Origin of the sequence: Devosia sp. Root685, from assembly GCF_001427875.1 — a bacterium.
GTDB lineage: Bacteria > Pseudomonadota > Alphaproteobacteria > Rhizobiales > Devosiaceae > Devosia.
The window spans coordinates 225,325-282,145 of record NZ_LMHK01000002.1; the positions used below are offsets into that span (position 1 = coordinate 225,325).

At 62.7% G+C, this 56,821-nt stretch carries 56 protein-coding genes (2 of these 56 running past the window's edge); 22 read left to right on the forward strand and 34 right to left on the reverse strand.

The genetic code is table 11. From position 1 onward, the window contains the following. Both ASD83_RS09810 and ASD83_RS09815 read left to right on the forward strand, forming a co-directional pair. Positions 1 to 256, forward strand: partial view of a Rieske 2Fe-2S domain-containing protein gene (locus ASD83_RS09810; RefSeq protein ID WP_056312270.1) — the final stretch only. The gene continues 1,451 nt to the left of window position 1, outside the view; 256 of the gene's 1,707 nt are visible here — the last part of the coding sequence; its start codon lies beyond the left edge, outside the window; the stop codon is at positions 254 to 256. A gap of 2 nt (positions 257 to 258) precedes the next feature. Continuing rightward, complete coding sequence (locus tag ASD83_RS09815) at positions 259 to 903, forward strand: glutathione S-transferase family protein (RefSeq protein ID WP_056310402.1); 645 nt, start codon at positions 259 to 261, stop codon at positions 901 to 903. A 173-nt stretch (positions 904 to 1,076) separates the two neighbouring features. On the opposite strand, the gene ASD83_RS09820 is transcribed toward ASD83_RS09815, so the two are convergent. Then, entirely contained in the window at positions 1,077 to 2,204 is a 1,128-nt protein-coding gene (locus ASD83_RS09820) for a hypothetical protein (RefSeq protein ID WP_056310404.1), read from the reverse strand. Positions 2,205 to 2,432: 228 nt separating this feature from the next. On the opposite strand from ASD83_RS09820, the gene fabV reads away from it, so the two are divergent. Next, positions 2,433 to 3,602, forward strand: coding sequence for an enoyl-ACP reductase FabV (gene fabV / locus ASD83_RS09830; protein WP_056310408.1), 1,170 nt, complete (start codon positions 2,433 to 2,435; stop codon positions 3,600 to 3,602). Positions 3,603 to 3,819: 217 nt separating this feature from the next. On the opposite strand, the gene ASD83_RS09835 is transcribed toward fabV, so the two are convergent. Further along, entirely contained in the window at positions 3,820 to 4,866 is a 1,047-nt protein-coding gene (locus ASD83_RS09835; protein ID WP_056312272.1) for a lysine-2,3-aminomutase-like protein, read from the reverse strand. 14 nt (positions 4,867 to 4,880) lie between these two features. Then, complete coding sequence (gene epmA / locus ASD83_RS09840) at positions 4,881 to 5,939, reverse strand: EF-P lysine aminoacylase EpmA (protein ID WP_056310410.1); 1,059 nt, start codon at positions 5,937 to 5,939, stop codon at positions 4,881 to 4,883. A 128-nt stretch (positions 5,940 to 6,067) separates the two neighbouring features. On the opposite strand from epmA, the gene efp reads away from it, so the two are divergent. Then, the gene (gene efp, locus ASD83_RS09845; RefSeq protein WP_056312274.1) at positions 6,068 to 6,637 is read left to right on the forward strand and encodes an elongation factor P; all 570 of its coding nucleotides are present in this window, start codon (positions 6,068 to 6,070) and stop codon (positions 6,635 to 6,637) included. A 133-nt stretch (positions 6,638 to 6,770) separates the two neighbouring features. Here efp and ASD83_RS09850 read toward each other — a convergent pair whose 3' ends face one another. Both ASD83_RS09850 and ASD83_RS09855 read right to left on the reverse strand, forming a co-directional pair. Further along, positions 6,771 to 6,992: a DUF2934 domain-containing protein gene (locus tag ASD83_RS09850; RefSeq protein WP_056310412.1), complete on the reverse strand. Its 222-nt coding sequence runs from the start codon at positions 6,990 to 6,992 to the stop codon at positions 6,771 to 6,773. A gap of 56 nt (positions 6,993 to 7,048) precedes the next feature. Next, a complete protein-coding gene (locus tag ASD83_RS09855) occupies positions 7,049 to 7,537 on the reverse strand; it encodes a ferritin-like domain-containing protein (RefSeq protein WP_056310414.1) in 489 nt (162 codons plus the stop codon). Positions 7,538 to 7,736: 199 nt separating this feature from the next. Between ASD83_RS09855 and ASD83_RS09860 the strand changes: the two genes are divergently transcribed. Next, positions 7,737 to 8,444: a class I SAM-dependent methyltransferase gene (locus tag ASD83_RS09860; protein ID WP_156385908.1), complete on the forward strand. Its 708-nt coding sequence runs from the start codon at positions 7,737 to 7,739 to the stop codon at positions 8,442 to 8,444. A 100-nt stretch (positions 8,445 to 8,544) separates the two neighbouring features. On the opposite strand, the gene ASD83_RS09865 is transcribed toward ASD83_RS09860, so the two are convergent. From ASD83_RS09865 to ASD83_RS09925, 13 genes are all read right to left on the reverse strand, one after another. Next, the gene (locus ASD83_RS09865; protein ID WP_056310418.1) at positions 8,545 to 9,189 is read right to left on the reverse strand and encodes a ThuA domain-containing protein; all 645 of its coding nucleotides are present in this window, start codon (positions 9,187 to 9,189) and stop codon (positions 8,545 to 8,547) included. After that, positions 9,186 to 10,826 carry an acyltransferase gene (locus ASD83_RS09870; protein WP_056310420.1) on the reverse strand — a complete coding sequence of 547 codons (1,641 nt, stop codon included), beginning with the start codon at positions 10,824 to 10,826 and terminating at the stop codon, positions 9,186 to 9,188. Before ASD83_RS09870 ends, ASD83_RS09865 begins: the two co-directional genes overlap by 4 nt. Further along, positions 10,826 to 11,836 (reverse strand): hydroxyacid dehydrogenase, encoded by a 1,011-nt coding sequence (locus ASD83_RS09875; protein ID WP_156385909.1) that lies wholly within the window; start codon positions 11,834 to 11,836, stop codon positions 10,826 to 10,828. The genes ASD83_RS09870 and ASD83_RS09875 overlap by 1 nt, the downstream gene beginning before the upstream one ends. Continuing rightward, complete coding sequence (locus ASD83_RS09880; RefSeq protein WP_056310424.1) at positions 11,833 to 13,686, reverse strand: DUF2264 domain-containing protein; 1,854 nt, start codon at positions 13,684 to 13,686, stop codon at positions 11,833 to 11,835. Before ASD83_RS09880 ends, ASD83_RS09875 begins: the two co-directional genes overlap by 4 nt. Positions 13,687 to 13,688: 2 nt before the next feature. Further along, a complete protein-coding gene (locus tag ASD83_RS09885; protein WP_056310426.1) occupies positions 13,689 to 14,723 on the reverse strand; it encodes an ABC transporter ATP-binding protein in 1,035 nt (344 codons plus the stop codon). Next, a complete protein-coding gene (locus ASD83_RS09890) occupies positions 14,720 to 15,736 on the reverse strand; it encodes an ABC transporter ATP-binding protein (RefSeq protein WP_056310427.1) in 1,017 nt (338 codons plus the stop codon). The genes ASD83_RS09885 and ASD83_RS09890 overlap by 4 nt, the downstream gene beginning before the upstream one ends. A 177-nt stretch (positions 15,737 to 15,913) precedes the next feature. After that, the gene (locus ASD83_RS09895) at positions 15,914 to 17,053 is read right to left on the reverse strand and encodes an ABC transporter permease (RefSeq protein ID WP_056310429.1); all 1,140 of its coding nucleotides are present in this window, start codon (positions 17,051 to 17,053) and stop codon (positions 15,914 to 15,916) included. Then, the gene (locus tag ASD83_RS09900) at positions 17,053 to 18,042 is read right to left on the reverse strand and encodes an ABC transporter permease (RefSeq protein WP_056310431.1); all 990 of its coding nucleotides are present in this window, start codon (positions 18,040 to 18,042) and stop codon (positions 17,053 to 17,055) included. The genes ASD83_RS09895 and ASD83_RS09900 overlap by 1 nt, the downstream gene beginning before the upstream one ends. A 235-nt stretch (positions 18,043 to 18,277) precedes the next feature. Then, the gene (locus ASD83_RS09905) at positions 18,278 to 20,185 is read right to left on the reverse strand and encodes an ABC transporter substrate-binding protein (protein ID WP_082561095.1); all 1,908 of its coding nucleotides are present in this window, start codon (positions 20,183 to 20,185) and stop codon (positions 18,278 to 18,280) included. A 111-nt stretch (positions 20,186 to 20,296) separates the two neighbouring features. Then, a complete protein-coding gene (locus ASD83_RS09910; protein ID WP_156385910.1) occupies positions 20,297 to 22,123 on the reverse strand; it encodes a heparinase II/III family protein in 1,827 nt (608 codons plus the stop codon). A gap of 390 nt (positions 22,124 to 22,513) precedes the next feature. Then, positions 22,514 to 23,518 carry a LacI family DNA-binding transcriptional regulator gene (locus tag ASD83_RS09915; protein WP_056310437.1) on the reverse strand — a complete coding sequence of 335 codons (1,005 nt, stop codon included), beginning with the start codon at positions 23,516 to 23,518 and terminating at the stop codon, positions 22,514 to 22,516. 68 nt (positions 23,519 to 23,586) lie between these two features. After that, positions 23,587 to 24,561: an acetylxylan esterase gene (locus ASD83_RS09920; protein ID WP_056312276.1), complete on the reverse strand. Its 975-nt coding sequence runs from the start codon at positions 24,559 to 24,561 to the stop codon at positions 23,587 to 23,589. Between the two features lie 101 nt (positions 24,562 to 24,662). Then, the gene (locus ASD83_RS09925; RefSeq protein WP_056310439.1) at positions 24,663 to 25,115 is read right to left on the reverse strand and encodes a hypothetical protein; all 453 of its coding nucleotides are present in this window, start codon (positions 25,113 to 25,115) and stop codon (positions 24,663 to 24,665) included. Between the two features lie 276 nt (positions 25,116 to 25,391). On the opposite strand from ASD83_RS09925, the gene ASD83_RS09930 reads away from it, so the two are divergent. From ASD83_RS09930 to ASD83_RS09955, 6 genes are all read left to right on the forward strand, one after another. Beyond that, on the forward strand, positions 25,392 to 26,876 hold the full coding sequence (locus ASD83_RS09930; RefSeq protein WP_056310440.1) for an ABC transporter substrate-binding protein: 1,485 nt from the start codon (positions 25,392 to 25,394) through the stop codon (positions 26,874 to 26,876). 202 nt (positions 26,877 to 27,078) lie between these two features. Next, a complete protein-coding gene (locus tag ASD83_RS09935) occupies positions 27,079 to 28,026 on the forward strand; it encodes an ABC transporter permease (RefSeq protein ID WP_274532581.1) in 948 nt (315 codons plus the stop codon). Positions 28,027 to 28,037: 11 nt separating this feature from the next. Then, on the forward strand, positions 28,038 to 28,871 hold the full coding sequence (locus ASD83_RS09940) for an ABC transporter permease (protein ID WP_244489193.1): 834 nt from the start codon (positions 28,038 to 28,040) through the stop codon (positions 28,869 to 28,871). After that, positions 28,868 to 29,677 (forward strand): ATP-binding cassette domain-containing protein, encoded by an 810-nt coding sequence (locus ASD83_RS09945; RefSeq protein WP_056310446.1) that lies wholly within the window; start codon positions 28,868 to 28,870, stop codon positions 29,675 to 29,677. Before ASD83_RS09940 ends, ASD83_RS09945 begins: the two co-directional genes overlap by 4 nt. Next, entirely contained in the window at positions 29,674 to 30,435 is a 762-nt protein-coding gene (locus tag ASD83_RS09950; RefSeq protein WP_056310447.1) for an ABC transporter ATP-binding protein, read from the forward strand. The genes ASD83_RS09945 and ASD83_RS09950 overlap by 4 nt, the downstream gene beginning before the upstream one ends. Next, entirely contained in the window at positions 30,432 to 31,217 is a 786-nt protein-coding gene (locus tag ASD83_RS09955; protein ID WP_056310449.1) for a DUF1684 domain-containing protein, read from the forward strand. The genes ASD83_RS09950 and ASD83_RS09955 overlap by 4 nt, the downstream gene beginning before the upstream one ends. Before the next feature lie 69 nt (positions 31,218 to 31,286). On the opposite strand, the gene ASD83_RS09960 is transcribed toward ASD83_RS09955, so the two are convergent. Then, complete coding sequence (locus ASD83_RS09960; protein ID WP_056310451.1) at positions 31,287 to 31,538, reverse strand: GlsB/YeaQ/YmgE family stress response membrane protein; 252 nt, start codon at positions 31,536 to 31,538, stop codon at positions 31,287 to 31,289. A gap of 79 nt (positions 31,539 to 31,617) precedes the next feature. Beyond that, the gene (locus ASD83_RS09965; protein ID WP_056310453.1) at positions 31,618 to 31,938 is read right to left on the reverse strand and encodes a hypothetical protein; all 321 of its coding nucleotides are present in this window, start codon (positions 31,936 to 31,938) and stop codon (positions 31,618 to 31,620) included. Positions 31,939 to 32,106: 168 nt separating this feature from the next. On the opposite strand from ASD83_RS09965, the gene ASD83_RS09970 reads away from it, so the two are divergent. From ASD83_RS09970 to ASD83_RS10020, 11 genes are all read left to right on the forward strand, one after another. Then, positions 32,107 to 32,946: an ABC transporter ATP-binding protein gene (locus ASD83_RS09970; protein WP_244489136.1), complete on the forward strand. Its 840-nt coding sequence runs from the start codon at positions 32,107 to 32,109 to the stop codon at positions 32,944 to 32,946. Next, positions 32,943 to 33,965: a FecCD family ABC transporter permease gene (locus ASD83_RS09975; RefSeq protein WP_056310457.1), complete on the forward strand. Its 1,023-nt coding sequence runs from the start codon at positions 32,943 to 32,945 to the stop codon at positions 33,963 to 33,965. Before ASD83_RS09970 ends, ASD83_RS09975 begins: the two co-directional genes overlap by 4 nt. Next, positions 33,965 to 35,026: a FecCD family ABC transporter permease gene (locus tag ASD83_RS09980; protein ID WP_056310459.1), complete on the forward strand. Its 1,062-nt coding sequence runs from the start codon at positions 33,965 to 33,967 to the stop codon at positions 35,024 to 35,026. Before ASD83_RS09975 ends, ASD83_RS09980 begins: the two co-directional genes overlap by 1 nt. Before the next feature lie 14 nt (positions 35,027 to 35,040). Further along, complete coding sequence (locus ASD83_RS09985) at positions 35,041 to 36,021, forward strand: ABC transporter substrate-binding protein (protein WP_056310462.1); 981 nt, start codon at positions 35,041 to 35,043, stop codon at positions 36,019 to 36,021. Continuing rightward, positions 36,021 to 36,938 (forward strand): sucrase ferredoxin, encoded by a 918-nt coding sequence (locus tag ASD83_RS09990; protein ID WP_056310463.1) that lies wholly within the window; start codon positions 36,021 to 36,023, stop codon positions 36,936 to 36,938. The genes ASD83_RS09985 and ASD83_RS09990 overlap by 1 nt, the downstream gene beginning before the upstream one ends. A 43-nt stretch (positions 36,939 to 36,981) precedes the next feature. Further along, positions 36,982 to 37,953, forward strand: coding sequence for an ABC transporter substrate-binding protein (locus ASD83_RS09995; protein WP_056310465.1), 972 nt, complete (start codon positions 36,982 to 36,984; stop codon positions 37,951 to 37,953). Between the two features lie 20 nt (positions 37,954 to 37,973). Then, positions 37,974 to 38,933 carry an ABC transporter substrate-binding protein gene (locus tag ASD83_RS10000; RefSeq protein WP_056310467.1) on the forward strand — a complete coding sequence of 320 codons (960 nt, stop codon included), beginning with the start codon at positions 37,974 to 37,976 and terminating at the stop codon, positions 38,931 to 38,933. A gap of 125 nt (positions 38,934 to 39,058) precedes the next feature. Further along, complete coding sequence (locus ASD83_RS10005) at positions 39,059 to 40,354, forward strand: PQQ-dependent sugar dehydrogenase (protein WP_056310470.1); 1,296 nt, start codon at positions 39,059 to 39,061, stop codon at positions 40,352 to 40,354. A 14-nt stretch (positions 40,355 to 40,368) separates the two neighbouring features. After that, positions 40,369 to 41,349: an ABC transporter substrate-binding protein gene (locus ASD83_RS10010; protein WP_056310472.1), complete on the forward strand. Its 981-nt coding sequence runs from the start codon at positions 40,369 to 40,371 to the stop codon at positions 41,347 to 41,349. Beyond that, positions 41,328 to 42,125: an ABC transporter permease gene (locus ASD83_RS10015; protein WP_244489137.1), complete on the forward strand. Its 798-nt coding sequence runs from the start codon at positions 41,328 to 41,330 to the stop codon at positions 42,123 to 42,125. Before ASD83_RS10010 ends, ASD83_RS10015 begins: the two co-directional genes overlap by 22 nt. Then, positions 42,104 to 42,829: an ATP-binding cassette domain-containing protein gene (locus ASD83_RS10020; protein WP_056310474.1), complete on the forward strand. Its 726-nt coding sequence runs from the start codon at positions 42,104 to 42,106 to the stop codon at positions 42,827 to 42,829. The genes ASD83_RS10015 and ASD83_RS10020 overlap by 22 nt, the downstream gene beginning before the upstream one ends. Here the strand turns inward: ASD83_RS10020 and ASD83_RS10025 are convergent. From ASD83_RS10025 to ASD83_RS10090, 14 genes are all read right to left on the reverse strand, one after another. Next, a complete protein-coding gene (locus ASD83_RS10025) occupies positions 42,817 to 43,959 on the reverse strand; it encodes an energy transducer TonB (protein WP_056310475.1) in 1,143 nt (380 codons plus the stop codon). The genes ASD83_RS10020 and ASD83_RS10025 overlap by 13 nt on opposite strands. Beyond that, positions 43,956 to 44,420 carry a TonB system transport protein ExbD gene (exbD, locus tag ASD83_RS10030; RefSeq protein WP_056310477.1) on the reverse strand — a complete coding sequence of 155 codons (465 nt, stop codon included), beginning with the start codon at positions 44,418 to 44,420 and terminating at the stop codon, positions 43,956 to 43,958. The genes ASD83_RS10025 and exbD overlap by 4 nt, the downstream gene beginning before the upstream one ends. Before the next feature lie 4 nt (positions 44,421 to 44,424). Further along, positions 44,425 to 45,345 (reverse strand): tonB-system energizer ExbB, encoded by a 921-nt coding sequence (gene exbB, locus ASD83_RS10035; protein ID WP_200946492.1) that lies wholly within the window; start codon positions 45,343 to 45,345, stop codon positions 44,425 to 44,427. A 197-nt stretch (positions 45,346 to 45,542) separates the two neighbouring features. Continuing rightward, a complete protein-coding gene (locus ASD83_RS10040; protein ID WP_056310479.1) occupies positions 45,543 to 45,971 on the reverse strand; it encodes an RrF2 family transcriptional regulator in 429 nt (142 codons plus the stop codon). An 18-nt stretch (positions 45,972 to 45,989) separates the two neighbouring features. Next, entirely contained in the window at positions 45,990 to 47,024 is a 1,035-nt protein-coding gene (locus ASD83_RS10045; RefSeq protein WP_056310480.1) for a sulfate/molybdate ABC transporter ATP-binding protein, read from the reverse strand. Between the two features lie 11 nt (positions 47,025 to 47,035). Further along, positions 47,036 to 47,905 (reverse strand): sulfate ABC transporter permease subunit CysW, encoded by an 870-nt coding sequence (gene cysW, locus ASD83_RS10050; protein WP_056310482.1) that lies wholly within the window; start codon positions 47,903 to 47,905, stop codon positions 47,036 to 47,038. Beyond that, entirely contained in the window at positions 47,895 to 48,740 is an 846-nt protein-coding gene (gene cysT, locus ASD83_RS10055; protein WP_056310484.1) for a sulfate ABC transporter permease subunit CysT, read from the reverse strand. Before cysT ends, cysW begins: the two co-directional genes overlap by 11 nt. A 207-nt stretch (positions 48,741 to 48,947) precedes the next feature. Beyond that, entirely contained in the window at positions 48,948 to 50,300 is a 1,353-nt protein-coding gene (locus ASD83_RS10060) for an FAD/NAD(P)-binding protein (protein ID WP_056310486.1), read from the reverse strand. 75 nt (positions 50,301 to 50,375) lie between these two features. Next, positions 50,376 to 50,975, reverse strand: coding sequence for an RBBP9/YdeN family alpha/beta hydrolase (locus tag ASD83_RS10065; protein ID WP_056310487.1), 600 nt, complete (start codon positions 50,973 to 50,975; stop codon positions 50,376 to 50,378). Continuing rightward, positions 50,972 to 51,193, reverse strand: a complete 222-nt coding sequence (locus ASD83_RS10070; protein ID WP_056310489.1) for a hypothetical protein — start codon at positions 51,191 to 51,193, stop codon at positions 50,972 to 50,974. Before ASD83_RS10070 ends, ASD83_RS10065 begins: the two co-directional genes overlap by 4 nt. 95 nt (positions 51,194 to 51,288) lie before the next feature. Next, on the reverse strand, positions 51,289 to 52,317 hold the full coding sequence (locus ASD83_RS10075) for a sulfate ABC transporter substrate-binding protein (protein ID WP_056310490.1): 1,029 nt from the start codon (positions 52,315 to 52,317) through the stop codon (positions 51,289 to 51,291). Between the two features lie 187 nt (positions 52,318 to 52,504). Further along, entirely contained in the window at positions 52,505 to 53,716 is a 1,212-nt protein-coding gene (locus tag ASD83_RS10080) for an O-antigen ligase family protein (RefSeq protein ID WP_056310492.1), read from the reverse strand. Positions 53,717 to 53,756: 40 nt separating this feature from the next. Further along, positions 53,757 to 54,452 carry a DedA family protein gene (locus ASD83_RS10085; protein WP_056310494.1) on the reverse strand — a complete coding sequence of 232 codons (696 nt, stop codon included), beginning with the start codon at positions 54,450 to 54,452 and terminating at the stop codon, positions 53,757 to 53,759. 168 nt (positions 54,453 to 54,620) lie between these two features. Then, a protein-coding gene (locus ASD83_RS10090) for an NADP-dependent malic enzyme (protein WP_056310497.1) crosses the window boundary here: on the reverse strand, positions 54,621 to 56,821 show its 3' portion. It continues 73 nt past the right edge of the window; 2,201 of the gene's 2,274 nt are visible here — the last part of the coding sequence; its start codon lies beyond the right edge, outside the window — the gene reads right to left on this strand; the stop codon is at positions 54,621 to 54,623.

Genomic DNA, 56,821 nt, shown 5'->3' on the forward strand with positions numbered 1-56,821 from the left:
TGTCGAACTCGCCCGCTCGGCCATGACGCTGCATGTGCCCGCCGGCCGCACCATCCTCGAAACCATGCGCGAAGCCGGGTTGACGGTCCCCTCCTCCTGCGAGCAAGGCGCCTGCGGCACCTGCCTGACGACGGTGATGGAAGGGGAGGTCGACCATCAGGATGTCTATCTCAACAAGACCGAGAAAGCCTCCAACACCTGCATGATGACCTGTGTCAGCCGCGCCAAGTCTGGCCGCCTCGTGCTGGATATTTAATAATGACCATAACGCTTTACGACTTCGAGCTCTCGGGCAACTGCTACAAGCTGCGCCTCCTGATGAACATCCTCAACCTGCCCTACGAGATCGTGCCGGTGGATTTCTTCCCCGGCCGCCAGCACAAGGCCGACTGGTTCCTGCGCATGAACCCGTTTGGCCAGCTGCCGGTTCTCAAGGACGATGACCTGACCCTCTCGGATTCAGGAGCCATCCTCGCCTATCTGGCGAAAAAGTACGACACGTCAGGAAAATGGTTCCCCGATGATCCCGCCGTCACCGCCGAGATCCTCCGCTGGCATTCCGTCGCCGACGATATCACCTCGACTTCCTCAGCCGCTCGTCTCGCGCTCGGCTATGGCTATGCCTTCGATATCGAAAAATCGCAAAAGGGCGCCCATCGCATTTTTAGGCTGATGGATGAGCACCTCTGGTTCGGCGAGAAATCCGGCCGCGACTGGCTCTGCTCGCCTGATCACCCGACCACCGCCGATATCGCCTGCTTCCCCTATGTGATGCTGAGCGAGGAAGGCGGCATTTCCCGCCAGGACTACCCCGCCCTCCGCCGCTGGACCGACCGGGTCCGCCGCGTCCCCGGCTTCACGGTCATGTCCGGCATTTTCCCCGCGGGCCGCGCGAAGGAATAGAGACGACGCACCCAGTAGTCCTCATGGTGAGGTGCACGCCAAAGGCGTGCCTCGAACCACGGGGACGTGCCACGTTGCTTCAGCGCAACGCCCTCGTGGTTCGAGGCTACGCTACGCTGCGCACCTCACCATGAGGACTACTACGAAAAAGGGCGCCTCCGCGGCGCCCTTTTTCATTTCACCTTGCTCGCGGTCTTGGCGACCTTCCAGCTCACATAATCGTCGGCCGTGCAGCCATAGGGCGCGTTGCCGTCGCCAAACCGCGCATAAAGCTGCTCGCAGCCCCAGGTGTTGAGCGGTTCGGGCATGATATTGTTGATCTCGATGCCGATGGCATCGAAGGCATCCGGCGCCGTGGTCACATAGTAAAGCCAGAAGCCGAAAAACGCGACGACGGCCAGGACCAGCACAGCGCCACCCGCAAGCAGCCCGCGCACGATATTGGGGCCCCGCTTCGCCTTCGGCGGCGGATTGGCCGCCAGTTTGGCGCCGCGCTGCTCCTGCTCGGCATCAAAGGCCGCCAGCGCCGCCTGACGCTCGATATCGGTCAATTCCACGCGCTCAAGGTTTCGGTCGAGCAAAACGGGAATGGCCACGTGGTCGAGCTTGACCGCGACACCCACCTGCTTGCCTGTCTCGTCGAGCCCGATCAGCGGCTCCTGCCCCTTGGCAAAATGCGTGCGCGTCGTGCGCTTCGAGCGCCCCTTGAGGTGATCGATATAGGAGACGGCCATGCCGCCCGGGACCTTCTTCAACTCGGCGATCTCGACCGGCACCAGCGTCAGCCGGCCCGGCACCGCTGCGGCGCGATTGGCGCCCATTGCCCGCAATGCATTGATGATCATGCCGATGGCGCCGCCACCAAACAGCAGCATGAACACGCCAAACACCGCCAGCCGGTTCCACAACATGTCGAGCCCGAGGCTCAGCGTCGCCAGTTCCGGATCGTTCCGCGAAATGACGACATCGACCATATAGTCGTCGCTCGAAAAATCGAGGAAGGCGAGGGAGATGTGCTTGGCGTAATCCCGCCCCTCGTAACTATAGGTAATGTCGGCCTCGCAATCGGTCAGGCCGCGGCGCGAGCTGCATTCGCCATCGCTCATATCCCAATCGTCGAGCGTCAGCGGGTTCTGGTTGATCTGCCAGTCGCGCCAAAGTCCCGGCCCCTGCCAGATACCAAGCCCGATCGCCATGGCCGAGAGGACAACCACCGAAAACAGGAACGCCGCCGGCATGGAAAACGGCCGCTTGCCGATGGCGAGCGATCGATTGGGAAGTGGTAGGGTGACCTGGGACATGAACCGCCTCTTTGAGATGTCAGCCTTGGGGCCCGACTCGATGCGCGATAGGACAGGAGAGAACAGTCACGAACCAGCCTTCAACGCTCCGCAATTGTGGAAAAACTCCCGCCCCGGGACGGCTACCCGCCGCGGTATCTCCCTGTCGAACGGGCAAAACCTGTCGCACCGACTGGAACTCGGCCGCCAATCCCGCTATTGGCTTCTTAAGATCGAGGAGAAATTCCCATGATTATCGAGCCCAAAATCCGCGGCTTCATCTGCGTCACCGCCCACCCCACGGGTTGCGCAGCCAATGTGCAGCACCAGATCGACCATGTGGTCATCAAGGGTGCCATTCCTTCGGATCGCAAGCGCGTGCTCGTGCTCGGCTGCTCGACGGGCTATGGCCTTGCCTCGCGCATCGTCACCACTTTTGGCAGCAATGCCGATACCGTCGGCGTCTCCTTCGAGCGCGAGCCGGCCGAAAACCGCCCGGCCTCCGCCGGCTGGTACAATAACCGTGCCTTCGAAAACCGCGCCCGCGCCGCCGGCCGCAAGGCCGTCACCATCGAAGGCGATGCCTTCTCCGACGCGATCAAGGCCGAGACCATTGAGGCGATCAAGGCCAATCTCGGCCAGGTCGATCTCATCGTCTATTCCCTCGCCTCCCCGGTCCGCACCGACCCCAAGGACGGCGTCACCTATCGTTCGGCCATCAAACCCTATGGCCAGCAGGTGACCTCCAAAACCCTCAACACCGCCACCGGCGAAGTTTCAGAAATCACCGTCGAACCGGCGACCGAGGAAGAAGCTCAGGCGACCATCAAGGTCATGGGCGGCGAAGATTGGGAACTCTGGATCAAGGCCCTGTCCGATGCCGGCGTTCTGGCTGATGACTTCCAAAGCCTCAACTACACCTATCTCGGCTCCGAACTGACCTGGCCGATCTACCACAAGGGCACGCTGGGCAAGGCCAAGGGCGACCTCGACCGCGCGGCCAAGGCAATCCGCGCGACCCATGGCGAAAAGTCAGCCAATGTCGTGGCGCTCAAAGCCGTCGTCACCCAGGCAAGCTCGGCCATCCCCGTCGTGCCGCTCTATGGCACGCTGCTGATCAAGGTCGAGGACGAAATGGGCCTCGGCGAAGGCCCGATCCACCAGATCGACCGCCTCTTCCGCGAGAAACTGCAGGGCGACGTGGCGCTGGATGACGAAAACCGCATCCGTGTCGACGATTGGGAACTCTCTGCCCCGATGCAGAAGGAACTCGAAAAGCGCTGGACCAACCTCACCACCGAGACGCTGCCCGCGCTGGCCGACCTGCCAAAGTACCGCGAAGAATTCCTGCGCCTCTTCGGCTTCGCCGTCGGCGGCGTCGATTACAGCAAGGAGGTCGACCCCCGCGTGGTCGAATAAGACTTTTAGGGGGCGCCGCTGGCGCCCCTTTCTTTTTGGCGTATCGCGTCTCGGCGAACACAACAGTAGCCCTCATGGTGAGGTGCCCCGGGCCTGACCCGGGGCCTCGAACCACGAGGGCGTGGCACTGAAACATCGGGGCACGCCCTCGTGGTTCGAGGCTGCGCTACGCTTCGCACCTCACCATGAGGACTACTGGACGTAGCAAAACAACGCTTCAAACCGGATAGGCGTGCTCTTCGCCCCGCCAGTCGCGCACCCTGAAACAGCCATCCCCGGCCGAAACCGTGGCTGCCCCGATATCGGCCTTGCCATAGCCGCCCGGAATATCGAGCACATAGGTCGGCTGGCAGAGCCCCGAAATCCGCCCTCGCAAAGCCGCGACCAGCTTCTGCCCCTCTTCTATGCTCATGCGAAAATGACTGGTGCCCGGCGCAAGATCGGGGTGATGCAGATAGTAGGGTTTTATGCGGTTCTCGACGAACCCCCGCATCAGCGCCGCCAGCGTCTCGACATCGTCATTAATGCCGCGCAACAGCACAGACTGGCTGACGAGCGCCACACCGCCATCGACCAACAGCTTGAACGCCGCCTTGGCCGCTGGCGAAAACTCGCGCGGGTGATTGGCGTGGACGGCAAGATACGTGGTCTTGCCGCTCGACGTCAGCGCCGCAACCATCGCCGCATCGATCCGCTCCGGCTCGACCACCGGCACGCGGGTATGAAACCGCACGATTTTGACATGCTCGATCTTGGCGAGCCGCTCCATCAACCCGGCCAACCGCCGCGGTGACAGCACCAGCGGATCGCCGCCGGTCAGGATCACTTCCCAGATTTCCGTGTGTTCAGCGATATAATCCATCGCCACATCGAGTTCGGCCGAAGTCAGCGTCCCCAACCCCTGCGGCCCCACCATTTCGCGGCGAAAACAAAAGCGGCAATAGACCGGGCAAACATGCACGGCCTTCAGCAGCACCCGGTCGGGGTAACGATGGACGATGCCTTCCACCGGCGAATGCGACAGGTCACCGATCGGGTCCGCTCGCTCCTCCGGCGTCATCTGCAGTTCAGCCGTAGAAGGCACGAATTGCAGGGCAATCGGATCAGCGGGATCGTTCCGGTCGATCAGGTCGAGGACTGCCGGAGTGATACCGATGGCGTATTTTTCTGCCACTGCATCTAGGCCGGAGTTCGGTGACACCAACCTCGCCGCTTCAAGATCGGCAACTGTCTTGAGCGAAGCCGTCCGTGCTTTCACGGGCATTTTGGCAATTGCACTCATTCCGCCACCGGCGCCCAAAGCACCGCCTCGATCCGCGGCGTGCCCGTCGCCAGCATCACCAGCCGGTCAAACCCCAGCGCCACGCCACTGGCTTCCGGCATCAAGTCCAGCGCCTTCAGGAAATCCTCATCCACCGGATAGCGCTCGCCATAAATCCGCGCCTTTTCCGCCATTTCGGCTTCAAACCGCACCCGCTGCTCGCCCGCATCGGTCAGTTCGCCAAAGCCATTGGCCAGTTCAACCCCGCAGGCATAGACCTCGAACCGCTCCGATACCCGCCGATCCCCCGGCACTCGCCGCGCCAAGGCCGCCTCGCAAGCCGGATAGCGATCCAAAACGGTAACCCGCCCATTGCCCAATTGCGGCTCGACCTTTTCCACCAGAACCCGGCTGAAGAGATAACTCCAACTCCGATCCTCCGGCACATCAAGCCCGACGGAAAGCATCTGCGCCGCCAGCGCATCCCCGTCCGGCACCCCGTCCTCATCCATCGTTGCCAACAGATCGATCCCGGCATGCGTGAGAAAAGCATCCGCAACGCTCACCCGCTCGGCCTCGGCCCTCGGATCACAAATCCGCCCACGAAACTCAAACCGGGCAATGCCAGTCGTCTCGGCCGCCAGCCGGATCAGCGCCAGCGTATCGGCAATAACAGCGTCATAAGCTTCACCCACCCGATACCATTCGAGCATGGTGAATTCGGGATGATGCAGCGCCGAGCGCTCGCGATTGCGCCACACATGCTGCAGGCTGGCGATCCGCCGCTCTCCCGCCGCAAGCAGCTTCTTCATGGTGAATTCGGGCGACGTATGGAGATACATCGCCTGCCCCTCCCCATCATTGCCGATCATCACCGTGCCAAAGGCATGGAGATGCGTCTCGTTCCCCGGCGAGCGTTGCAGCCCCGGCGGATCGACCACCAGGAAATCCTGGTTCCCCAGCCAAAGCCGTACCGCCGCATCAAAGCGGTTGCGCGCCAGAAGGATCGGCCGCCTGTCGGCATGCCGCTCTGGGGCCCACCAGGGCTGGGGATCGGCGATGTCGAACGAAGTCATGCGGGTTTCTTGCCGTGCGGACTGGCGAAATGGCGCGGAATAGGATATCGGGCGCTCGATAACAAGTTTTTCGGCGCGCGGACGGCTCTGCCTCTAGTACGCGCCCAATGATCGAACAAGGAAGAAATATGGTCAAGGTCATCGCCTCGTCCCTGCGCAAAGGCCATGTGGTCGAGCAGGATGGCAACCTTCACGTCGTTCTCACGGCGGAAAACGTCCATCCCGGCAAGGGCAATTCCATCACCAACGTCAACATGCGCCGCATCTCCGATGGCGTGAAGGTGGTCGGGCGCTGGCGCACGGTCGAAATGGTCGAAAAGGCCGATGTCGATGACCGCGTCTATGACTACCTCTACTCCGATGGCGAAGGGCACCACTTCATGGACCCGGACAGCTACGAGCAGCTGGTAGCGCCGGAAGACGTCATCGGCGACCAGGCCGCTTACCTGTCCGACGGCATGAAGGTTCACCTGATGACCTTCGAAGGCGTGCCGCTGTCGATGGAATTGCCGCAGCGCATGTCGTTCGAAGTTGTCGAGACCGAGCCAGTGGTCAAGGGCCAGACGGCCTCTTCGTCCTATAAGCCTGCCGTGCTCAACAATGGCCTCCGCGTCATGGTGCCCCCCCATATCGGCGCCGGCACCCGCATCGTCATCCTGACGGAAGACAATTCGTATGTGGAACGTGCGAAGGACTGATCGCTGGCCGCCTATCGGCGGCAAAATCTCTCCGGTGGAGAGATTTTAAGCGATCAGGCCCGCAGAGCTACGCTCGCAGGGCCCAGCGTCTCCAAATGAACAGAACAAAAACGGGCCCCAACGGGCCCGTTTTTCATTTTCCCTCGATCTCTTTCCCGGCCTCATACCAATAGAGTTCCGAGCGATCGGGCGGCGTGCCGTCGGCCAGCCAGCGGTCATAAGCGAGCTCGCGCTGAAGCATCTGCTTGGCGCGCAACCAGTATTCCATTGCCCTGCCCTCTGGCCGCCCATCCTGTTCCCAGAAAAAATAGGCCGTGTCCCGCAGGCGTTCCGCCAACGCCGAATTCTTATGCATTGTTCTTGCCGCAAAAAAATGAGGGTGAGCGCTTGCCCGCTCACCCTCATGGCGCCTCAGGCAGCCTTCATATTGACGACGCTGGTCGCCAATTGCGTTAGCTTCTTGTCGGTCGCTTCTTCCTCGGCCAGCGTTTGGCTGAAGAGCTCCGCGGCTTCGGAATAGCCCAACTGCTTGGCCCAGGCGCGCAACGTGCCATAGCGGGCAATCTCATAATGCTCGACGGCCTGCGCCGCGGCGGCGAGACCAGCATCGAGCGCCTGGCTGCCCTTGAACTCGTCCATGATCGACTTGCCCTCGTCGAGAATGCCGAGAATGGCGTCGCAGGTCTTGCCGCGGGCCGGCTTGCCAATCAATTCGAACACGCGTTCAAGCCGCTCGACATGGCCTTCGGTTTCCATATGGTGCTGCTCGAAACCAGCCCTGAGATCGGGCGAGGTGGCCGCCTTGGCCATCTTCGGCAACGCCTTCAGGATTTGCCGCTCGGCGTAATAAATGTCTTTGAGAGTATCGAGAAAAAGATCGTCCAACTGCTTTTCAGCCATTTATCGTCTCCAGAATTTGTTTGGGGTGACGCTGCCCCACCAACGGGCCTCGCCGCCCAAAGTTCCGGCATGCTGCGATCACGATCTGGTCCCGGCCGATCACCATCTGGCCCCGGCCGATCACCATCTGGCCCGGCCGATCACCATCTGGCCCGCGCAGCGCGCCTCGCATAGAGTTGGGACGAGGAGAATCCGCTTCATGCCGACATCGCTCTACCCGGCCGATTTCTACGCCAATCGCCGCGCCCACACGGCCCACGCCGCCAGCCGGATTTTTGCCGCCCTGCCGGAAGGACTAAACCGCAACCGCGTCGCCGATATTGGCTGCGGCACCGGCACGTTCCTCGCCGCCTCGGGCGCCGCCTACCAGTTCGGCATCGAGGGTGATTGGGTAAAACCCGGCATGCTCGACAATCCCACCATCGTCTTTGAAAGCCGCGATCTCGAACAACGCTTTGCCGGCCCCGCGGTCGATCTCGTCCTCTCGCTCGAAGTGGCCGAACACCTCTCGCCCGCCCGCGCCGAAAGCTTCGTCGCCGATCTCGCCGCCATGGCCCCTGCCGTGCTCTTTTCAGCCGCCATTCCCGGCCAGGGCGGCGTCGGCCACCTCAATGAGCAATGGCCCAGCTATTGGGCGATGCACTTCGCAGCCCATGGCCTCAAACCCTATGACGTGCTGCGCGACAAAATCTGGACCGACGAAGCCGTGCCCGCCTGGTATCGCCAAAACGCTATTTTATTCCTCGACCACGCGACGGCATCGGCCCTCGACCTGACCGCCAGCGACCCGGCCCTCCTCGACCGCGTGCATCCCGCCTTCTGGGCCCGCGCCAATCGCGAACTCAAATACGCCAACGCCCTGCCGGAGTCGGAAGTGCTGCGACGGCAGGCGCAGCAACAGCAGTAACCCCACCTAAGCCCCAGGGAGGGAGGCGTATTGGTTCTTGCCGTGAGATCGTGAGCCGCCGGCAGATCCCTCCCCCTACCAGGGGGAGGCTAGGTGGGGGTCACCGCGCCGCCCACAACAATCCGCGCTTCAAAATCGTCCGCACCTGCGGAATTTCCAGCTCGTCCGCCGTATGCCCCAGCGAGGAATAAAACACCCGCCCCCGGTCATGCATGGTCGTAAACACCACCGGCATAACGACATCCCTACGCCAGGGATGAAACTCCCCCGAAAACGTGGTCGTCGCCAGCACCTCAACCGCCGGATCGTAGTTGAGATAATACTGCTCCGACGTATGCTGAAAACTCTCGATCCCGGCCATGATCGGATGGTCGGAGCACGTCACATCGACCGTGTAGGTGATGATATTACCCGGATGCTGCACCCAATAGACGCTGGCGGCATAGCGAAACGGCACGCTGGCGCGAAACGTCGTCGCCAGCCCCATGTGATAGCCGGCCAGCCCCGTCCCCGCCCGGATAGCAGCGATGAGATTGGCCATCTTTTCCGGCGCCAGCGTGCCATCGGTGATGACAGGCACGACGAGATCATTGCTGCCGACATCCTCGGCCCCCAATGCCTCATAATCAGGCGTCACGGTAACCGCAAACCCCTCTTCCTCGAGCAATTGCCGCACCACATGCGCGCCACGCTCGGGCGTATGCAATTCCATGCCGCCCCAGACGACGAGCGCTTTTTTTGTCATAGCCCCAACCCCACCGCCTCAGTCCGATGCACGCCCCTGGGCACGAACGCAAACGCGTCCTCGATGCCCAAGAGCCTGGCCGACAGATGCACCACCGACAACCACATTTCCGTGCCCTGCAGACCCGGCTCCTGCCCGTCGGCAAAGGCAAATCCCCGCCCCTCGATCCAGCGCTCGCCCGCCCGGGCGATCACCGACCGCGCGATCTGCTCCGCCTCCGCCCGCCGGTGATCAGTCTGGGCCAGACAGAGCAGCAGCGGATGAATGGTGTCGAGCAGGTTGCAGGCCGTATAAGTCCGCCCGGAAAAACCGCCATAATTGCGATGGTTGAGCAGCACGGAATCGATCGCCGCCTCCGGCCGTGGCACGGCAACGCCAAACTGGGCATAGGTGCCGCGGGTCAGCCGGTAGAACCCATTGACCGGCTGCAGCAAACCATCGACCGCCCGTTGCGAACCCCAAAGCCCGGAGCCGCGATCCTGCCGCATGGCCAGCCAGCCAAACAGCGTCTCGCGCGACGTACCCGTGGTAAAATATCGCGCATTGAAATAGAGCGCGGTTCCGATGGCATCGACCCCGGCTCCGGCGCCCCAGGCGCTCTCACGCCAGGCGAGACCCTCAAGCCACTCCCGCAAGGCAGTCGCCGGAATTTCCACCGCCTCGACCCGATGCAGCGGCCGCCCGCCCAGCACCTCGATGGCGTAACCCGTCGAGAGCACATTATAGAGCGCCAGCCCGTCGTCACGCATTGCGACACCGGGCCTCGGTGGCTGAAATGGATCGGGAAACAATCCCGTTACGGGATCCTGCACCGCCTGCAATCGCGCCAGCGTCGCCGGCACGTCGAGCCCCGGTGGCAGCGCATCAAACGCGGCCGCAATCTCGATCGCATCGCACAAATGCCGATTGCTCCTGCGCGCCGTATTGTCGTTCTCTCGCGAGACATACTCGGCGCCATCAAAACTCGAAGCCAGCACTTCCCGCCATTGCTTCGCCGCCCGATCACCCAGCGCCTCAAGCCAGTTTCGGGCCTCGTGGGCGCGTCCACGCCCTCGAAACCGCAGCACTTTTGCCGGCATGCCGCCGACGATAGCCATGGGTGGCACGTCCTTGCTGACCACCGCCCCCGCCGCAATCACCGCCCCGCGCCCGACAGTGACGCCATCGACGATAACCGCATTGGCCCCGATCCACACATCGTCCTCGATGGTAATGCCGAGGCTCTCATGATTTTGCAGGTAGATCGGCATATCGGGATCATCATAGCCATGATTGAACCCGACCAGCGAGGCATGGCTGGCGATCCGCACCCCGTAGCCGCATCGAACCTTGCCCGAAATCATCGCATAGGGATTGACTGTGCAATGCGCACCGAATTCCACATCGCCGCGCACCAGCGCATGCCCGCCAATCCAGCTCTGCTCGCCCAACACCAGACGGGTGGTAAAGATCGCCGCATCTGCCGCCACATAAGCGCCCGGGGCAAAACTCGCCCCGGCCCGCAGCGCCAGCTCCGCCTGCCGCGCCCGGTGCTCGGCGCCGTCGATATCCTCTGGCGTCCGTTCCCAGGTGAGGAACTGCAGCCGGGCGTGGTGCCAGTCGTCGTCTTCGCGCAGCGGAGGACTAATCCTATTCATCACGCCAGCCGCTCCAGCAATTCCGGCTGCACCTCATAGAGCATGGGGCGGCCCTCGACGAACCGCTCGATTTCTTCCGCCGCCATCAGGCCGAGCCGCAGCCGTTCCGTACCGATTGCCCCTGCCACATGCGGGGTGAGAAACACATTGGGCAGCGTGAACAGCGGAGAATCCACTGGCGGAATTTCCGGATCGGTCACGTCGATGACCCCAAAAATCCGCCCCGTCTGCAATTCGGCGACCAGCGCCGCCTCCTCGACCAGCGCGCCGCGCGCCGTGTTGATGAATACAGCGCCGTCCTTCATCAGTTTCAGTTGCCGCGCCCCGATCATTCCCCGCGTCGAGGGCAGCGACGGCGCATGGATGGAAACCACGTCCGAGCGCGCCATCAGAGCGTCGAGTTCCACCAGTTCAACCCCCGCGAGGTCCGGATCGCCCGCCTGCACGAAGGGATCATAGAGCAGCACGGAATAATCGAAATTGCGTAACAGCTCGATTACCCGCCGCCCGATGCGCGAGGCCCCGACAATGCCGACGGTGCGCCGGAAATTGCCGATTTCGCTATCCCCCAGCGCATAGCTCGAGCGCCGGCTGGGGTCCGCACGATAGAGATCGCGCAGGGTAAAGATGTGCTTGGCCGAAAACAGGATGGAGGCCAGCGTGAACTCGGCCACCGGCACCGCATTGGCCTCGGCCGAATGCGTCACCCTGATGCCAGCGACGTAAGCCGCCGGATCGACGGTGAATTTCACCGTTCCCGCCGCATGGGCAATCAGCCGCAGGTTCGGCGCCGCCCGCAGCACCTCCGGCGTGATCATCGGACAACCCCAGCCGGTGACGAGAATTTCGGCCTCCCCCAACAGGCGGCGCGCCTCGGGATCGGTAAAATTCTCGACCGGCGCGCGCGCCAACAGGACACAGCTTTGTTCGAGGCGGTCGAGCGTTGCCGCGTCAAAGACGTGCCGCGTCTTGTCACCCGCCATGGCAAAGAGAAGTTTTGGACCCATCAGAACCGCTCCGGCACCAGGATGGCCGAGACATCGACGCCCTCGCGGGCAAAGAGCGCCTCAAGCGCCGCCAGATCTGGCGCATGCGGCGGGGTCGCCAGCGCCGCCTCCGCTTCGGCCCCAACCGGCAGCGCCATGGCCGCCGTCACCAGCACGGTCGTGCCCGCCAAAATATCCCCGCGCAATTGCGGCACGATGGTTTTCGAGACGATCAGATTGGTATTGGGGAAGGCCCGCAACGCCCTGCCCTCGCGCTTGCCGCCGAGATCGAGAATGGCGCTGATATCGGTCTGCCCCTTGGCCACCGCACGCCCTGCCTCTTCGATATAGGCGTCCGCGTTGAAATCGGCCCGCGCAATGGCAAAGCCCCCTTCGGTCGCGTGGAGCGGGCGCGGCGTGTTGATGCGATGCAGCCGCACATGCCAGTGATGCGCGGGAATGAGCCAGGTCTCGACCTCGACATCGCTCCAGGGCTTCCAGCGCGCGAACAGCACGTGTTCGGCAATCTGCGCCACCTCATTGCTTTCGCGCACGCGGTAGTGGCGCCCGTCATCCGAAAAGGCCAACGCCCCGTCGAAGGCGCCGTTGTGATAGGCGCGCTCGTCCACTTCCACCGAAAAACCGTAGCGGCTCGAATAGACGAATTTCGCATATTTCTCCGTGCCCGCGCGCATCTGCCAGTTTTGTTGGCCGCTCGAGAGCGCCACCACATTACCCTTGGTGTGCTGCATCACCATGCCCGGATGTTTCAGCGGATGCGGCTTGGGCCCGAAATCGGCCTCCACCTCTTCCGCCGTCCAGAACGGATGATCGGCCGGCAGCGCCAGCGGCAAAAAGGCCTTCAGCGCCCAATAGGGCGAGCCGGCCGAATTGTAGCTCTCGGACATGAAAAGGTTGGGATAGCCATAGCCGATCGACAGCACCCCATCGCCATTGGCAATCGGCAGTTTGCTCCACCAGCGCAGGTGCCGCAGAAAGTGCCCCTTGATCACGCCCCATGGCATGGCCTCGACGTCGGCAAAGGCCAGCGCGCCCCAAAAGCCTCCACAGGCAAAGCGATAGGTCAGCGAACGCCCGAAGGCCAAGGTGCCGCCATCCTCGTCAAACCAGTGCTGAATATCTTGCGCAAAAAGCCGCGCCCGCTCCTTGTAATCGGCCACCCGCTTTTCATCGCCATTGGCGAGCTTTGAATAGATCAGCCCATAAAAATGCATGGCGAAGGGAATATAGTGGTCGATCCGCCGGATATTGCCGTCGCGATACCAGCCATCCCCGAGATAGAAGCCTTCCAGCTCTTCGAGATATTTGTCGGTATAGGACCGATCGAATTCGACCCCGCATTGTTCGAGCCCCAGATCGACCAAAATGCGGAAGAACTTCCAGTTATTGTCCGCATAGTCGAATTTTCGCGCGTGCTTGAGGTAAGCGGCCAGATTGTCTTTGGCCTTTTGCGGCAGCGGCTCCCACACCAGATGCGGCAGCATCTTCATGGTAAAGCCGATAGCCGCCAGTTCCACCTGCCGCTGGTCGATGCCGTTCACCGTGCCCCAATATTCCGGATGCTCAGGGTCGGTACCATTGGCGAGCCCCTGCCGGTAAATCTCCCAGTGGTCGAAATCCCCGCCGCCCGCCGCCAGCGGCGTCAGCCCCCAGAGCGGCCGCGCAAAGCCTTCGAGGTCCGCAGCGGCACGATCGAAATGCGCCCCCGCCCCATCGAGCCGCACCCGCGCCCCGCCTTCGGAAAAATAGGGAAGCAGCGGCTGAAACAGGTCGCGAAGCCCTTTTTCGACATCGTCACGCGTCCTAAGCGGATTACCAAAAAGCGGATTGGCTGTGGCCGGATCGTAAGTCATTTTCACGCAAAGACCTTTTGCGGCGCAGCGTCGTAAGCGCCCTTGAGATTGAGTGTTTCGGCAAAGTGGCAAGCGGCCATCTGGGCCGTGCCGTTGATCGGACGCAAAGCCGGCTTTTCAGCCCGGCACCTGTCCTCGGCATATTTGCAGCGCGTATGGAACGGGCAGCCCTGCGGCCGGTTGCCGAGATAGGGAATTTCGCCCTTCAATTCCTTCTTCCGCCCCTTGCGCCGCGTCGGATCGGCAATGGGCAGGGCTTCGAGCAGCATTTCGGTATAGGGATGCCGCGGCCGCTCGAACAGCAGTTCCGTCGGCGCATTCTCCACCACATGCCCGAGATACATCACCACCACCCGGTCAGCGATGTAATTGACCACCCCCAGATCGTGGCTGATGAAAATATAGGTCAGCCCAAACTCTTCCTTGAGATCATCGAGGAGGTTCAAGACCTGCGCCTGAATGGAAACGTCGAGCGCCGACACCGCCTCGTCGGCAATCACCAGTTTCGGGTCGAGCACCAGCGCCCTTGCGATGCCGATACGCTGCCGCTGCCCACCCGAAAACGCATGCGGGTAGCGCCCCACGGCATCTGCAGGAATACCGACCTTGGCGAGCGTTGAAACAACGCGATCTTCAAGCTCCCGCCCCTTGCAGATCTTGTGCACCCGCAGCGGCTCGGCGACGATATCGAAGACCCGCATATTGGGATTGAGCGAGCTCATCGGATCCTGAAAGATCATGCGGATATCGCGCCGGTAAGGTTTTATGGCTTTCTTGTCGAGCGAGGTCAGTTCGACTTTTTCCCCGCCCTCCTGGTGGTAATAGACATGCCCCTCGGTCACCGGCTGCGCCTTGATGATGCAGCGTCCAAGCGTGGTCTTGCCGCAGCCGCTCTCGCCCACGATGGCGAGGGTTTCCCCCGCCTCGACGGTGAGATTGATATCGTGGAGCGCCACCAGCTCGCGGCCCGGCTTGAAGAGTCCCGCGCCCAGCGTGAAGACTTTTGAGAGGTTTTCGACGGAAAGCAGCGTCGTCATGCGAGCGCCTCCTCTTTAACGGTCGTCAGGAGATGGCAGCGCGCCATATGGCCCTCGCTGACCAGCGTGCGCTCGGGCCGAATGGTTGGGCACGGCGCAAAGGCATGCGGGCAACGGCTGGTAAAGGCACACCCCACCGGCCGGTCCTTCGGCGAAGGCACCGTGCCCTTGATCGGGCTCAGCCGCGTCCGCTCGGACTTTCGCTGCAGCCGCGGCACCGAGCTCATCAGCGCCTGCGTATAAGGATGTTTCGGCGCCTTGAAGACTTCAAAAACATCCCCCTGCTCCACCACATCGCCCAGATACATCACGGCGAGATCATCGGCGATCTCAGCCACCACCCCGAGGTCATGGGTGATGAACAGCATGGCCATACCGAAATCGTCCTGCAACTGCCGCAACAGGTCCAGAATCTGCGCCTGCGTCGTCACATCGAGCGCCGTCGTCGGCTCGTCGGCAATGAGAAGTTTTGGCGTACAGGCCAGCGCCATGGCGATCATGGCGCGCTGCCGCAACCCGCCAGAAAGCTCGAACGGATAGGCATTGGCCCGCTCCCGCGCACCCGGCACGCCGACCTGATCGAGCAGCGCCACCGTCCGCTCCCGCGCCTGTTTTGGCGTCAGGCGTTCGTGCAACATGGTGATTTCGTCGATCTGGTTACCGATCGTATGGACCGGGGACAGCGAGCTCATCGGCTCCTGAAAGATCATCGAAACCTGCGCGCCACGGATCGAGCGCATGGCCGTGCTATCGGGATGCAGCCGCGCAATATCCACCTGCCCGTCGCGCCCGTCATAGACGATCTCGCCGGTACGAATATCGGCATTCTTGTCGAGCAATCGCAGCACAGCCCGCGCCGTCACCGACTTGCCGCAACCGCTTTCCCCCACAAGCGCCAGCGTCTTACCCGGCGTCAGCGTCAGATCCACCTGCCGCACGGCTTCAATGTCCGGCTCATCGGGCGAGGTGAAGACGATGGACATGTCGTTGATTGTAAGAAGGGGCTTGGTCATGCGACTGCTCCTGAAACCAGAGAGATACCCCTCACCCGTCTCGCGCTGCGCGCGATCCACCCTCTCCCGCAAGGGGCGAGGGGAGGCTCCGTGTTTGGGGCGGCACTGTGCCTTCCTTCTCCCCTTGCGGGAGAAGGTGCCCGAAGGGCGGATGAGGGGTATTCTTGCATCATCGAACTACCGCCCATGAGGATCAGCCGCATCACGCAGTCCATCGCCGAAGAAGTTGAGCGCCAAAATGACGATGACGACACAGACACCCGGAGCCAGCAACCACGGCGCCGTCGCCAGCGTGCGGATATTCTGCGCGTCCTGCAGCAACGTCCCCCAACTGACGATCGGCGCCTGCAGCCCAAGCCCGAGAAAGCTCAGCGCCGTCTCCGCCAGGATCATCCCCGGGATAGCCAGCGTCGCCGCCGCGATGATGTGGCTGGTAAAGCTCGGCACCATATGCCGCGTCACGATGCGCCAATCGCTGGCCCCATCAAGCTGCGCCGCCGTCACGAAATCTTCCGTGCGCAATGACAGGAACCGCCCCCGCACCACACGCGCCAACTCGGTCCAACCAATCAGCGACAGGATCAGCGTGATGGCAAAATAGGTTTGCAGCGCGCTCCAATCCTTGGGCAGCGCCGCCGCGAGCCCGAGCCACAGCGGAATGGTCGGCATAGAGCGGATGAACTCGACAACGCGCATCACCGCGCTATCGAACCAGCCGCCATAATACCCGGCGAACCCGCCGATCACGATGCCAAAGAACAGGCTCATGGTCACGCCGACAAGACCAATGGACAGCGAAATGCGCGTGCCATGGATCAGCCGGCTCAGCATATCGCGCCCTAGCCGATCAGCGCCGAGGATATAAAACGGGTCACGCGGGTTCTCGACGCCCATGAATTTGATGGACATCGGGATCACCCCCGCCAGCATATACGGCTTGCTCTCGGCAAAGAACCGCACCGGCAGCCGCACCTCTTCGTCGATCACAAAAGTCCGCCGCAGCGCCACCGGATCGATCTCGGTCTTGTAGCCGTTCACATAGGGCCCGAATTCCCAGGACCCATCTTCATTGACCGCCACAAAATGAATCCCCTGCGGCGGCGCATAGGTGTAGCGGGCGCTATAGGCGCCGGGGTCGGTCGGCGCCAGAAACTCGGCCAGCAGCGCCACGAGATAAAACAGCACGACAACCCAGAGGCTGATCAGCGCCAGCTTGTGCCGCCTGAACCGGCGCCACATCAGCCCCAGCTGGCTTTCGCGCGTCGCGCGGCCAGAAACGGCAACAGGGAGAGAAGTTTGCAACGTATCCACGGCCATCACTTGCTCCCGTAGCGAATTCTGGGGTCGATAAGGGCGAGCAGGATGTCGGAAATAACGGTGCCGATGACCGTAAGAACGCTCAAAAGCAAAATGATCGCGCCCGCCAGATACATGTCCTGCGTCGTCAGCGAGCGCAGCAGCATCGGCCCGGCCGTCGGCAGGTTGAGCACCACCGAAACGATCACCGACCCCGACACCAGCGCCGGCAGCAGCCAGCCGATAGTGGACACCAGCGGATTCATCGCCAGCCGCACGGGATACTTTAAAATCACCTTCCATTCCGGCAGCCCCTTGGCCCGCGCGGTAACGACGTAAGGCTTCTTCAATTCGTCAAGCAGGTTGGCGCGGAGGATGCGGATCAGTTCCGCCGTTCCCGCCGTCGCCAGCACCAGAACCGGCGCCCAGGCATGGGCCAAAAAGTCCCAGATGCGCGGCAGGCTCCAGCGGGCATTCTCGAATTCCGGCGAGAAAAGACCGCCCATGGTCGTCCCGAACCACACATAGGCCAGATACATGAGAATGAGCGCAAAGAAGAAATTGGGCACGGCAAGGCCGATAAACCCGGCAACGGTCGCCAGATAATCGCCCAGCGAATACTTTCGCACCGCCACATAGATGCCGATCGGCACCGCGATCAGCCACATGACGATCACAGCCATGCCCTCGACCATGATCGAATTGCCCAGACGACCCCAGATCAGCTCCCAAACCGGCCGCTTCCATTCAAAGCTGTGCCCAAAGTTGCCCTGCACGATGCCGGTCACCCACTTCCAATATTGGACGTAGAACGGCTCGCCGAGACCATATTGCAGCCGCAGGTTCTCGATGACCCGCGGATCGACCTGATCGCCGGTCGAAGCAAGCTGGGCAATATAGCTGGTGAGATAATCGCCGGGCGGCAGCTGGATAATGGCAAAGGCCACGATAGACACAGCCACCAGCGTAAGAAGCATGGCGATGAAACGGCGAATAATAAAGCCAACCATTGTTGGGCCTCACGAAAGTTCGGTTCGGGGGATCACCCCCTCCCAACCTCCCCCCTCGAGGGGGAGGTGCGGATCGCGTGTTGGGCAGCACCTCGCCAAAACCACCGCCCTGACACCTCCCCCTTGATGGGGGAGGAAGGGAGGGGGTGGACGGGAGCCACAGTCCAACTCGGTTCAGGTTCCCCCCGCAGCCTGGGAGTGCCGCGAGGGGACGAGCGGGCAGGAGGAGACCCGCTTATTCAAAATACCAGGTGGTCGGATCCATCGGCGCCGGGGTCGGGAACAGCCAGGCGTTGAACATGCTCTCCGGCACGTTCTTGAGGTTGTTCCGAACGATCGAATAGGAGTTCGGCATCAGGCTCACCCCGATCACCGGGAACTGCTCCTTGGTGATCGCGAGCACCTGGCGGAACAGGTCCGCCCGCTTTTCCGGATCAGCTTCGGCGCGGACCTGATTGTAGAGGTCCATCTGCTCCTTGGCCCAATCGGCCGGCTCTTCGGCGATTTCCGGACGCGTGCCGTTGAACCACTGTGCCCAGCGATAGGCCCAGACCGATTCATCGGAGAACGGGAAGTAGTAGCGCGGCTCCTGCAACGCCTCGATGCCACCGTCGCCAGCCCAGACCTGCGCGTCGAACTCACCGGCCGGGCGCTTTTCGTAGAACAGCGTGCGGTCGATATTGTTGAGCTCGATATCGACGCCCGCGGCAGCAAGCTGCAGCTGCATGATTTCGAGCATGTCGATCCATTCCGGACGCAGCGCCGAAATCACGTCGACCGAAATTTTCACCGGATTGCCGGCACTGTCGAGATAGATGCCGTCGCCGTTCTTTTCGGTAAGACCTGCGGCCGCAAAGTGCTCTTCTGCCTGTTCCGGATCGAACTCGGTGAATTGCTTAGCCAGTTCTTCATCATAGAACTGGCTTTCCGGACGCGGCGCGACCTGGAAGGGTTCGCCCTGGCCGGTAAAGACCACGTCGATAATCTCGGCACGATCGATAGCCTGGGAAATGCCGACGCGGAAATCCTTGCTCTGGTAAAGCGCGCGCTTCACCGGATCGAGGTGGTTAAGGTTGAGCTGCAGCACCAGCGTGTTGGATGCCGAAGGGATCACCTCGCCGAGGTGATAGCCGCCTTTTTCCTGCCCGTCGAAGAACAGCGGCTTGTTGGTATTGGTGGCAATGTGCCGTTCCTGGAAGTCGATCTCGCCGTTGAGCGCGGCCAGCGTCAGTTCTTCCACACCGCCTTGGCTCACGCGCATATCGAGATTGTCGATATAGGGCAGCTGGTTCCCCTCGCTGTCGGTCTTCCAATAGTAGGGATTGCGCTTCCAGGTCACGCGCTGGGCATTGGCCGAAAGCGGCTGCTCGATCACCCAACCATAAATCGTCGGCAGATCGGCATTGGAGAAGCGGATGGTTTCCCAGCCCCAGGCGCAACGGTCCTGGAGATAAAGCGCCCACCCGTCAAAGCCAGCGGCCTTGGCATCCGCGTCGGCGTTTTCGTTATAGGCCGGGTGGAACTGGCTGCAATATTTCTTCTGCAGCGAGGTGATGTGCCCGCCATCCGTGCTCGCCAGCGTTTCCATGAACATGCCGTTGGGCTTGGCGAAGGTAAATTTGAAATTGTAGTCGTCGATGACGGTGAGCGTCATCGGATTGTTCTTGCTGTCGATCCAGCTATTGGCCGCGTAATCGGGGTCCTGATACATCTCGACGGTAAAGGCGATGTCTTCGGTGGTGAACGGCGTGCCGTCGCTCCACTTCACCCCTTCGCGCAGCTTAAAAGTGTATTCCTTGGCATCCGCGCTCGCTTCCCAGCTTTCAGCCAGGTTCGGCAGCACGCTCTTCCATTCGTGGTCGTAGCGAACGAGCCCTTCATAGGCCACGGTCTTGACGATCAGGCCGTTGTCGCCGCCGCCATTCATGCCCATGCGCCAGGTGCCGCCGAATTTGCCCACGCTCGGCCCATCGACGACCAACGGATTGACCGGCAGGCGCTCGGCGACCGCCGGCAGGTCGCCGCTCACCACCGCCGCATCGAGCGCCGGCGATTGCTGCTGCGCCCAAACGGGCCCGGCAGCGACGAGCATGGCCGAAACGACCACCGCGCTGGTCAAACCAAAAAGATGGTTCTTCCTCATAGATTAGTCCTCCCTTTTCCCAGGTCTTTGACCCGGCGATTACATCCAGCCGCCCCAATCCTCCCGGGGTTCGGCCACGAACGTATCCGCCCCGAAAGGCGGCACTCGCGCTCAGCTGAGCGGCGAGATTTCAAGCGCAACGCGTCCCTCCCGGTCTTTTTGCCGGGGTGTGAACACGATGCGCGTAAGGTCGACGGCGGGCTGGTACTGCTTTTCTTGGGCCCCCCGAAAATCGAAGGAAACATCGAGCGCCGAGGCGTCAAAGTCGATGCGGACACCGCCCTCGGCATCGCCAACCAGCACAGAATCGCCATCCACACGCGCGCTGAGCGGCGTGACGACAACAGACTGAAAGTCCCCTGCCCCGGTCCTGAATTGAAAACTGTCTTCGAGCGTCACCACGCCGCCGGGCACATCGCGCTTGAGCGAGACACTGCGCTGCAGTTTTTCGACATCCGCCGCCGCCGGATAGGCCGAGGCCATATCGATCACCAACCGATCAGCCGCATCCGAATGCACATGCTCGACCACCGTCGCGCCATGTGCACAACCCGCCGCCTGCTCCTGCCCATTGATGACGGGCACGGAATGGCCAAGCGAAGAGGCAAAAAGGTTCTGATAGCGATCCCCGCCGAAATAGGCTTTCGAATAACGCCCACGGCCAGGATCGGTCAGCACGACCCGCCCACCCGCAACCACCACGAACGAACCAACATCGTTCTGATTGTGCATCTCGTCGTTATGCCCGCCCTTGGCGGCCAGTCGCAGAGCCTTGGGATTCTTTGGATCAAGCCGGCTGATCATCCAGCCCATCTCGTCGTACCAATCATGCGCCCCAAGCGCCGCCGGCTCCGCATCCTCCGCCAGCGGCCAGGCAAACTGGCGCAGCGGCCAAACGAACTGATTGAAAATCTCGACGGCAAAATCGTTCTTCATCCCGAGCCCAGCCAGCCCCGGCAGATCGAGATGACCCGACAGGTGGCTCAACAAGCCGGCATGAAAACTGGGATTGTGATCGGAATCCGAAAAGCTCACCCAGACACCCGGGGCGAGCATGGTTCGCAGCGGAAACTGCGCAATATCCCTAAGATAGTCGCCTTCCAGCAGATCAATGGCACCGCCCGTCCGCACATGCAGCAGTTGCGCCAGAACGACGTAATTGCCAAATCCATAGGTCCAGTAATCCGGCCCCTCCGACGATCCACCCTCGCGGTCAAAGGTCTCAAGATAATCGGCCAGGCTATGCAGCCCGCGCGTCACGATCTCGGCCAACCGGCCGGTATCCGTCTCAAGATAAAGCGCCGCCCCAACCGCCCCGGCGACACACACCGCCGTCCAGTTGTTCACCTGCTTCTGCGGCGTCGTATGCAGCCACCAATGATCGTTGCGGTTGAGAAACGGACCAATCGCCCGCCGCTCCACTTCGACGCGAAGCCGGCTCCGCAGATTGACCGAAAGCCGATCCCCAACCAAAAAGTCGATCTCGGCCATATCGAGCGCCGTCATCGCCGCCGCGAGATCGAGCGTCGGATCATCGAACCGATCGAGCCCCCGCGCATGCGCCGGCCAAGCCCAGTTGGTTTCCTCAAGCCGCGCCCAGAGAACATCCTCGATCGCTTCGACGAACCGGCCCTGGCCCTCCAGCCATTCGGCCAGCACCAGCCGATAAAGCATGCTGCGCCGCTGCCGCTGCGCATCCTCATAGCCCTCGCGGCGGCCGGTCTCTCGAAATTCATGATAAAGCCGCGCCGGCAAGGCCGGCACCGGCGCCGAGGCATCCTCTGCAGCCCTAGCGAGAAGATCGGCGAGCACCCGAGCGCCAAGACGCTCTTTCAGCGCTGACCATTCGGCAGACTCCGTCTGGGCGAAAGGCACGAAAGCAGCAGTGCTTTCCAGCACCTCCCGCACCTGCCTGACGTTCCACCGCCGAAGATCCACGCAAACCCCTCCAAGGTCACGCTCGATGGCAACAGTCTGCTAACCAACCGCCGTCGCATTCACCACCGAACGAGCGCAAGGCTATGCACAATCACGCACAAACTCAAGCAATTTGCGCATTTCACGCAAATTACGCAATATTGCGGGAATTGCATTGAAAGTGGAGATGGATAGGGGGCGCTGGGACCAGAAAAACCGCGGCTTTTCAACACATCGCGAAAAAATATTAGCCCTCATGGTGAGGCGCGCAGCGCAGCGTAGCCTCGAACCACGGGGGCGAGCGAGTGGAGCTTAGTGCCACGCCCTCGATAGGGCACCTCCCCCTTGATGGGGGAGGATGGGAGGGGGTGTCGGCACGCACCACAGCGGCAAGCATCGCACCCGCCGCCCTCACCCCAGCGGATGAACCGTCTCACCCTCAACCAGCGTCAGCCCGATCTCCAGGTGCTGCACGGCCCGCTCGCCATCCATCTGCTGTGAAAGCAGCCGCACCACGCCGCGCCCGATCGCCTCGCGATCCACCCGCACCGTACTCAGCCGCGGGCTGGCCATGCCGGCGATGGGAAGGTCGTCAAATCCCATCAGCGAAAAGTTCTTCACCATCGGGGAATCCTGCCCCAGGAGGGCATCCACCATCGACACGGCAACGCCGTCATTCCAGCAAAAAACCGCCGTCACATCATATTTGCCAGCCAGCAGATTGGAGAGCAAATCCGTGCTCGAATGCTCGTTGGAGATCACCACAGTGCCCACCGCATCAGGCATTGCTGCCATCGCCGCCTCAAAGCCCCGCCGCCGCTGCAGGATCGTGTGCCGATGCCGATAGGTATAGTGCAAAATCCGGCGATGCCCCGCATCGAGCAGATATTGCGTCGCCATATAGGCGCCGTAAAAATTGGCCGGCGCCACTGAACTCAGCCGCATCCGCGGGTCTACGCCATTGGCCAGCACCAGACTGATATCGGCATCCGTGGCCCATTGCACCAGCGTATCATCGGGATCGATACCCGCCAGCACCAGCCCATTGGCGCCCGATTTCGCCATGTGCCGCTGCACGAAATCGAGTGTCACCGTCTCTTCGTTGACCAGCCGCACATCGAGCACAATGCCCGACTCCGCCGCCTGGCTGCGCATGCCTTCGACAATGCCATGATAAAAACTGGCAAGGCTCCCCATGGCGCCATTCAGCGGCACCATGGCCACGGCGCGCTTGTCGAGATTGCCCGCCGCCGGCACATGTTTGCTCTTATAACCCAGCATGCGCGCGACACGCTGCACATCCCGCCGCACCGCATCGCTGATGCCGATTTCATTGGCCAGCGCGCGCGACACAGTGCTGACGGACACGCCGAGTTTTTCGGCGATATCGGCTTGACTGGCGCGCTTGCTGGGCATTTCCAAAATTCCTGCTTACCCTCAATGCAATATTTGCATTTTTTGAGTAAAGCAAGGATTCACAGATGTTAACGCATCCCGAACCGTTCTCCGAGCCATTTCATCTGCTCGCGATCCTGAAACGGCCCGCCGCCCTCGTGGTTGTTAAACTCATATTCCACAATGGTTTTATCGCTTCCGGCAAACGCCTGATAGGCGCCATAGACGGTCGAAGGCGGACAAATGTCATCCATCAGCGCCACCGAGAACAAAGCTGCCGCCTTGCTCTGCCGCGCGAAGTTGACACCATCGAAATAGCGCAGCGTTTCAAACACTTGGGCCGACTTATCCCTGTGCTGCGCCAGATAGCGTACAATCTCGCCATAAGGATCGCGCCCGGCAGTGCGCACGGCCCGCGGAAAATCGCAGAGGAATGGCACATCCGGCATCACCGCTTTAACCCTGCTATCAATTCCGGCCACCGCCAGCGCGATGCCACCACCCTGGCTGCCGCCGCAAACGGCCACGCGCTCGGGATCGGCAAAATCCTGCGCCAGCAGCATGTCGACCGCTCGCACACCGTCGGTAAACAGCCGCCGATAATAGTAGTCGTTCCTCTCGAGCACGCCCTTGGTCATGACGCCGGGAATGGACGAGGTCGAGCCGATCGGGTCCGCCGTTGCGCCCATGCTCCAGCTGCTGCCCTGCCCGCGCGTGTCCATGCGGAAATAGGCATAGCCCGAGGCCGCCCAATGCAGCAGCTCATGCGGAAAACTGCGCCCGCCGCCATAGCCGATAAACTGCACCACCAGCGGCAATCTGCCCTCGCGATGCTTGGGGAGCACCAGCCACCCCTTGACCGGATGCCCGCCAAAACCCGGAAAGGTCACATCGAACGCTTCAACGAGCTTCAGCGTCGTTTCCACCGGCTCGATGCTGACCGCCCCGCCAATGCCGCGCGCCTCGGCCAGCGTATCAGCCCAGAACGTTGAAAAATCAGCGGGAATTTCCACCGCGCTGCGATAGGCACCAAGCGCAGGGTGAACGAGATCGGGGAATGGCACGGAACGATCCTGGTATGGAAGAAACTGCCCCAGCCTGCTCCCGCCGTGAGAAAATTTCCAGCCACAGCCGCGCTTTGCCACAACAATCGCGCCCGGCACGTCTATCGGTGATAGCGGGCGATCGTAAGTCGATGAAATTGCAGATTTTTTGCCAGTGGCCGGAACATCGGCTGTTCCGGAACGAACAGGACGCGCCCCGGCACGATCAGGGCGCGCTCTTCCTCCGTCAGCGCTTCCGGACGCGGCACCAGCACATGCCAGTCGTCAGTTGCTGCAATCAGCCCCTTGGCGAAGGCCGCCGCCAGGCCGGACTCCAGCACCAGCGCATTGCCTATTTCCAGCGTACCGTCGAGTTCACGAGGGTGGATCGGCACCACATCAAGCCGCTGATGCAGAATCTCAGCCTCAGGAGAAAACTGTAAACCACTGATGGCACAGCGGTAATTATAAGCGCTGAGCGCAAAACGGTAAAAGGCAAGGTGATTATCGAGAGAATGGGTGAACCCGGCCAAGGGCCGCTCGCCAAATCCTTCCGGATCGTTCTCGTCGATCATAGTCACCTATCTCCGCGATAATCTTACGGAGATTTTACGATAGTGAAAACCCTAAGAAGCGCTGCGGATAGGCAGCCTAGGGTCACGCCGATCGAAATGACATTTCAAAACCCAGGCCCTTGGCATAAAGTGCCGGAACACATTTCTATTTCCCCGCAGCCCGAGGAAACGAAATGCCTGAATGCGCCCACGCGCGGCACAAGATTGTCGATCAGGCCGGTAGAGATTTATCCCGGCCAGAACTAGATTGAAGCCAACCAATAACTGGAGCGTCTCATGACCACCAAAGCCCTCCTCCTCGCCACCCTCCTGGCCGGCGTCGCCCTGCCCGCCTCAGTCCTGGCGCAGGATTTCAACCCGGACGCTTCGATCCGCATCGGCTCGCTCTATGAGCCCCAAAACCTCGACAACACCGCCGGCGCTGGCCAGGGCATCAACGAAGCCTTCAACGGCAATGTCTACGAAGCCCTGTTCCAGCTGACCGATGCCGGTTCGGTCGAACCGAAACTCGTCGAAAGCTATGAAGCCAGCGAAGATGGCCTCACCTATACCTTCACCCTCAAGGACGGCGTCACCTTCCACTCCGGCGACCCGCTGACCTCGGCCGACGTAAAATACTCGATCGAACGCGTCACCGCCGAAACCTCGAAGAGCTCGCGCAAGAAGAGCCTTTCCACCATCACCGGCATCGAAACGCCTGACGACAAGACGGTCGTGATCACGCTTTCGGCCCGCTCGATTTCGCTGCCCTACAACCTCTCCTATGTCTGGATCGTCAACGACGCGGCCACCGACATCACAGCGACCGAAGACGGCACCGGCCCCTATTCGCTCGGCGAATGGCGCCGCGGCTCGGCCCTGGCCCTCGAGCGTAACGACAATTATTGGGGCGAAGCCCCCACCAATGGCGAAGTCATCTACACCTATTTCACCGACGCCACCGCGCTCAACAACGCGCTTCTGACGAACGCAGTCGACGTCATCACCTCGGTGCAGAGCCCGGATTCCCTGGCCCAGTTCACCGGCAACCCGGCCTTCACCGTCACCGAAGGCGCTTCCACCACCAAGGAACTGCTGGCCTATAACGACCGCGTCGCTCCCTTCGACAATGTTAAAGTGCGCAAGGCCCTGGCCCGCGCCACCGACAAGGCACGCCTCCTCAACTCCATCTGGGGTGATTATGGCACGCTGATTGGCTCCTTCGTGCCGCCGACCGACCCGTGGTATGTCGACCTGACCGGCGTCGATCCCTATGACGTCGAAAGCGCCAAGGCTCTCCTTGCCGAAGCCGGCTATCCCGATGGCTTCGAGTTTACCCTCGACACGCCCGATTACGATCCGCATCCGATCGTCGCGCAGTTCCTGCAGGCCGAATATGCCAAGATCGGCGTCAAGGTGAATATCAACATTATCACCGCCAACGAGTGGTACACCAAGATCTACCAGGCCCACGATTTCCAGGCGACGCTGCAGGAGCACGTCAACCATCGCGATATCGTCTTCTACGGCAACCCCGATTTCTACTGGGGCTACAATAACCCCGAAGTCGTAAAACTCGTGGCCGACGCTGAATCGGCCGGCTCTGAAGCCGAACAGGTCGAAAAGCTCACCGAAGCCAACAAGATCATCGCCGAAGACGCCGCCGGCAACTGGCTCTACCTCTATCCCCAGATCGTCGTCTCGGCCGCCAATGTCACCGGCTACCCGATCAACGGCCTGAACTCCCAGTTCTTCGCCTACGACATTGAGAAGGCTGAGTAGCTCGCCCTCCCACGACGTCATTCCCGCGAAAGCGGGAATCTCTTCCCGCAAATGAGATCCCCGCTTTCGCGGGGATGACGCGGTGGATAGGAAATCCCCTTGAACACTCCCTCCACCGGCCCCAGCCGGTGGATTTGCCTTTGCACCCCCGCTATTCTGCGCCCGCACAGCGCAAGGAATCTTCCCCATTCTCGCCTACACCATCCGCCGCACCCTGATCCTGATCGCCTCGCTGTTCATCGCAGCGATTGTGCTGTTCGTGCTGCTGCGTCTGCTTCCCGGCGATCCCGCCAATGCCCTTCTCGGCGTCGGCGCCACCGAACAGCAGATCGCCGCCGCCCGCGCGCAGGTCGGGTCCGACCAGCCGCTCGCCGTCCAGTTCATTGGCTTTCTCGGCAATATTGCCCGCCTCGATCTCGGCACTTCCTTCGTCAGCCGCGCTTCGGTGCTGGGCGAAATCGGCAACCGCATGGCCGTCACCCTGCCGCTGACCTTCTTCGGCTTCCTCGTCGCGCTGGCGCTTGCCATTCCCCTCGGCATCATCGCCGCCGTCCGCTCCGACAAATGGTACGGCGCCGCCATCTCGGTCATTTCCCAGCTCGGCATCGCCATCCCCGTCTTCTGGCTCGGCATCCTCCTGGTGACGCTCTTCTCCATCAACCTGCGCTGGCTTCCCTCGGGCGGCTTTCCCTTGAAAGGCTGGGCCAATTTCGGCGAAGCCATCACCGGCATGATCCTGCCGTCCCTCACTATTGGCCTCGTCATGGGCGCCTCGCTGCTGCGCTATGTTCGCGCCGCCACGCTCGATGTACTCGGCAGCGATTTCCTCCGCACCGCCCGCGCCCTCGGCGCTAGTTTTCCTGAAGCGCTGATCCGCCATGGCGTGCGCAATGGCGCCGTGCCTGTTATTTCCATCCTCGGCATCGAGCTTGCCAGCACCTTCCTCGGCGCCGTCGTCATCGAGCGCGTCTTCTCGCTGCCCGGCCTCGGCTCCATGCTGCTCCTCGCCATCCAGCAGCGCGATTACCCCAATGTGCAGGGCGTCCTCTTCGTCTCGACGCTGCTGGTCTTGCTAATCGGCTTTGCCGCCGACATCGCCCAACGCCTCATCGATCCGCGCCTCCGCGGCCGCGCGAGGACCTTGGCATGAGCAGTGCAACGATGACCGCCCCGCGCGAACAGAAACGGCATTCCCTGATCCTCTGGGCCGGGCTTGTGCTTGTCGGTCTTCATATCGCGATTGCGCTGCTGACCTTCGTCTGGCTGCCCTATGACCCCACCGCCATGGCCGGTGGCCGCCTCGAAGGCCCGAGCCTCCTCCATTGGCTGGGCACCGATCGCCTCGGCCGCGATCTCCTCACCCAGATGATGATCGGCAGCCGCATTGCCCTGATCGTCGGCATCGGCGCTGTTGCCATCGGCGCGGCAATAGGGGTCACTCTCGGCCTCCTCGCCGCCTTTGCCAGCAAATGGCTCGATGACGCGCTGGCGGCAACGCTCGATATTCTCATTGCCTTCCCGACCCTCCTCATCGCCATGCTGGTGGTCGCGGCGAGTGACACGGCCAATCTCTGGTCGGCCATCATCGCGCTGGGCATCGCCCTCTCCGCCATCGTCGCCCGCCTCACCCGCATTCTCGCCAAGCGCGTGCTGGTGATGGATTACATCACTGCCGCCCGAACCTCGGGCAGTAGCTGGCCAAAGATCGTCGCCATCCACATCCTGCCCAATATCTGGCCGACCCTGTCGGTCAATTTCGCCCTGCAATTCGGCCTCGCCGTCATCGCCGAAGCCTCGCTCTCCTATCTCGGCCTCGGCGCCCCGCCGCCCAATGCCTCATGGGGCCGCGTGCTGCAGGAAGCGCAGGGCACGGTCTATACCGCCCCCCTCGGCGCCATCGCCCCCGGCATCGCACTGGTATCCCTCGCCATCGGCGTCAACCTCCTCGCCGACGGCCTGCGCGACACCATCGACCCGACAAGGCGCGCAAGATGACTGCCATCCTCACGCTCGAAAACCTCTCGGTTTCTGCCGGCAGCAAACTGCTGGTATCCAACCTCTCCCTCTCGCTCAACCGCGGCGAGCGGCTTGGCCTGATCGGGGAATCCGGCTCGGGCAAATCCCTGACCTCCCTCGCCGCCACCGGCCTCCTGCCAGCCGGGCTCACGGCGTCCGGTTCCGCCATTCTCGCCGGCACACAGGTCATCGGCGCCGCCGACCGCGAACTTAACCAGCTCCGCGGCACCGCCGTCGCCATCGTCTTCCAGGAGCCGCTGACCGCGCTCGACCCGCTGATGCGCGTCGGCAAGCAGGTCGCCGAACCCCTCGCCCGCCGTGCCCAGCGCGACGGCGCTCCGCTCTCCGGCCCAGCACTCGATAAAGCCGTTCTGGCGCTCCTCGATGAAGTCGCCCTGCCCGACCCCCAGCGCATCGCCAAATCCTATCCGCACGAGCTGTCCGGCGGCCAGCGCCAGCGCATCGCCATCGCCATGGCCCTCGCCTGCAAACCCGATCTCCTCATCGCCGACGAGCCCACCACTGCGCTCGATGTGACGACGCAGGCCGAAATCCTCAACCTCCTCGACCGCCTCGTGCGCGACCGCAATATGGCCCTTCTTTTCATCAGCCACGACCTGCCCGTCGTCGCCAACACCGTCGAGCGCGTCGTCGTGCTGCGCCAGGGCGAAACGGTCGAAGCCGGCAATGTCGCCGAAGTCTTCCGCAATCCCCGCCACGACTATACGAAAAGCCTCCTCACCGCCGCCCGTCGCCTCGACCATGCCATGGAGGGCCGCGCATGACCCTCGTCCGCGTCGATCACGTCAGTTTCGGCTACACCGCCAATCGCCGTATTCTCGACGATGTCTCGCTCGACATCGCCGCCGGCGACACCATCGGCCTTGTCGGCGAAAGCGGCTCCGGCAAAACCACGCTGCTGCGCCTGCTGCTCGGCCTCACCCGTCCCGATAGCGGCTCCATCACCTTCGATGGAAAACCGCTCGATCCCGGCAATGGCGCCTTCATGCGCACCTTCCGCCGACAGGCGCAGGTGGTCTTTCAAGATCCCTATTCCTCGCTCGACCCGCGCCAGACGATCCGATCGATCATCGCCGAGCCACTGCGCTCTCTCAAAATCCCCGGCGATCACGCAAAACAAGTTGGCGACGCCCTCGAAGCGGTCGGTCTCGAGCGCGATGTCGGCACCCGTTTCCCGCACCAGTTCTCCGGCGGCCAGCGCCAGCGCATCGCCATTGCCCGCGCCATCGTGCCCGGCCCGCGCCTGCTGCTCGCCGATGAGGCGGTCAGCGCGCTCGACCTGACGACCCGCATCCGCATTGTGGACCTCCTCGCGGGCCTGAGCAAAAGCATGAGCCTGCTGTTCGTCTCCCACGATATCGGCGTCGTCGCCGCGCTCTGCCGCCGCATCGTCATTCTCGAAAAAGGCCGCGTGGTCGAAACCGGCGATACGGCCAGTGTTCTCGCCAATCCCAAACATCCCTATACGCAGCGCCTGCTCGCCAGCGTGCCGCGGCTCTCGCTCAACGAGGTTTCATCATGACCGACTATCCAACCCAATATGCCGATTGGCAGCAGAAACGCCTTGCCGCTCTCAAGGCGCCCAATGGCTGGCTCAACATCATCGCCCGCGTCTGGCTCGCCGAAGGCACCGTCACCGTCGGCAGCGCCGCGGACAATGACATCATCCTCTCCTCCGGCCCGTCCTATGTGGGCAGCCTGACCCAGGACGCCGAAGGCCAAGTCACCTATACGCCCGCCGATGGTAGCGCGTCGCAGGTGCTGAAACTTTCAAAATACAGCCCCCCGCGCTTCACCGCCGGCAACCTGCTGCTTGAGGTCACCTCGCTCAATGGCGAAAACGCCCTGCGCGTCCGTGACACCACATCGGATGCACCCAACCAGTTGCAGCCGCTCGAATATTTCCCGCTCGACCCCACCTGGCGGATCACTGCCGATTGGGTCGCCTTCGAAGCACCCAAGGGCCTGACCATCAGCACGTCCAAGGCGATCGAGACTGAGGTCGAAGCCACTCACAAGGCCGTCTTCACCCGCGATGGCGTCACCTACGAACTGCTCGCCACCCATGGCACCGCGGACGCTCCCCAATTCGTCATCCGCGACCTGACCTCGAAGGATTCGACCTATGCCGCCTGCCGCTTCGTCTTCGGCGAAGACGTCACCGACAAAACCATCGTGCTCGACTTCAACAAGGCCCTCAACCCGCCCTGCGCCTTCACCGAGCACGCCGTCTGCCCGCTGCCGCCGGCCGAAAACGTGCTGCCGATCCGCATCGAAGCGGGCGAAAAGCGCCTCCACGACTGATCCTGTTTGAAAAACAGCAAAAGGCCCGGCAACGTCACCGCTGCCGGGCCTTTCGTTTTGAATTCGTCGCTATCGCCTGACGGCGCGGACCAGGGCAATGAGGATACAGGCGCCCAGAAGGCCCGCGATCAGATAACCGAGCCAGCCGCCGAACGAGATGCCGAGGATCCCGAAGAGGAAACTTGCTATCGCCGCGCCGACGATGCCGAGCACTACGTTGAGAAAAATCCCGGTATTGGTCTTCATGATGTTGGATGCAATCCAACCTGCCAGACCGCCGATAATGATGGCTGCAATCCAGCCGACACCTGCTTCGCCCATTTTGTGAACCCCACAATTGCAATGACGGCCCGACCCGAGCCGCCTTGCTAAACGCGGCTGGGGCAAAACGGTTGCGTATCTAAAAATCGAAGCTCCATTGGCCGCCGGTTTCGGTAAAGCGGCCCATGCTGGGCGCCGACCAGCCGCGTCCGATCGAGTAAAGCCGCACCCGGCAGGTCACGACGCTATTGGGGTGCTTGGCACAATCGGTCGCGTCGAGCTTCACGCGGTCTCTAACGATCACGACGCTCTGACTTTCGAGAATACGGGTATTGCCGAGCATGGCGTCGATTGCCTGCGTGGGCGTCGGCCCCCCGGCAATCAGCGGCGCTTCTCCGGAACTGCATCCTGCAAGCGCCAATGCACCGACAATAGCCAGCATACCAAGTGGCTGCATCATGGAACCCTCCTCGCCCCATACGCGAAGACCCTAACAAATAGAGGTAAACCCCACGTGTAGCAGTTCCATCGAATGCATCCGTACCAACTCGTATGGCCGCGGCTTGAATGCCCGTCCCAGCTTTGCTACACGCAAAACCAGACAATCTAAGTCATATAAGGAAAGCCCGTGTCAGGCAGTGCAACGACGCAGCGGACGCTGCGATTGGAAGGCATCGGGTTGAGTGTCGGCTATGGCGGCAGCACCGTGCTCGACAATGTCGATCTCGCGATTCCCACCGGCGAGATCACCATCCTCATCGGCCCCAATGGCTGCGGAAAATCCACGCTGCTCAAGGCCATGGCGCGCATCTTGACCCCAACCAGGGGCAGCGTGCTGCTCGACGGCAAGGATATCCACCGCCTCGACACCAAAAGCGTCGCCGCCCGGCTCGGCCTCTTGCCGCAAGGCCCGATTGCCCCCGAAGGGCTGACCGTGCGCGAACTCGTGGCCCAGGGCCGCTTTCCCCACCAGACCCTCTTGCGCCAATGGAGCCGCACCGACGAAGACGCGGTCAACGGCGCCATGGACATTGCCGGCATTACTGATTTTGCCGACCGCAGCGTCGATACGCTCTCGGGCGGCCAGCGCCAGCGCTGCTGGGTCGCCATGGTCTTGGCCCAGGAAACCGATCTCATCCTCCTTGATGAACCCACCACCTTCCTCGACCTCAAGGTGCAGGTCGATCTGATGGACCTCCTCGCCGGCCTCGCCCATCAGCGCGGCCGCACCCTGGTCATCGTCCTCCACGAACTCAGCCTCGCCGCCGCCTATGCCGACTATCTGGTGATGATGAAAGAGGGCCACATCGTCGCGACCGGCACCCCGGACGAGATTTTCACGGCCGGCCGGTTGAAAGAAGTCTTCGGCCTCGACGCAAAAGTGCTGCGCGATCCCGATAGCGGCCGCATGGTCTGCGTTCCCTCGGGCACCCGCATGCGCCGGGCCGCGCCAGTGACCGCCCAATGAGCGCCATTGCCGCCCCCCATGCCGGCACGCATCCCGTCCGCGCCTGGAGCGGTGTTCCCGTGCTGCTCGGCGTTCTACTTCTCGCCTTCCTGCTGCACATTGCCGTGGGCGCCAAGCAACTCTCCCTCGGCACCGTCATCGAGGCGCTGTTCAACTTCGATCAAACCGTTTTCGACCATGTCATCGTCCGCAACCTGCGCCTGCCCCGCGCCGTCCTTGCGGTGCTTGTGGGCGCCAGCCTCTCGCTCGCCGGCGCGCTCATGCAGGGCGTCACGCGAAACCCGCTGGCCGATCCAGCCCTTCTGGGCCTCACGTCCGGCGCCGCCTTCGCCGTGGTGATCGCCACCAGCGTTCTGGGCCTTTCCAGCATGGTCTTCATCCCCTGGATCGCCATGCTCGGTGCGCTCGGCGCTGCGCTCATCGTCTACCTCATTGCCCGCCTCGTGCCCGGCGGCGCAACCCCGCTCAGCCTCACCCTCTCCGGCGCTGCCATCTCGGCCTTTCTCAGCGCCGTCATTTCCGTCGTGCACCTGCTTGATCAGGACACTTTTGAGAATTTGCGCGTCTGGCTGACCGGCGGCCTTGCTGGACGCGACATTACCCTCTTGCTCTATGTCGGCCCGCCGATCGCGCTGGCCCTCATCGGCGGCGTGCTACTCGCCCCCCGCGTCACCGTCCTCGCCATGGGCGATGAAGTGGCCCAGGGCCTCGGCGTAAAAACCGGCGCATTGAAGATACAGCTGCTCGCTGTGGTCGTCGTCCTGACCGCCTGCTCGGTGGCCCTTGCCGGCCCGCTCGGCTTCATCGGCCTCGTCATTCCCCATATCGTCCGGCTCTATGTCGGCTCCGATTATCGCTGGATCGTGCCCTATGCGGCGCTGGCCGGCGCCATCTATCTCCTCGGCGTCGATACCATCGCCCGCATCGCCATCCCGCCGCGCGAAATTTCCACCGGCATCATCACCGCCATGATCGGCGCGCCGCTCTTCGTCCAGCTCGTCCGTCGGAGGACCCGCTGATGTCCGCTCCCGCAAGTCACTGGGTGCTTCGCAGCAGGTCCGAACGCATCGCCCTGCGCTTGCCCATCCGCGCACTCGTCGCTCTGGCCCTCCTCACGCTAGTCCTGCTCGTCACCTGTTGCGTCAGCCTCGCCACCGGCACCTATGGCATCGGCCTCAACGAGGTCATCGACACCCTGCGCGGCCTCAGCATCAGCCGCGCCATCGACAATGTCGTTTGGGAATTCCGTTTCCCCCGCACCCTCGCCGCAGCACTTGTCGGCGCCATGATGGCCCTCTCCGGTGCCGCCCTCCAGAACACCACCCGCAACGGCCTAGCCGATCCCTCGCTCGTCGGCGTCAGCCAGGGCGCCGCGCTCGCTGTCGTCTCGCTCACCGTGGTCTTCCCCGACGTCTCCGGCGCCCTGCGTCCCTGGGCCGCCTTTGCCGGCGCCATTCTCGTTGCTCTCGCCATCCAGGGCCTGTCCCACACCCGCCAGGGCGGCAGCGCCATTCGCTTCATTCTCATGGGCATCGGTCTTTCGACCTTCATTTCGTCGATCACCTCCGCCCTGATGACCTATGGCGATATCGACCGCGCCATGGCCGCCCTGTCCTGGCTCGCCGGCTCGATCAATGCAGCAAGCTGGAGCGATGTCTGGACGCTGGGCATCTGGAGCGCCGTGCTGCTGCCCGCGCTCCTTGCCATCAGCCGCAGTGCCTCGGCCACCCGCATGGGCGAAGCATCGGCCATCAGCCTCGGCGTCCGCACCCGTCTGATCCGCAACCTCCAACTCGCCATCGCCGTCGCCCTCGCCGCCATAGCGACCTCCGTCGTCGGCCCGCTGGGTTTTGTCGGCCTCATCGCGCCGCATGCCGCACGCCGTATCGCCCCCGCCGGCATCGGACTCCATCTTGTCATCACCGCCATGGTGGGCGCCGTGCTGGTCTCGCTGGCCGACCTTATCGGCCGCGCCGCCTTTGCCCCCATTCAAATTCCCGCCGGCCTGCTCACCGCGCTCATCGGCGTACCACTTTTCATCGTGCTCATGGTGCGCAGCCGGTCCGCCGCTTCGCATTGACCCTGGAGGATTTCATGTCGCGTTTTCTCTTCCGCTCCACCCTCGCAGCCCTGGCCCTGAGCCTCATCGCCCCCGCCCTCGCGCAGGAAACCCGCTCCGTCACCGCGGCCAATGGCACCTTCGACATTCCCGTCGCCCCCCAGCGCATCGTCGCACTCAATGACCAGATCGTCGCGCTGCCGCTTTATGAGCTCGGCGCCGCCCTGGTCGGCAGCGCGGGCCGCGTCGATGCGGATGGCAAGACCTTCCTCCGCGGCGGCATGGATACGCTCGGGATCGACTATTCGAACACCGACATCGAATATGTCGGCCAGTTCAATGCCCTCGACCTCGAAGCCATCGCCGCGCTGCAGCCCGATCTCATCATCGGCGGCACTTACACCGACCCGGCCGTCGTCGATCAGCTGCAAGCCATCGCGCCGACCCTGGTGATCGACAATGGCACGCTCGGGCTCATCGAAACCCTGCGCACGCTCGCCGATGTCAGCGGACAGGCCGGCAATTTCGAAGCCCGCTACCAGCGCTATCTCGGCAATGTCGAACGCACCAAATCCTATATCGGGGACACCTCGGCCATCTCCGTGACCACGACCTTCATGTTCCCGGCCGGCGAGGAACTCTGGGTCTATCGCTCCAATCTCGGCGCCATCGCGCAGGTGCTCTCCGATCTCGGTTTCGCCCAGCCCGCCGCCGTCGCCGCGCTCGAAGATCCCCAGGCGCCCTGGAGCGCCGAGCTGATCCAGGAGCTCGATGCCGATTTCATCTTCGGCTTCTATCGCCAGCAGCCCGACGCCACGCCTGAAGCCATCCGCGCCGCCTATGAAAAGTTCGCCCCCGGCTGGTGCCAGGCCCTGACCGCCTGTCAGAAGGACCAGATGGTCCTCCTGCCCGGCCCCACCTTCGGCAGCACCATGGCCGGCCTCGATCTGGCGCTCGATCTCGTCGAAACCCACATTGCCGGCCGTCCCTTCATCCCCTTTAAAGAAGCCAAGTAATGGGTAAGCACGTCTTCTGCACCGACCTCTGCCTCGAACGCGGCGAGCCCCTGGCCGGCACCGGCGACGCGCCCAAGCGCGTCCTCATGCTCGCCTGGCCCCGCGGCAAATGGCGCACGCCACGCTGGGAATCGATCGACATGTCGCCCGCACTTTCAGAGGCTCTGCACGAGGCCGCCCACGCAAAACTCCATGTGGCGCTGGTCGATAAGGTCGAGGCCGAAGGCAGGCTGCCGACGCTCCACGCCCTGCCGGAAAACGTCTATGCCGACTTTTCCGACGAGGCCGAGCTGATCACAGCCATTCGCGACTATGTCGACGGCAAGCTCTTCGCCGGCACACCCGACACGCGCCCCACCATCATCTGCTGCACCGACAGCCGGCGCGACGCCTGTTGCGCCCGCCATGGCTTTTCGACCTATAAGGCGCTGGTGAAGATCGCGGACCCGGAAGAGTTCAACATCGTCCAGGCCACCCATATCGGCGGCTGCCGCTTCGCCGCCTCCCTGGTCGTTATGCCGCAACGCCAGCGCTATGGCCGCATGACCGCCGAACACGCCGAAGCTTTCCTCGACGCCATCGGCAAGAACGAGGTCTATCTCCCCGCCTATAAGGGCCGCTCCGACGAGGCCGAACCCGCTCAGGTGGCCGAACTCGCCGCCCTTAAATGGGCCGTCGAAAACGGGCTGGGCACATCAGCTGTCTCGCTCGACGGCGCCATCCCCGAAGACGCCCACGAGGGCGACCTGCTGACGCTCGAAGCCGAGCTACACGGCGCCCGCCTCTCCATTCGCATGCATGCCCAGGATTTCATGGTCCAGGGCAATTGCGGCGTCGTCGCCGAAGGCGGCGGCGAGATGACCCTGCGCTGGTGCGTCGACGAGGTCATCGCCCACCCCAAAACAGCAGCGCACTGACCGTCGAATACGGGCCCACCCGAAGCGATCCCGGAGACCACCAATGACTATCCTCCCCCGCCACGCCGCACTGATCGCAGCCGCCGGCATTGCCCTGCTGCTTGCGGCCCCGGTCTTTGCGCAGGAAACCCGCGCCTACACCGACGATGCCGGCCGCACCGTCGAAGTGCCCGTCGCGCCAAAGCGTATCGTCACCCTCCACGATAGCTCCCTCACCGTGCCGCTGGTCGAACTCGGCATCATCCCGGTAGGGGCCTTCGGCCGCAACGGCGAGGCCGGCCCCTTCATGCGCGGCGCGGCAACGCTGACCGGCGTGACCTTTGAAAACTCTGACATCGTCAATGTCGGCGCCTCCCCCGCCGATATCGAAGCGATCGCCGCCCTTGAACCGGACCTCATCATCACCTCGAGCTTCCAGGAAGCACCGATAGAACAGCTCGAAGTCATTGCCCCAACCGTCTTCGTCGAAGACAATGTGCGCGGCGAACTGGCGACCTTCGAGGACATCGCCGAACTGACCAACACCCAGGACAAGCTGGCCATTCTCAAGTCGCGCTACCAAGCCCAAATTGATCAGCTGAAGGCCGTCCTCGGCGGTCGCAACATCTCCGCCTCGATCATCCTGACCCAGGAAGGCCAGATTGCTGCCTGGCACACCTATGGCGTCATCGGCAAAGTCCTGCGCGATGCCGGCTTCACCTTCCCCGCCATCATCGATGGCCTCGAAGGCACCGAGCGCACCTTCTTTTCCGGCGAGGAACTCCCCGCCTTCGACGCCGATTTCATGTTCCTCACCTATGACCCCTCGCGCGGCCAGAGCCCGCAGGACGCCATCGCCGATATCGAAACGGTCACCCCCAGCTTCTGCCAGTTCCTAACCGCCTGCGCCGGCGAACGCTTCGTGCTCGTGCCGCGCGAAGACGCAGTCGCCCGCTCCTACACCGCCGCCGGCATGATGGCTTCCGCCGTCCTCGCCGCCATTTCCGGCCGCGATCTAGACGCGCTGGCGGAATAACCGAAACCGGAAACCGCATCATGTTCAAGCAATTCATCGCTGCTGGCATTCTGATTGCCGCCGGCCTCACCTCCAGCCTCGCCCAAGAGACCCTCAGTTTTACCGACGACTCCGGCCGCACAGTGGAAATTCCCACCAAGCCGCTGCGCATCGTCTCGCTGCAGGACCTTGCCATCACCGTGCCCTTGCTCGAATTGGGCGTGACGCCCGTCGGCAGCCACGGCCGCACCACGGCCGAAGGTCAGCCCTTCATCCGGTCCAGCGGCGTATTGACCGGCATCGACTTTGACAATTCCGACATCGCGTTCGTCGGCAATCTTCCCGCCGATGTGGAAGCCGTAGCCGCTCTCGAACCGGACCTGATCCTGACCACCCCATGGCAGACCGCGCCGGTCGAGCAACTCGCCACCGTCGCTCCCACGGTTGTTCTTGATGACAGCCAGCGCGGCGATCTCGCCATGCACGATATCCTGGCCGAACTGACGGGCACCGAAGACCGCCTCAACATCCTCAAGGCGCGCTATCAGGGCCAGGTCGAGCAGATCAAGCGCCTGATCGACACGCAGAACATCTCGGTCAACGTCATCCAGGGCGTCAACGGCCAGGTCGCCGTCTGGCACACCTATGGCGCGCTCGGCAAAGTGCTGCGCGATGCCGGCTTCACCTTCCCCGATCGCGTCAACGCCATCAGTGGCGGCGACCCCGAACGCCTGAGCGGCGAAGCCTTCCCCGAACTCGATGCCGATTTCGTCTTTGCCACCTATCGCACCGACACGCTCGAAACCCCGGCCGACGCGAAGAAATTCCTCGAAGAAGTGCTGCCCAACTTCTGCGACTATCTCCACGCCTGCCGTCAAAACCAGTTCATCATTATCCCGCGCGAAGAAGCCTCGGCCTCGTCCTATTATGGCCTCGGCGTCTTGAGCTACATGATCATCTCGCAGATCTCGGGCCGCGATTTCGTGCCCATGCCGCGCTGATATTGCTGGGATCCCCGCCAAAGCGGGGATCATCGCTTCAAGACTGGAATTCCGGCTTTCGCAGAACTGACAGCGTGATAAGAAGGGTCCGCTTCCGTTCCATACATGTCATTCGAGATGCCGCGATGAGCAATTCCATTTTCGCTGAGATCGTTGCCGCCGTCGGCGCCATGGCTGTGGCGCTCCGCCATGGCGGCGAAAACAAGTCCCCGGTCTACGGCTCCAAGCCCGATATTCCCGCGCCCAAGGCGCAGGGCAGCATTCCGACGCTAAAAATGCCGACGGCCAAGGGCTGGGAAGGCAATCACAAGCCAACCGCCGCCGCAGGCCTCAAGGTCAATGCCTTCGCCGCCGGCCTCGACCATCCGCGCCAGGTCTATGTCCTGCCCAATGGCGACGTTCTCGTTGCCGAATCCATGGGTGAATCGGGCAAACCCAACTCGCTCTTTGACCACGCCATGTCGGTCACCATGCAGCGCGCCCGCGCCTCGGGCACCAGCCCCAACCGCGTGACCCTGCTGCGCGACGCCGATGGCGATGGCGTCGCCGAAATCCGCCACGCCTATATCGAAAATGTCCGCCAGCCTTATGGTATGGTGCTCATCGGCTCGACACTCTATGTCGGCGCCAGCGATGCCCTGCTGGCCTACCCCTATGATCCCGCGGCCACCAAGATCACCGCGCCCGGCCAGAAGCTGATGGATCTCGTCCCCGGCGGCCACTGGACGCGCAACTTGATCGCCAGCAAGGACGGCACGAAAATCTATGTCGCCGTCGGTTCGCTGACCAATATCGGCGATGCCGGCATGGCGGCCGAAGAAAACCGCGCCTGCATCCACGAATATGACATCGCCACCGGCACGTCGCGCATCTATGGCGCCGGCCTCCGCAATGCCGTGGGCATGGCCTGGGAGCCGAGCACCGATGTGCTCTGGACCGTCGTCAACGAGCGCGACGGCCTCGGCGACGAAACCCCGCCCGACTACCTGACCTCGGTTCGCGATGGCGGCTTTTACGGCTGGCCCTATTCCTATTGGGGCGTCGTAGATGATCGCGTGCCCCAGAGCGCCGCGCATCCGGCCTCCGGCCAGGATCACCCCGACTTCGCCCTCGGCGGCCACACCGCCTCGCTCGGCCTCTCCTGGGTCCCCGAAGGCACCCTGCCCGGCTTCCCCGCCGGCATGGCCATTGGCCAGCACGGCTCATGGAACCGCAGCAAGCTAAGCGGCTACAAGCTCACCTTCGTTGCCTTCGAAAACGGCAAACCCACCGGCCTGCCGCGCGACATCCTCACGGATTTCCTCTCCGCCGACGAAAAATACTCCTTTGGCCGCCCCGTGGGCGTCGCCGTCGCCGCCGACAAGGCCCTCTTGATGGCTGACGACGTTGGCGACGTGATCTGGCGCGTGACGGGCGCCTGAGACTGGACTTGACCATGCTCACCAAAACGCTCGGCGCAGGGCTCCTCGCCCTCGCCGCCGCCTCCATCGCCCATGCCCAGGAACCCCTGACGCTGACCATCGGCGTCCAGGAAAGCGGCACCGTGCAGTGGGAAATCGAGACCATCAAATCTCTCGGCCTCGACACCGCCCATGGCCTCAATCTCGAGGTCCGTCCCCTGGCCGATAGCCGCGCCGGGCAGATCGCCCTGCAAGCGGGCGCCGTAGACGTGATCCTCTCCGACTTCGTCTGGGTTGCCGCCCAGCGCAATGACGGCAACCTCGTGACCATGGTCCCGCATTCGCTGACGGTCGGTGGCCTCATGGTCCCCGCCGATAGCGCCATCGCCGATGTGGCTGGCCTCGAAGGCAAGACCGTGGGCGTTGCCGGCGGCCCCGCCGACAAAAGCTGGATCATTCTCCAGGCCTATTTCGCCAGCAAGACCGGCAAAACCCTCTCCCAGGTCGCAGAAGCCCGTTTCGGCGCCCCGCCCCTCGTCAACGAACTGCTCGGCAATGGCGGCGTCGATGCCGGCCTCAATTTCTGGCAGTGGAACGCGCGCGCCAAGGCCGCCGGAATGCACGAACTGCTCTCAGTAAAAACCATGCTGGCCGATCTCGGCATCGCCGAACCGCCACCGCTGCTCGGCTGGACCTTTACGGAAGCAACGGCCGAAGCCAAGCACGACGCCGTTGTCCGCTTCCTCGATACCTCCTTCGCCGCCAAAGAGGTGCTCCTCACCGACGACGCGGCCTGGCAAAACCTCAAAGGCCTGATGGGCGCCGAGGACGATCCCGCGCTTTTCGAACAACTGCGTCAGGACTACCGGGCCGGCATCGTCTCCTCCTACGATGCCAATGACACCAACGCCGCCGAACAGACCTTCGCCCTCCTCGCCCGCTATGGCGGCAGCGAAGTGGTCGGCAAGGGTCAAGAACTGTCGCCGGGGACATTTTGGCCGGGCTACCGCAAATAGGCGAACCACCACGCGCAGGGCGCAAGCACGCCCTGCCGCTGCTCGAACTGCTGTCTTTCCCGATCCTGCTGCTGGTCTGGCAGGTCCTCGCCATGGTGTTGGCCCATAGGCTTTTTCCCTCGCCCGTGGCCGTGGGAGAGGAAATGCTACGCCTCGCGAGCGAAGGAAAGCTCCTCGCCGATCTCGGCAAAACCCTCTGGCGCGCCAGCCTCGCCTTCATTCTCGCCATGCTGATCGGCACCGCCCTCGGCATTCTCCTCGGCCGCAAAAACTGGCTCGACCGTCTGTTCTCCAGCTGGCTTCTCGTCGGTCTCAACCTGCCAGCAATCGTCGTCGCCATTCTGCTCTATATCTGGCTCGGCCTGACCGAAACCGCGCTGATCCTCGCCGTCGTCATCAACAAGGTGCCGCTGGTCGCCACCACCATCCGCGAAGGCGTGCGCAGCTTCGCCCCCGAATTCGACGAACTCGCCCAGGCCATGCGCTGGCCGACCGCGAAACGGCTCCGCCTCGTCTTCCTGCCCCAACTCATGCCCTTCGTCCTCGCCGCCGCGCGGACCGGCCTGTCGCTGATCTGGAAAATCGTCCTCGTCTTCGAAGTTTTAGGCAGCGATGGCGGCGTCGGCTATCGCGTCAGCCTCTTCTTCCAGTTCTTCGACATCACAGCCATTCTCGCCTACACCGCCGCCTTCATTAGCATCGTCCTCGTCATTGAATACGGCGTACTGCGCCCCATCGAGAGGAGGGTGCTGCAATGGCGACCGGCCCAAGCCTGATCATTTCGATCGACGAAAAGCGCTATGCTGGCAGCGCGCTCCCGACCCTTGCCGGTTTCAGAGCCGAAATCGCACCGGGCAGCGTCACCGCCATTCTCGGCCCGTCCGGCATCGGCAAATCAACGCTCCTGCGCATCATCGCCGGCATAGATCGCGATTTCTCCGGCCACGTGACCATCGACGGCCGACCCGCCGCCGATGCCCCGCCCCCCGGCTTCCTCTTTCAGGACCCGCGCTTGCTGCCTTGGCTGACAACATCAGACAATGTCCGAACCGCCGGCACAGGTGTCAGCACTGAAAAGGCTATGGCTGCCCTAGGCACGACCGGCCTCTCCAATCACGCGGCGCTCTATCCCCACCAACTCTCAGGCGGCATGCAGCGCCGCGCCGCCCTCGCCCGCGCTTTGGCCCTCAATGCCGGCCTGCTGCTGTTGGATGAACCCTTCGTGTCGCTCGACCGTACGCTTGTCGAGGAAATGTACGCCCTGATCGCGTCGATAGCCGATGCCGAGCGGCCAACCATGGTGCTCGTGTCCCACATGGCCGAAGACGCCGCGCGGCTAGCCGACCGGGTGCTTATCCTATCCGGCACGCCGGCCCACATTTCTGCAGACATTGCCCTGCCTCAACCGCGCGAACGGCGCGACCGGGCCATTCTCGACGACTATTCCAGTCAGATCGAAGCCGCTGCCTATCGCGAATAGTCGATCGGCATGGAAATGGTCAGCCGCGACCGCGGCAGGCCCTCGGGCGGCGGGGGAACAGGCGAACTGGCCATGACGAGGTCGCGCGCCGCCTGATCGAGCGATGCAAAGCCGCTCGATCGCGCCACGTTCACCGACAAAACCCTGCCCGAAGCGTCGATGCTGAATTGCACCACGACCTCGCCCTTTTCCCCGCGCGCCCGGGCATCGGGCGGAAATTTGCGCCGCTGCCCCAGGTGACGGAAAACACTCGATTCCCAGCGATTGACCTGCGAATTGCTCGGCTCCGCCGCTGCCGTCTGCTGCGGCGCTGCGGCCTGTTCGGCCTGCTGGGCGGCTGGTTTCGGCGCCGCAGCCTGGCTCGCCGCCTGTTGGGGCGGCGGTGCACGGCGCGGCGGCGGGGTAAACTTGGTCGCTGGCGTCGCGGCTCGCACATCGGCGATCCGCTGCGGCATGGCCACCGGCACCGGCAGGTTCGGATCGAGAGGCTCGACAACCGGCTCGTCCGGCACAGGTTCCGGTTCCAACTCCTGCGGCAAAACCGCAGCAACGCGCGACTGAACGACGACCGCCGGTTCCGGCACCTCTACCTCCGGCACGTCGATAATTGGCTCGACAGGTTCCGGCACCACTTCCGGCGCAGGCTCGGGCTCGGCCACAGGCTCCAACTTCGCCTCGGCCGTCTCGACAACCTCCTCCGGCTCCGGCCCGGCGACCTCTTCGGCCTCCGCCACCTCTTCAGGCTCAACCACCTCTTGCGGTTCCGTGGCCTCTTCAGGTTCAACCTCGGGAGGCGGTTCAACGACCGGCTCCGGCTCTTCAACCGGCTCAGCTTCCGGGTCAGGCTCCGCCTCGCTCGCGGCCGTTGCCTCGGACGCAGCGGAAAGCTCGCCCTCGGGCACATCGAGTTCCTCGGTCGCCGGCGACACCGCAAACTCGGCGAATTCGATTACCATCGCCCCGGCGGGCGGACCTGCAATCTCCTCCACCGGCGCAAAGGTCTGATAGGCCCAATAGCCACCAGCGAGCCCCGCAATAACCAGCAGGCTCGCCGTCGTCCAAAGCGCAACGTCGCCCTTCCTGGCGCGCAAAAAATCTTCCGCGACAAAACTGTCGCCTGTTCTGGTCATTCTGCGGCCTGAGCGTCCTGGCCGCTCGGCACGGCCACGGCATTGGCCGATTCCAGCCCCACCAGCGCAATCCGCACATAGCCCGATGAACGCAAGAGGTTCATCGCCTCCATCAGGTCGCCATAAGCCACCGCCGCATCGGCCCGGAGGAATACGCGCGTCTCGCGATCGCCCTCGGTCACCCGGTCGAGCGAAGCGGCAATGGCGTCACGCGCCACCGTATCATTGCCGATGGCAAGGCTCAGGTCTTCCTTGAGCGTCACGAACAGCGGCTCTTCCGGCCGCGGTGCCGGCGTCGCGTTGGAAACCGGCAAATCGACATTCACATCGACCGTCGCCAACGGCGCCGCCACCATGAAGATGATCAGCAAAACCAGCATGACGTCGATGAAGGGCGTCACGTTGATCTCGTGATTGACATCGAGCTCGTCGCCCCCGCCTTCCTTGATCCGACCGGCCATGCTCCTACTCCGCCGCGAGCGCGGTCGGGCCCCGCGCAATGGCGAGCGCCGAACGATCGAGATCGCGGCTGACGAGCCGCTCGATGCCGGCCGAAACATCCGCCAGCACCTGGCGATAGCCGGTGACCGACCGGGCAAACGCATTATAGATCACCACCGCCGGAATAGCGGCCACAAGCCCAAAAGCCGTCGCCAGCAACGCCTCGGCAATGCCCGGCGCCACCACGGCGAGGTTGGTTGTCTGCGTTTCGGCAATGCCCACAAAGGCATTCATGATACCCCAGACGGTGCCGAAGAGACCAACGAACGGCCCCACCGAACCCACCGAAGCCAGAATGCCGAGGCTCTGCGAAATCTTGCGCCCCGCCGCCACTTCGATGCGGTTGAGGCGCGAGGACACGCGCTCCTTGATGCCGGTGGGATCGACCCGCCCGATCAGATCGCTCGACATTTCCACCTCTTCGGCGGCCGCCTTGACCAGCATGGCCCCAAGCCCAGGGCGATTGGCCATGACCGCGGCGACGCTATCGAGACTCTCTGCCTTCAACACCTCGCGCAGCGCCTTGTAGGCGCGGCGGCGTGCCCCAGAAAGCTGCAAGCTCTTGGCCACCCAGATGATCAGCGTGACGATCGAGGCTGTAAGAAGCCCGACCATGACGCTTTTCACGACATAATCGGCCGCCATGAACATGCCCCAGGGCGAAAGATCGTGGCCCGCAAGGCCCGTCTCCACCATGGGAAGATCAGAGCCAGCAACGGCAGCCGGTTCGGCCACAGCCGGAATGCCCGGCGCAGGTGCAGTGGTTTCAATGGCCGGCGCCGGCGCGACATCCTGCGCCGCGAGCGGAAACGCCAAGCTGGCAAACAGGATCAAGCCAGCGACGGCACGAAGCGCGCTTCTGTTGCGGTTGAGAAAATCAGCCATCCGGACACTACCTTTGACACAGCGCCTGCTGTCAACCGGCCCGAGGGTCATCTAACCCGGTCGGCCGCCCATCGGGCAAAGGCATATGCAGAAGCTCAATGCCGTTCAACTATTAAAGATGACATTTCTTGTCAAGAAAACAGCGGCGCGCGATGCCACATCGCATGTGGAATTGACGCCACCACGAACGCCCTGAGTCAAGCAAGCAGTTCGGGCGCCGTCAAAGCCGCGGCAAGGCTCGTATTGTCGAGCACCTCGCGCGAGGCCAACGCAACGCGCGAAAACACATGCCGCAACTCGCAGCTATCTTCCGAGCGGCAATCCTCGCAGCGCCGATAGGCCACCTTGGAGAGACACGGCAGCAGCGCGATCGGCCCGTCGATCAGGCGCAGCACCTCGCCGAACATCACGTTCTCCGCTGGGCGGATAAGCTCATATCCGCCCGTGCGCCCGCGATGGCTGCGCACCAGGCCATTGGCCTTAAGCTGGAGCAGGATCTGCTCCAGAAACTTCTTCGGTATCTTCTGTTCGGCCGCAATCTCGCTGGTCATCAGCGTCTTGCCCGCCCCCACCCGCGCAAGCGCAAGCAGGGCACGAAGCGCGTAGCGGGCCTTCTGGGAAATCACCGCGCGCTCCTCGCGATCTCAAGCAGGCGGAAATAGTTTCCAGCGTTTCGGGCGGAAGCTGATCCGGCTCCGCTCGCCCGCCGGATGATCGAACGGCAGATCGATCTCCACCCGATGCCCCGCCCCACCGATATCGAGCTCAACCCGGCGCGTCCCGCCCACGCGGCGGCTACTGGCGACCACACCGGACAAAGCCGCGTCGCCCTCGACCAGTTCAATATCATGAGGCCGGAAGAACAGACGCGCCGCCCCCGCAGCTTCGGGCGCGGAAATACCAACAGGCCGGTCACCCAGCCAGATATCCCCGCGCTCGATATTGACCGGCAAAGTGCTGGATTCGCCGATGAATCCAAAAACGAACGGCGATTGCGGCTGGTCGTAGACCGTATCCGGCGTGCCCACCTGTTCGATCTTGCCCTGGCTCATCACGCAAAGCCGGTCGGCCAGTTCCAGCGCCTCTTCCTGGTCATGCGTCACGAATACAGTCGTGTGCCCGGTGCGATCATGGATTTCGCGCAGCCATTTGCGCAATTCGCGCCGCACCTGCGCATCGAGCGCTCCAAATGGCTCGTCGAGCAGCAGCACCCGCGGCTCGATAGCAAGCGCACGGGCAAGCGCCACGCGCTGCCGCTGGCCGCCGGAGAGTTGGCTCGGATAGCGCTTTTCAAGACCCGAAAGCTGCACGAGATCGAGTAGTTCGCGCGCCCGGCGCCGGATTTCCGCCTTGGGCGGTCGGCTGGACCGCGGCCGCACTTCGAGCCCGAAAGCAACATTCTCAAGGATGGTCATGTGCCGGAACAGCGCATAGTGCTGGAACACGAAGCCGATATTGCGCTCCTGCACGCTCTTTTCCGAAGCGTCCTCATCGCCGAAGAAAATCCTGCCCGCCGTCGGCCGTTCCAATCCAGCAATGAGACGCAGCAAGGTGGTCTTGCCCGAGCCCGAGGGTCCGAGCAGCGCAATGAGTTCGCCCGAAGCGATATCGAGCGACACATCGTGCAGCGCCGGAAACCGGTCGAATTCCTTGCGGACGTTTTGAACGCGTACTTCCATCTCTATTCCAGTTAGTGGCCGCGACCGGTGGCGGCAAGTTCGTCGCCGAACCGCCATTCCAGCGCTGTCTTGAGAACCAGGGTGACGAGCGCCAGAAGCGCGAGAAGCGAGGCGAGCGCGAAGGCCGCCGTGCTCTGATATTCATTGTAGAACATTTCGACCTGCAGCGGCATGGTCGTGGTCTGGCCGCGGATTTTACCCGAAACCACGGCCACGGCGCCGAATTCACCCATGGCGCGCGCATTGCAAAGCAACACGCCATAGAGGAGGCCCCATTTGATATTGGGCAGGGTCACGCGCCAAAACGTCTGCCAGCCCGAAGCCCCGAGCGACAAAGCCGCCTCTTCATCCCCCGAACCCTGATCCTGCATCAGCGGAATAAGTTCGCGCGCCACAAAAGGAAAGGTCACGAAAATCGTCGCGAGCACGATACCCGGCACGGCAAAGAGGATCTCGATATTGTAGGACCGCAGCCACGGCCCCAGCACGCTGCCCGAACCGAACAACAGCACATAGACCAGCCCCGAAATCACCGGCGACACCGAAAACGGCAAGTCGATCAGCGTCGTCAGAAACGCCTTGCCCTTGAATTCGAACTTGGCGATCGCCCAGGATGCCGCGACGCCAAAAACCACATTGAGCGGCACGGCAATGGCCGCCACCAGCAGCGTCAGCCTTATGGCCGACAGTGCATCGGGCTGCATCAGGGACTGAAAATAGACGCCGATCCCCTGCCGCAACGCTTCGGAAAACACCGCAACCACCGGCATGACCAGAAACAGCGCCATGAACAACAGACCGGTGATGATCAGGATCCAGCGGACATAGACCGGTTCATTGGTCGGCGAAGTCAGGCGACGGATATGCGAATTAGCTGCCATAGCCATATCTCCGGCGGCTCCAGGCCTGAATGAGGTTGATGACAAAGAGCATCACGAAGGAAATCGCCAGCATCACCGTGGCGATGACGGCCGCCCCGGCATAGTTGAACTCTTCGAGCCGGATGACGATCAGCAGCGGCGCGATTTCCGAAACGAAGGGAATGTTGCCGGCAATGAAAATCACCGATCCGTATTCCCCCACCGCCCGGGCAAAGGCCAGCGCAAAGCCGGTCATGATAGCTGGCGCCAGACTCGGCAGCAGCACCCGCGAAATCGTCTGAAAGCGGTTGGCGCCCAGCGTTGCCGAGGCCTCCTCCACTTCCTTGCTGACCTCTTCGAGGATCGGCTGGATCGTCCGCACCACGAAGGGCAGACCGATAAAGATCATGGCGATGGTGATTCCGACCGGGGTGTAGGCGATGCGCCAGCCCAGCTGCGCCGCAAACTGCCCAACAATCCCATTAGGCGCATAGATCGCCGTAAGCGCAATGCCGGCGACAGCGGTCGGCAGCGCGAAGGGCAGATCGACCATGGCGTCAAAGATGCGCCGGCCCGGAAAGCGATAGCGCACCAGCACCCATGCGATCAGCGTGCCGAAGACGACATTGATCCCCGCCGCAATCAGCGCCGTAACGAAACTGGTGCGCAGCGAGGCGAGCACGCGCGGGTCGAGCGCCGCCGCCCAGAACCCGCTCCAGCCAAGCCCGGCCGAGCGCAGCACCAGGGCCACCAGCGGCACGAGGATGATCAGCGAGAAGTAGGCAAGGGTAAACCCGAGGGTCAGCCCGAAGCCCGGAATAACACTGGGTTGGCGAAAGCGGCCGAACCTGCTCATGCGGCTTTCTCCAGCAGGGATGCGCTGACGCGGCATCCGGGTTGGTGCAGTTTTGGTCGGATCATGCGGGGGCCCGAAATTTCCGCCTAACTCTAGCCACGGAGTAGGGTTTCGCAAGGCGAGGCCCGGACAACATTCTATCCAAAGATAGAAATTCGTTCCACCAGATGCAGGGTCGGGCGAACCCGATTGCGTTTCGCTCCAAACTCAGTGCGCGGCGAGCAAAGAGTTGGCGATCCCGGCACATTGCAAACGGATGTCAGGCACAGCCTCGATCTCGAAATATCGCCCCCTCGTCAGCGGCCCCACAACGCGCACGCGCTGCGACACACGCCCGTCCGCAGCGACCACTGCGCAATTGGCATCGACGTCGAGACCGATATGCATTTCATCCGGCCGCGCCGCGCCCGATTGCATCAATTGCCGGATCAGCGGATTGGCGCTGGCCCGCACATCGACCGACACGCCACCGCAATCATAGACGCGCGCCACATCGATCACCTCCCGCCGCTCCGTGCCCCGCGGGCGAACAGTTGCCCGCACCACGTCCCCGATCCGCTCGATGCCGACAAATTCACCCGCCACGAGATTGACCTGACCGACCTCCACGGCCCGCGCCAATCCCGCATAAAGATCGGGCGGCAGGCGATGGCGGTGAATATTCCACCAGGGCCGCACATGCCGCAAAAACTGCCGCTTTTCCTTGAGCGGCCAACTACCCCAGAGCCGCTGGTTGAACGGCCGCAGCCCATCGACCACGCTGCGCCAGTCGCCACCTTTTGCTTCCACCTCGCGCACCACGTCGCGGAACCAGTGTGCCAGATATGTCAGGCTGGTCCCAAACGGCACATCGGCCGCGTCGATCGCGATAGGCGCCACATCCCTGTGCGCCTTGGGCAGCAGCCCATTGCGCGAAACAACGGTAATGGGCCCGCGATGCTTCGCCTCCGCCAGGGACACCCACGCATCGACCATGCTCAGCCCCGAACCAAGGATCATCACCGCCGCATCGGGATCGAGCGGCGTGTCCCGCTCCGATCCCGCGCGAATGGCAATGCCCCTGCCCCGCGCCGGCTGCGTTTCATGCCCCACGGCCAAAGCCGCCCATTGCGAAACAATGCTCGTCCCGTTGGCGAGCACCGTCTCGACGCCATGGGGCGTTTCATTGAGCGCCACAGCCTCTTCGGATCGCACCAGCAAGCGCCCCGGCAGATGCTCGCCGGCTTCGCGCAACACATCTTCAAGATAGGCGCCATAAAGCCGCCGCGGCACAAAGGTCCAGGACGAGCCGTGCTTTCCCGGTTCTCGCCGTTGCAGCCAGCGCCAGAAATGCTCGGGGTCATCGGCAAAGGCACTCATGCCCCGCGCCGGCACATTGACGCGATGGTTGCGCGCCAGCGCCGAATAGGCGAGGCCCTGGCCGAACCGCCCCTGCCGTTCGATGAGGGTAACGCGCAGATCGGGATCGGAACTGCGCAGCAGGTGCGCGGCCAGCAATACCCCGCTCGCGCCGCCGCCGATGATGACTATCGATTTGCCTGTCGAGCCTGTGGCGGTCATCGCAACCCTCCGGTCATGCGCAATGCGCCGTCAATATCTGGTGCCGGGACACTATCCCGGCGTCACTCTGGGCATCTAGAACGAGCGCAACTGCGCTTGCGGCGCGGCACTTCGCTGCAGCCTTTGCTGCGAACGGTCTGCCCGTTCGGCAACCTGCCGGGCCAGTTCGTAGCCTGCGACCCAGCGCCCGAATCCGCTCGCCACATTGATATGGCCCACATAGCCGGCATCGACCAGCGGCGCCTGCCAGCTTTTCGCCAGTTGGGTGGCCTTTTCGAGCGTCATATAAACATCGTCCCGGCTGGCAACGACCTGAGCCGGAAACGGCAATGGGGCGGTCGGAATGCGCCCGAATTCGTAGCTCCGCGCATGCAGCGCCGAGGTGCGCTCGATATCGGCCGGCGCGACCAGCAGCGCCCCGCCGACCAGCGGCGCCACTGAACTCTTGGCGAGCCGGGCCACCAACATGGTCCCAAGACTATGCGCCACGATGATCGCACCGGGATTAGCCAGCACGGCCTCTTCGAGCCCCCGCTGCCAGCGCCCGGCATCGGGATTGGACCAATCGGCCTGCTCGACCAGTTTCGCCTCGTCAAAATCCTCGAGCCAAAACCGTTGCCAGTGCCCTTCGCCCGATCCGTTGAGGCCGGGCACGACGAGGACCGTCCGGCTCATTGCTCCGGCACCCCTTCGTGCCGCACATCCCAAAAACTGCGCGGCTCGGGCTCCGGCGCCTTGCCGGCAAGATAGATCGCGTCCTCTTCGAGCGGGCTCAGGGCGGCCGCGTCCGTGCGCTCGGGCAGTCCACCAAAGAAATTGGCCTTGGCGGGCGCCTCTTCCGCACTGTTCCTGACCAATGGGCCGGGACTAAAAATACCGAAGAAATGCACCATTCTGTCCTCCGAAGTATAGACGTCACTCAGGAAGGGGTCGTGCCCCGGGGCGAAGAAAGGTGCGGCCGGCGCCCAGGCGGCCGGCCGCAATGGCTTTACTGGGTCGGACCGGAATAGATCTGGTCGAACACGCCGCCATCGCCGAAGTATTTGGGCTGCGCTTCGCGCCAACCGCCGAAATCCGCGATGGTAACGAGATGCACATCACCAAAGCGGGCGATATCTTCGGGCGCCGCAGCATCCGGACGGAACGGGCGATAGTAGTGCTTGGCAGCAATCGCCTGCCCGGCATCGGAGTAGAGATAGTCGAGATAGCCTTCAGCGAGATCGAGATTGCCCTTCTTTTCGGCATTGCCCTGAACCAGCGCCACCGGCGGTTCGGCAAGGATCGAGAGCGACGGCGTCACGATATCGAAGGCATCGGGACCAAGCTCTTCTAGGGCGAGATAAGCCTCGTTTTCCCAGGCGAGCAGCACGTCACCAATGCCGCGCTGCACAAAGGTCGTGGTGGAACCACGCGCGCCGGTATCGAGCACCGGAACGTGCTTAAACAGATCCGTCACATATTCCTGCGCCTTGGCCTCGTCGCCGCCATTGGCTTCACGAGCCCAGGCCCAGGCCGCGAGGAAATTCCAGCGCGCACCGCCCGAGGTCTTGGGGTTGGGCGTGATCACTTCGACGCCGTCGCCAACCAGATCGCCCCAGTCCTTGATGCCCTTGGGATTGCCCTTGCGCACGAGGAAAACGATGGTCGAGGTATAGGGCGCGTTGTTGTTTTCGAGCTTGCCGCGCCAATCAGCCGGAATCAGGCTCGGATTGGCATCCGAAATGGCGTTGATGTCGCTTTCGAGCGCCAGCGTGACAACGTCGGCCTCAAGCCCGTCGATCACGGTACGGGCCTGCGAACCCGAACCGCCATGGGTGACCTGCACCGCAACGGTCTCGCCCTTGCTCTCTTTCCAATAGGCAACGAACGCCTCATTGAAATCGCGATAGAGCTCGCGGGTCGGATCATAGGAAACGTTGATGAGCGTCCGGTCCTGCGCATGGGCCGTGACGGAGAACCCGACCGCGAGCGAGGCGGCGAGGGCTGCATAGGCGAATATCTTGGCTGTCCGTTTCATTGGAACCTCCCGGTAGCGAATACATAAACCCTATCAACTCAGTCGTGATTGGAAAGGTTCATGCTTGCGAGCCGAAGCCCCTATGGAGAAAATAATGCTCCAATCGAGCCCCGCTGCCAAGATTGTCGCAATGGAGTTCCGAAACGAGGCGCATTACCTCGATTTCGTTGCGCGTATTTGAAAGGTTTTACGAGACCTTAACCGCACTCGATGCCTGGCTCACCAGGATACCGGCCACGACACAAATGACCGCATAGGTCACCGTAACCGTCAAAATGCCAAACATGGCATTGGTCAGCCCCATGACGAAAAAGCCTGCGACCAGCGCCGAAACGAGCACGAGGATACGCGGCTTTGCCGCACTGCCTGGTGCCCGGACCACTTCCACGATCGGCGCCAGCAGAAACAGCGCATAGGCCACCAGCCCCACAATGCCGGCACTGGCCGCAAAATCGACGAGATCGTTATGGAGGTGCGGCCAGCTCCCGAAGGGCATTTCGGACAGCTCATTGGCAAGATTGACGAAGGCCAGCGGGCCATGGCCGAAAATCGGCGCCTGCAAAAACGCCTTTATGCCTCCAGAAATCATCTGCAAACGAATTGCCGTCGATTCGTCCGTCGGCACGCCATTTTGCAGCACATCGGCCACATCGAGCAGCACGCGCTGAATGCCCGATAGCTGCCCGGCTCCCAAGAGCAGTGCAACCGCCCCACCGACCACCAGAACCACCAGCGCAATGAGCGCCTTCTTGAAAGAAACCAAGCGGAGCACGACAAGCCCGATGGCCGCCACGGCCAACATGGCCGCGATGGCAACCACAGCGCCGCGCGTGCCCGATAGCACGACGGCGATCGTCGCAAACACCGGCCCCAACAAGAACAAGAACCGCCAAAGGCTCACTTTTCCCACAAGCCCGGCGCAGGCAATGAACCCCACCAGCAGCGCCACATCGGCAAAATGGATCGGATTGGCCACCCCGCCGCCTGCCCGCACGGTGCCCGTCGCCACGACTTCCATCAGCGCCACCACAGCCGCCCCGGCGACACCACCCAGCGCCAGAATAGCAATCAGCCCCGAACTATCGTCGGCCTTCATATCCTCGGCGGCGCTCAGCAATGGCCAGATAGCAAAGAGCGGCGAGAAATAGGCCAGCCCGATCAACCCTTCAAAGGACTGCGCCCCGATCCCATAGGAAAGCGCGATAAGCCCCAGCCCCAGCACCGGCATCCAGATAATCGGCCGCCGGAATTGTGCGCCGCCACGCTGGAACATCAGCGCGATGGAAAGGCCGCCGAGCGCCAGGAAAATGACATTCCCCGCTTCGGGCGCAACCGGCGCCATGGCAAGCGTGGCGACAAGGGCGAGGAGAACGGCAGCGCTGCGGACTGAGTAAAGCATGGGGCTCACCTACAGCCCGAAATCGCTCCCGACAAGCGCCTCAAACGCTCGACCGCCCCCACCGCGCCTGCAGCGAACGCCCAAAACCACCCATGAAGGGCGCAAAGAAGAGCACGATCGTGCGGAAATAATGGACCAGCAGGAACAGCGCCGTCAGCACAATGGCGCCGACGATAATCACCAGTTCGAGCGACAGCCCGATGGATTTGAGCCACGCCGTCAGCAGCATGCCCGGCAGGATATGCGCGGCGGCCCAGGCAAAGGCCGACGAAATATTGATGATCGAAAACCAGCGATACGGCATGCCCATCATGCCCGCGATCCCCGGCACCACTGCCTTTACCCCGGGAATAAACCGGCCGATGAATACCGATTTGCCGCCATGCTTGGCAAAGAATGCCTCGCCCTTATCCAGCAGCTCCAGATAATTGCGAAACGGCCAGATCGTCCTGATCCGGTCCTTGAGGGCGTGACCCACAGTATACGAAATCGCATCCCCGATCACCGCGCCCAGCACCGCGGCAAAGTAAATCTCCCAGAACGGCAGCTTGCCCGTGGCGATGATCCCGCCAACCAGCAGCAGAACCGGCGTCGAGGGCACGAATAGCCCCAGAATGAACACCGCCTCGCCAATGGCGACAAGAAAGATAAACCCGATCGAAAGCCAGAAATTGTCCGATACGGCATTGAGAAGGGTCTCAAGCCAAACCGACACGGAATGGAGAAATTCGATCATAGGGGCTGAAAACCAGAAGAAGGGACGCGGGGACACAGGCATCGCTGCGCGCAAAAAGCGGCGGAAATGCCGCCGGAGATTACTCCCGCCCGCGCAGGGAAAGCTAGCCACCATCCCAACCCGTCGCAATGATTTGCTTATGCGCCCCGGCGCCGCCTCACCGGGGGCCTAAGCCCCCTTGCCCACCACCTCCGCCGCCGCAATAGCCGCCATGTTGACAAGACCCCTGCTGGTCACTGTCGGCGCCACGATATGCGCCGGCTGCCGCGTCCCCATCAGGATCGGCCCGATATGCAGCCCGTTATTGAGCTCCTTGAGCAGCGTCATCGAGAGATTTGCCGCCTCAAGGTTCGGGAAGATCAAGAGGTTCGCCTCCCCGTTCAACACCGAGTCCGGAATATAGCGCTCGCGCAATTCCGCATTGACCGCCAGATCGCCCTGCATTTCCCCCTCGACCACAAGATCGGGCGCCACGGCCTTGAGCTTTTCATAGACCGCCCGCATCTTCCCGGCCGTCTCGCCCTCGCGCGACCCGAAGTTCGAATAGCTCAAGAGCGCCGCCTTGGCCTCGATGTTAAAGCGCTTGAGATGGTCCCGCGCCTGCAAGGTAATCGACACCAGTTCATCGACACTCGGATCGATATTCACATAAGTATCGGCGAGGAAAAACACCCCGCGATTGAGCAGCAGCATCGACAGCGCCGAAAGCTGGCTGGCATCGTCCGCCAGCCCGATGACCGAGTGAATATCGCGCGCATGCTTGATGAAGCGCCCCTGCAATCCGCAGATCAGCGTATCAGCATCGCCGCGCCGAACCGCCATGGCGCCGATCACCGTACTATTGGTGCGCAAAATCGTCCGCGCCGTATCCGGCGTCACCCCCTTGCGCCCCACCAGCGAATGGAACTCCGCCACATAGTCGCGATAGCGCGGATCGTCCTCGGGGTTGACGACCTCAAAATCCCGCCCCGGCCGGATGGTCAGCCCGAACCGTTCGAGCCGCGCTTCGATCACCGAGGGTCGCCCGATCAGGATCGGCTTGCCGATCCCGTCTTCCAAAATCACCTGCGCCGCCCGCAGCACGCGCTCATCCTCGCCATCGGCAAAGGCAATGCGCTTGGCCTCGCTCTGCGCCTGCTCGATCATCGGCTTCATCACCATGCCCGAGCGGAACACGAAGCGACGGAGCTGGTCACGGTAGGCATCGAAATCGACGATCGGCCGCGCCGCCACCCCGCTCTCCATCGCCGCCTTGGCCACAGCCGGCGCGATCCGCAAAATGAGCCGCTGATCGAACGGATTGGGAATCAGATAGTCCGCGCCAAAGATCGCCGGCACCCCATGCGCCGTCGCCTCCAGCCCCGGCTCATGCGCCAGCTGCGCAATCGCATAAGCCGCCGCCGCCTTCATTTCCTCATTGATGATTGTTGCGCCACAATCGAGCGCGCCGCGGAAGAGAAATGGAAAACAGAGGACATTGTTGACCTGATTGGGATAGTCCGAGCGCCCGGTGCAAACCAGCGCATCGGACCGCGCTTCTTTCGCCAGTTCGGGCATGATTTCGGGCACCGGATTGCTCAGCGCCAGGATCAGCGGATTTTCCGCCATATCCTTCATCATTTCCGGCTTCAGCGCCCCGGCCTTGGACAGCCCGACATAAATGTCGGCGCCCGCCATCACCTCGCTCAGTTCCGTCGCTTCGCTATCCTGCGCAAACGCCCCGCGCCAGCGATCGACCGAATTATCGCGCTTCCTGGTCACCAGCCCCTTGGAATCGGCGATCCAGATATTCTCCCGCTTCGCGCCGACCGCGATCAGCATGTTCATGCAGGCAATGGCCGCCGCGCCCGCGCCGGAAGTGACGATCTTGACCTTGCCGATATCCTTGCGCACGAGCCGCATGGCGTTGATCACCGCCGCCGCAACGATGATCGCCGTGCCGTGCTGGTCATCGTGAAAGACCGGGATATTCATCCGCTCGCGCAGCGCTTCCTCGATCTCAAAACATTCCGGCGCCTTGATATCCTCAAGGTTGATGCCGCCAAAGCTCGGCTCCAGCGGCGCCACGATCTCGATGAACCGCTTGGGGTCCTGCTCGTTGACCTCGAGGTCGATGGAATCGATCCCGGCGAACTTTTTGAACAGCACCGCCTTGCCTTCCATCACCGGCTTACTGGCCAGCGCGCCGATATTGCCCAGCCCCAATACCGCGGTGCCGTTGGAAATGACGGCCACCAGATTGCCCTTGGAGGTATATTTATACGCCGCCTGCGGATCGGCCGCGATTTCTTCGCAGGGAATGGCCACACCGGGCGAATAGGCCAGCGACAGGTCGCGCGTATTGGCGAGGGGTTTGGTCGCCACGATCT

Bases quoted from the DNA above. Each gene is read 5' to 3' on its own strand.
- ASD83_RS09815 (WP_056310402.1), top strand. From the start codon at position 259: ATGACCATAACGCTTTACGACTTCGAGCTCTCGGGCAACTGCTACAAG.
- ASD83_RS09820 (WP_056310404.1), bottom strand. From the start codon at position 2,204: ATGTCCCAGGTCACCCTACCACTTCCCAATCGATCGCTCGCCATCGGC.
- fabV (WP_056310408.1), top strand. From the start codon at position 2,433: ATGATTATCGAGCCCAAAATCCGCGGCTTCATCTGCGTCACCGCCCAC.
- ASD83_RS09835 (WP_056312272.1), bottom strand. From the start codon at position 4,866: ATGCCCGTGAAAGCACGGACGGCTTCGCTCAAGACAGTTGCCGATCTT.
- epmA (WP_056310410.1), bottom strand. From the start codon at position 5,939: ATGACTTCGTTCGACATCGCCGATCCCCAGCCCTGGTGGGCCCCAGAG.
- efp (WP_056312274.1), top strand. From the start codon at position 6,068: ATGGTCAAGGTCATCGCCTCGTCCCTGCGCAAAGGCCATGTGGTCGAG.
- ASD83_RS09850 (WP_056310412.1), bottom strand. From the start codon at position 6,992: ATGCATAAGAATTCGGCGTTGGCGGAACGCCTGCGGGACACGGCCTAT.
- ASD83_RS09855 (WP_056310414.1), bottom strand. From the start codon at position 7,537: ATGGCTGAAAAGCAGTTGGACGATCTTTTTCTCGATACTCTCAAAGAC.
- ASD83_RS09860 (WP_156385908.1), top strand. From the start codon at position 7,737: ATGCCGACATCGCTCTACCCGGCCGATTTCTACGCCAATCGCCGCGCC.
- ASD83_RS09865 (WP_056310418.1), bottom strand. From the start codon at position 9,189: ATGACAAAAAAAGCGCTCGTCGTCTGGGGCGGCATGGAATTGCATACG.
- ASD83_RS09870 (WP_056310420.1), bottom strand. From the start codon at position 10,826: ATGAATAGGATTAGTCCTCCGCTGCGCGAAGACGACGACTGGCACCAC.
- ASD83_RS09880 (WP_056310424.1), bottom strand. From the start codon at position 13,686: ATGACTTACGATCCGGCCACAGCCAATCCGCTTTTTGGTAATCCGCTT.
- ASD83_RS09885 (WP_056310426.1), bottom strand. From the start codon at position 14,723: ATGACGACGCTGCTTTCCGTCGAAAACCTCTCAAAAGTCTTCACGCTG.
- ASD83_RS09890 (WP_056310427.1), bottom strand. From the start codon at position 15,736: ATGACCAAGCCCCTTCTTACAATCAACGACATGTCCATCGTCTTCACC.
- ASD83_RS09895 (WP_056310429.1), bottom strand. From the start codon at position 17,053: ATGGCCGTGGATACGTTGCAAACTTCTCTCCCTGTTGCCGTTTCTGGC.
- ASD83_RS09900 (WP_056310431.1), bottom strand. From the start codon at position 18,042: ATGGTTGGCTTTATTATTCGCCGTTTCATCGCCATGCTTCTTACGCTG.
- ASD83_RS09905 (WP_082561095.1), bottom strand. From the start codon at position 20,185: ATGAGGAAGAACCATCTTTTTGGTTTGACCAGCGCGGTGGTCGTTTCG.
- ASD83_RS09915 (WP_056310437.1), bottom strand. From the start codon at position 23,518: ATGCCCAGCAAGCGCGCCAGTCAAGCCGATATCGCCGAAAAACTCGGC.
- ASD83_RS09925 (WP_056310439.1), bottom strand. From the start codon at position 25,115: ATGATCGACGAGAACGATCCGGAAGGATTTGGCGAGCGGCCCTTGGCC.
- ASD83_RS09930 (WP_056310440.1), top strand. From the start codon at position 25,392: ATGACCACCAAAGCCCTCCTCCTCGCCACCCTCCTGGCCGGCGTCGCC.
- ASD83_RS09940 (WP_244489193.1), top strand. From the start codon at position 28,038: ATGACCGCCCCGCGCGAACAGAAACGGCATTCCCTGATCCTCTGGGCC.
- ASD83_RS09945 (WP_056310446.1), top strand. From the start codon at position 28,868: ATGACTGCCATCCTCACGCTCGAAAACCTCTCGGTTTCTGCCGGCAGC.
- ASD83_RS09950 (WP_056310447.1), top strand. From the start codon at position 29,674: ATGACCCTCGTCCGCGTCGATCACGTCAGTTTCGGCTACACCGCCAAT.
- ASD83_RS09955 (WP_056310449.1), top strand. From the start codon at position 30,432: ATGACCGACTATCCAACCCAATATGCCGATTGGCAGCAGAAACGCCTT.
- ASD83_RS09960 (WP_056310451.1), bottom strand. From the start codon at position 31,538: ATGGGCGAAGCAGGTGTCGGCTGGATTGCAGCCATCATTATCGGCGGT.
- ASD83_RS09965 (WP_056310453.1), bottom strand. From the start codon at position 31,938: ATGATGCAGCCACTTGGTATGCTGGCTATTGTCGGTGCATTGGCGCTT.
- ASD83_RS09975 (WP_056310457.1), top strand. From the start codon at position 32,943: ATGAGCGCCATTGCCGCCCCCCATGCCGGCACGCATCCCGTCCGCGCC.
- ASD83_RS09980 (WP_056310459.1), top strand. From the start codon at position 33,965: ATGTCCGCTCCCGCAAGTCACTGGGTGCTTCGCAGCAGGTCCGAACGC.
- ASD83_RS09985 (WP_056310462.1), top strand. From the start codon at position 35,041: ATGTCGCGTTTTCTCTTCCGCTCCACCCTCGCAGCCCTGGCCCTGAGC.
- ASD83_RS09990 (WP_056310463.1), top strand. From the start codon at position 36,021: ATGGGTAAGCACGTCTTCTGCACCGACCTCTGCCTCGAACGCGGCGAG.
- ASD83_RS09995 (WP_056310465.1), top strand. From the start codon at position 36,982: ATGACTATCCTCCCCCGCCACGCCGCACTGATCGCAGCCGCCGGCATT.
- ASD83_RS10000 (WP_056310467.1), top strand. From the start codon at position 37,974: ATGTTCAAGCAATTCATCGCTGCTGGCATTCTGATTGCCGCCGGCCTC.
- ASD83_RS10005 (WP_056310470.1), top strand. From the start codon at position 39,059: ATGAGCAATTCCATTTTCGCTGAGATCGTTGCCGCCGTCGGCGCCATG.
- ASD83_RS10010 (WP_056310472.1), top strand. From the start codon at position 40,369: ATGCTCACCAAAACGCTCGGCGCAGGGCTCCTCGCCCTCGCCGCCGCC.
- ASD83_RS10020 (WP_056310474.1), top strand. From the start codon at position 42,104: ATGGCGACCGGCCCAAGCCTGATCATTTCGATCGACGAAAAGCGCTAT.
- ASD83_RS10025 (WP_056310475.1), bottom strand. From the start codon at position 43,959: ATGACCAGAACAGGCGACAGTTTTGTCGCGGAAGATTTTTTGCGCGCC.
- exbD (WP_056310477.1), bottom strand. From the start codon at position 44,420: ATGGCCGGTCGGATCAAGGAAGGCGGGGGCGACGAGCTCGATGTCAAT.
- exbB (WP_200946492.1), bottom strand. From the start codon at position 45,345: ATGGCTGATTTTCTCAACCGCAACAGAAGCGCGCTTCGTGCCGTCGCT.
- ASD83_RS10045 (WP_056310480.1), bottom strand. From the start codon at position 47,024: ATGGAAGTACGCGTTCAAAACGTCCGCAAGGAATTCGACCGGTTTCCG.
- cysW (WP_056310482.1), bottom strand. From the start codon at position 47,905: ATGGCAGCTAATTCGCATATCCGTCGCCTGACTTCGCCGACCAATGAA.
- cysT (WP_056310484.1), bottom strand. From the start codon at position 48,740: ATGAGCAGGTTCGGCCGCTTTCGCCAACCCAGTGTTATTCCGGGCTTC.
- ASD83_RS10060 (WP_056310486.1), bottom strand. From the start codon at position 50,300: ATGACCGCCACAGGCTCGACAGGCAAATCGATAGTCATCATCGGCGGC.
- ASD83_RS10065 (WP_056310487.1), bottom strand. From the start codon at position 50,975: ATGAGCCGGACGGTCCTCGTCGTGCCCGGCCTCAACGGATCGGGCGAA.
- ASD83_RS10070 (WP_056310489.1), bottom strand. From the start codon at position 51,193: ATGGTGCATTTCTTCGGTATTTTTAGTCCCGGCCCATTGGTCAGGAAC.
- ASD83_RS10075 (WP_056310490.1), bottom strand. From the start codon at position 52,317: ATGAAACGGACAGCCAAGATATTCGCCTATGCAGCCCTCGCCGCCTCG.
- ASD83_RS10080 (WP_056310492.1), bottom strand. From the start codon at position 53,716: ATGCTTTACTCAGTCCGCAGCGCTGCCGTTCTCCTCGCCCTTGTCGCC.
- ASD83_RS10085 (WP_056310494.1), bottom strand. From the start codon at position 54,452: ATGATCGAATTTCTCCATTCCGTGTCGGTTTGGCTTGAGACCCTTCTC.